This window comes from Bacteroides fluxus YIT 12057, from assembly GCF_000195635.1.
GTDB lineage: Bacteria > Bacteroidota > Bacteroidia > Bacteroidales > Bacteroidaceae > Bacteroides > Bacteroides fluxus.
In genome coordinates, this window is sequence record NZ_GL882621.1 from 57,672 (window position 1) to 113,888 (window position 56,217).

The 56,217-nt window shown below is 44.4% G+C and carries 49 protein-coding genes, 1 tRNA gene and 1 pseudogene (1 of these 51 cut by a window edge); 26 read left to right on the forward strand and 25 right to left on the reverse strand.

Features of this window, described 5'->3' with window-relative positions:
- From HMPREF9446_RS05240 to HMPREF9446_RS05265, 6 genes are all read left to right on the forward strand, one after another.
- Positions 1–2,104, forward strand: the 3' portion of a protein-coding gene (locus HMPREF9446_RS05240; RefSeq protein ID WP_009124399.1) for an aconitate hydratase. Its footprint begins 140 nt before the window's first position; the window shows 2,104 of its 2,244 coding nt (coding positions 141–2,244); its start codon lies off the left edge, out of view; it ends in the stop codon at positions 2,102–2,104.
- 3 nt (positions 2,105–2,107) lie between these two features.
- Positions 2,108–3,256: an NADP-dependent isocitrate dehydrogenase gene (gene icd, locus HMPREF9446_RS05245; RefSeq protein ID WP_009124400.1), complete on the forward strand. Its 1,149-nt coding sequence runs from the start codon at positions 2,108–2,110 to the stop codon at positions 3,254–3,256.
- A 20-nt stretch (positions 3,257–3,276) separates the two neighbouring features.
- Complete coding sequence (locus HMPREF9446_RS05250) at positions 3,277–4,620, forward strand: citrate/2-methylcitrate synthase (RefSeq protein WP_009124401.1); 1,344 nt, start codon at positions 3,277–3,279, stop codon at positions 4,618–4,620.
- Positions 4,621–4,868: 248 nt separating this feature from the next.
- On the forward strand, positions 4,869–5,639 hold the full coding sequence (locus tag HMPREF9446_RS05255) for a DUF1295 domain-containing protein (RefSeq protein ID WP_009124402.1): 771 nt from the start codon (positions 4,869–4,871) through the stop codon (positions 5,637–5,639).
- Positions 5,640–5,683: 44 nt separating this feature from the next.
- Positions 5,684–6,907 (forward strand): NADH:flavin oxidoreductase, encoded by a 1,224-nt coding sequence (locus HMPREF9446_RS05260; RefSeq protein ID WP_009124403.1) that lies wholly within the window; start codon positions 5,684–5,686, stop codon positions 6,905–6,907.
- Positions 6,908–6,959: 52 nt separating this feature from the next.
- The gene (locus HMPREF9446_RS05265) at positions 6,960–7,799 is read left to right on the forward strand and encodes an SDR family oxidoreductase (protein WP_009124404.1); all 840 of its coding nucleotides are present in this window, start codon (positions 6,960–6,962) and stop codon (positions 7,797–7,799) included.
- A 189-nt stretch (positions 7,800–7,988) separates the two neighbouring features.
- Here the strand turns inward: HMPREF9446_RS05265 and pfkA are convergent, their stop codons facing one another.
- From pfkA to cmk, 3 genes are all read right to left on the reverse strand, one after another.
- On the reverse strand, positions 7,989–8,969 hold the full coding sequence (gene pfkA / locus HMPREF9446_RS05270) for a 6-phosphofructokinase (protein ID WP_009124405.1): 981 nt from the start codon (positions 8,967–8,969) through the stop codon (positions 7,989–7,991).
- A 110-nt stretch (positions 8,970–9,079) separates the two neighbouring features.
- A complete protein-coding gene (locus tag HMPREF9446_RS05275; protein WP_009124406.1) occupies positions 9,080–9,943 on the reverse strand; it encodes a 4-hydroxy-3-methylbut-2-enyl diphosphate reductase in 864 nt (287 codons plus the stop codon).
- Positions 9,940–10,638 (reverse strand): (d)CMP kinase, encoded by a 699-nt coding sequence (gene cmk / locus HMPREF9446_RS05280; RefSeq protein ID WP_009124407.1) that lies wholly within the window; start codon positions 10,636–10,638, stop codon positions 9,940–9,942. The genes HMPREF9446_RS05275 and cmk overlap by 4 nt, the downstream gene beginning before the upstream one ends.
- Before the next feature lie 290 nt (positions 10,639–10,928).
- On the opposite strand from cmk, the gene HMPREF9446_RS05285 reads away from it, so the two are divergent.
- The 9 genes from HMPREF9446_RS05285 to HMPREF9446_RS05325 all read left to right on the forward strand — a co-directional run bounded on the left by HMPREF9446_RS05285 (position 10,929) and on the right by HMPREF9446_RS05325 (position 16,894).
- On the forward strand, positions 10,929–11,615 hold the full coding sequence (locus HMPREF9446_RS05285; RefSeq protein WP_009124408.1) for an energy transducer TonB: 687 nt from the start codon (positions 10,929–10,931) through the stop codon (positions 11,613–11,615).
- A 77-nt stretch (positions 11,616–11,692) separates the two neighbouring features.
- Positions 11,693–12,667, forward strand: coding sequence for a polyprenyl synthetase family protein (locus HMPREF9446_RS05290; RefSeq protein ID WP_009124409.1), 975 nt, complete (start codon positions 11,693–11,695; stop codon positions 12,665–12,667).
- A 21-nt stretch (positions 12,668–12,688) separates the two neighbouring features.
- On the forward strand, positions 12,689–13,402 hold the full coding sequence (locus HMPREF9446_RS05295) for a hypothetical protein (RefSeq protein WP_009124410.1): 714 nt from the start codon (positions 12,689–12,691) through the stop codon (positions 13,400–13,402).
- Positions 13,399–14,178 carry a TatD family hydrolase gene (locus HMPREF9446_RS05300; RefSeq protein WP_009124411.1) on the forward strand — a complete coding sequence of 260 codons (780 nt, stop codon included), beginning with the start codon at positions 13,399–13,401 and terminating at the stop codon, positions 14,176–14,178. The genes HMPREF9446_RS05295 and HMPREF9446_RS05300 overlap by 4 nt, the downstream gene beginning before the upstream one ends.
- 162 nt (positions 14,179–14,340) lie before the next feature.
- Positions 14,341–14,428, forward strand: a tRNA-Ser gene (locus HMPREF9446_RS05305).
- Positions 14,429–14,507: 79 nt separating this feature from the next.
- Complete coding sequence (locus HMPREF9446_RS05310; RefSeq protein ID WP_009124412.1) at positions 14,508–15,314, forward strand: MotA/TolQ/ExbB proton channel family protein; 807 nt, start codon at positions 14,508–14,510, stop codon at positions 15,312–15,314.
- A gap of 5 nt (positions 15,315–15,319) precedes the next feature.
- Positions 15,320–15,805, forward strand: coding sequence for a membrane protein (locus tag HMPREF9446_RS05315; RefSeq protein ID WP_009124413.1), 486 nt, complete (start codon positions 15,320–15,322; stop codon positions 15,803–15,805).
- A gap of 34 nt (positions 15,806–15,839) precedes the next feature.
- Positions 15,840–16,430 carry an ExbD/TolR family protein gene (locus HMPREF9446_RS05320; RefSeq protein ID WP_009124414.1) on the forward strand — a complete coding sequence of 197 codons (591 nt, stop codon included), beginning with the start codon at positions 15,840–15,842 and terminating at the stop codon, positions 16,428–16,430.
- Positions 16,430–16,894 (forward strand): ExbD/TolR family protein, encoded by a 465-nt coding sequence (locus tag HMPREF9446_RS05325; RefSeq protein WP_009124415.1) that lies wholly within the window; start codon positions 16,430–16,432, stop codon positions 16,892–16,894. Before HMPREF9446_RS05320 ends, HMPREF9446_RS05325 begins: the two co-directional genes overlap by 1 nt.
- 54 nt (positions 16,895–16,948) lie before the next feature.
- Here the strand turns inward: HMPREF9446_RS05325 and HMPREF9446_RS05330 are convergent, their stop codons facing one another.
- Together HMPREF9446_RS05330 and HMPREF9446_RS05335 are read right to left on the reverse strand one after the other, a co-directional pair.
- Positions 16,949–17,482, reverse strand: a complete 534-nt coding sequence (locus tag HMPREF9446_RS05330) for a GNAT family N-acetyltransferase (RefSeq protein ID WP_009124416.1) — start codon at positions 17,480–17,482, stop codon at positions 16,949–16,951.
- Between the two features lie 18 nt (positions 17,483–17,500).
- The gene (locus tag HMPREF9446_RS05335) at positions 17,501–18,781 is read right to left on the reverse strand and encodes an IgA Peptidase M64 (protein ID WP_009124417.1); all 1,281 of its coding nucleotides are present in this window, start codon (positions 18,779–18,781) and stop codon (positions 17,501–17,503) included.
- Between the two features lie 238 nt (positions 18,782–19,019).
- Between HMPREF9446_RS05335 and HMPREF9446_RS05340 the strand changes: the two genes are divergently transcribed.
- Positions 19,020–19,496, forward strand: coding sequence for an Lrp/AsnC family transcriptional regulator (locus tag HMPREF9446_RS05340; protein WP_005827104.1), 477 nt, complete (start codon positions 19,020–19,022; stop codon positions 19,494–19,496).
- Position 19,497: 1 nt separating this feature from the next.
- Here the strand turns inward: HMPREF9446_RS05340 and HMPREF9446_RS05345 are convergent, their stop codons facing one another.
- The 6 genes from HMPREF9446_RS05345 to HMPREF9446_RS05370 form a co-directional block, all read right to left on the reverse strand.
- Positions 19,498–19,986 carry a dihydrofolate reductase gene (locus HMPREF9446_RS05345; RefSeq protein ID WP_009124418.1) on the reverse strand — a complete coding sequence of 163 codons (489 nt, stop codon included), beginning with the start codon at positions 19,984–19,986 and terminating at the stop codon, positions 19,498–19,500.
- Positions 19,987–20,035: 49 nt separating this feature from the next.
- Positions 20,036–20,830, reverse strand: coding sequence for a thymidylate synthase (locus HMPREF9446_RS05350; RefSeq protein WP_009124419.1), 795 nt, complete (start codon positions 20,828–20,830; stop codon positions 20,036–20,038).
- Positions 20,831–20,908: 78 nt separating this feature from the next.
- Positions 20,909–22,138: a cardiolipin synthase gene (cls, locus tag HMPREF9446_RS05355; RefSeq protein ID WP_172634239.1), complete on the reverse strand. Its 1,230-nt coding sequence runs from the start codon at positions 22,136–22,138 to the stop codon at positions 20,909–20,911.
- Between the two features lie 142 nt (positions 22,139–22,280).
- Positions 22,281–22,607: a DUF5056 domain-containing protein gene (locus HMPREF9446_RS05360; RefSeq protein WP_039968625.1), complete on the reverse strand. Its 327-nt coding sequence runs from the start codon at positions 22,605–22,607 to the stop codon at positions 22,281–22,283.
- Positions 22,594–23,139, reverse strand: coding sequence for an RNA polymerase sigma factor (locus HMPREF9446_RS05365; RefSeq protein ID WP_009124422.1), 546 nt, complete (start codon positions 23,137–23,139; stop codon positions 22,594–22,596). The genes HMPREF9446_RS05360 and HMPREF9446_RS05365 overlap by 14 nt, the downstream gene beginning before the upstream one ends.
- The gene (locus HMPREF9446_RS05370) at positions 23,136–23,759 is read right to left on the reverse strand and encodes a DUF6249 domain-containing protein (protein WP_009124423.1); all 624 of its coding nucleotides are present in this window, start codon (positions 23,757–23,759) and stop codon (positions 23,136–23,138) included. The genes HMPREF9446_RS05365 and HMPREF9446_RS05370 overlap by 4 nt, the downstream gene beginning before the upstream one ends.
- Before the next feature lie 272 nt (positions 23,760–24,031).
- Between HMPREF9446_RS05370 and HMPREF9446_RS05375 the strand changes: the two genes are divergently transcribed.
- The 3 genes from HMPREF9446_RS05375 (at position 24,032) to HMPREF9446_RS05385 (ending at position 28,430) form a co-directional block, all read left to right on the forward strand.
- Complete coding sequence (locus HMPREF9446_RS05375; RefSeq protein WP_172634240.1) at positions 24,032–24,346, forward strand: hypothetical protein; 315 nt, start codon at positions 24,032–24,034, stop codon at positions 24,344–24,346.
- A 76-nt stretch (positions 24,347–24,422) separates the two neighbouring features.
- Positions 24,423–26,846, forward strand: coding sequence for a TonB-dependent receptor (locus tag HMPREF9446_RS05380; protein ID WP_009124425.1), 2,424 nt, complete (start codon positions 24,423–24,425; stop codon positions 26,844–26,846).
- An 81-nt stretch (positions 26,847–26,927) separates the two neighbouring features.
- Positions 26,928–28,430: a methyltransferase RsmF C-terminal domain-like protein gene (locus tag HMPREF9446_RS05385; RefSeq protein WP_009124426.1), complete on the forward strand. Its 1,503-nt coding sequence runs from the start codon at positions 26,928–26,930 to the stop codon at positions 28,428–28,430.
- A 237-nt stretch (positions 28,431–28,667) separates the two neighbouring features.
- Here HMPREF9446_RS05385 and HMPREF9446_RS05390 read toward each other — a convergent pair whose 3' ends face one another.
- The 5 genes from HMPREF9446_RS05390 to HMPREF9446_RS18650 all read right to left on the reverse strand — a co-directional run bounded on the left by HMPREF9446_RS05390 (position 28,668) and on the right by HMPREF9446_RS18650 (position 35,521).
- Entirely contained in the window at positions 28,668–30,836 is a 2,169-nt protein-coding gene (locus tag HMPREF9446_RS05390) for a peptidase domain-containing ABC transporter (RefSeq protein WP_009124427.1), read from the reverse strand.
- 30 nt (positions 30,837–30,866) lie between these two features.
- Positions 30,867–32,039, reverse strand: coding sequence for an HlyD family secretion protein (locus HMPREF9446_RS05395; RefSeq protein WP_009124428.1), 1,173 nt, complete (start codon positions 32,037–32,039; stop codon positions 30,867–30,869).
- 944 nt (positions 32,040–32,983) lie between these two features.
- Complete coding sequence (locus HMPREF9446_RS05405; RefSeq protein ID WP_009124431.1) at positions 32,984–34,360, reverse strand: radical SAM/SPASM domain-containing protein; 1,377 nt, start codon at positions 34,358–34,360, stop codon at positions 32,984–32,986.
- 34 nt (positions 34,361–34,394) lie between these two features.
- Complete coding sequence (locus HMPREF9446_RS05410) at positions 34,395–34,709, reverse strand: hypothetical protein (RefSeq protein WP_148345737.1); 315 nt, start codon at positions 34,707–34,709, stop codon at positions 34,395–34,397.
- A gap of 650 nt (positions 34,710–35,359) precedes the next feature.
- Positions 35,360–35,521: a hypothetical protein gene (locus tag HMPREF9446_RS18650; protein WP_009124433.1), complete on the reverse strand. Its 162-nt coding sequence runs from the start codon at positions 35,519–35,521 to the stop codon at positions 35,360–35,362.
- Between the two features lie 112 nt (positions 35,522–35,633).
- Here HMPREF9446_RS18650 and HMPREF9446_RS05415 point away from each other — a divergent pair, with 112 nt between their 5' ends.
- Both HMPREF9446_RS05415 and HMPREF9446_RS05420 read left to right on the forward strand, forming a co-directional pair.
- Entirely contained in the window at positions 35,634–37,070 is a 1,437-nt protein-coding gene (locus HMPREF9446_RS05415) for a sensor histidine kinase (RefSeq protein ID WP_009124434.1), read from the forward strand.
- A gap of 3 nt (positions 37,071–37,073) precedes the next feature.
- Positions 37,074–37,787 (forward strand): response regulator transcription factor, encoded by a 714-nt coding sequence (locus HMPREF9446_RS05420; protein ID WP_009124435.1) that lies wholly within the window; start codon positions 37,074–37,076, stop codon positions 37,785–37,787.
- Between the two features lie 49 nt (positions 37,788–37,836).
- Here HMPREF9446_RS05420 and HMPREF9446_RS05425 read toward each other — a convergent pair whose 3' ends face one another.
- From HMPREF9446_RS05425 to HMPREF9446_RS05450, 6 genes are all read right to left on the reverse strand, one after another.
- Positions 37,837–39,057 (reverse strand): TolC family protein, encoded by a 1,221-nt coding sequence (locus HMPREF9446_RS05425; RefSeq protein WP_009124436.1) that lies wholly within the window; start codon positions 39,055–39,057, stop codon positions 37,837–37,839.
- Between the two features lie 30 nt (positions 39,058–39,087).
- Positions 39,088–42,213: an efflux RND transporter permease subunit gene (locus tag HMPREF9446_RS05430; RefSeq protein WP_009124437.1), complete on the reverse strand. Its 3,126-nt coding sequence runs from the start codon at positions 42,211–42,213 to the stop codon at positions 39,088–39,090.
- A gap of 17 nt (positions 42,214–42,230) precedes the next feature.
- Positions 42,231–43,487 (reverse strand): efflux RND transporter periplasmic adaptor subunit, encoded by a 1,257-nt coding sequence (locus HMPREF9446_RS05435; protein ID WP_009124438.1) that lies wholly within the window; start codon positions 43,485–43,487, stop codon positions 42,231–42,233.
- Between the two features lie 103 nt (positions 43,488–43,590).
- A complete protein-coding gene (locus HMPREF9446_RS05440) occupies positions 43,591–44,007 on the reverse strand; it encodes a DUF6769 family protein (protein ID WP_009124439.1) in 417 nt (138 codons plus the stop codon).
- Between the two features lie 62 nt (positions 44,008–44,069).
- The gene (locus HMPREF9446_RS05445) at positions 44,070–45,446 is read right to left on the reverse strand and encodes an FAD-dependent oxidoreductase (protein WP_009124440.1); all 1,377 of its coding nucleotides are present in this window, start codon (positions 45,444–45,446) and stop codon (positions 44,070–44,072) included.
- 81 nt (positions 45,447–45,527) lie between these two features.
- Positions 45,528–47,162: an ABC-F family ATP-binding cassette domain-containing protein gene (locus tag HMPREF9446_RS05450; protein ID WP_009124441.1), complete on the reverse strand. Its 1,635-nt coding sequence runs from the start codon at positions 47,160–47,162 to the stop codon at positions 45,528–45,530.
- 87 nt (positions 47,163–47,249) lie between these two features.
- Between HMPREF9446_RS05450 and HMPREF9446_RS05455 the strand changes: the two genes are divergently transcribed.
- The 5 genes from HMPREF9446_RS05455 (at position 47,250) to HMPREF9446_RS05475 (ending at position 53,950) form a co-directional block, all read left to right on the forward strand.
- Positions 47,250–47,651, forward strand: coding sequence for a response regulator (locus tag HMPREF9446_RS05455; protein ID WP_009124442.1), 402 nt, complete (start codon positions 47,250–47,252; stop codon positions 47,649–47,651).
- A gap of 309 nt (positions 47,652–47,960) precedes the next feature.
- Positions 47,961–48,599 (forward strand): DUF6088 family protein, encoded by a 639-nt coding sequence (locus tag HMPREF9446_RS05460; protein WP_245532246.1) that lies wholly within the window; start codon positions 47,961–47,963, stop codon positions 48,597–48,599.
- 14 nt (positions 48,600–48,613) lie between these two features.
- Positions 48,614–49,633 carry a nucleotidyl transferase AbiEii/AbiGii toxin family protein gene (locus HMPREF9446_RS05465; protein WP_009124444.1) on the forward strand — a complete coding sequence of 340 codons (1,020 nt, stop codon included), beginning with the start codon at positions 48,614–48,616 and terminating at the stop codon, positions 49,631–49,633.
- A 164-nt stretch (positions 49,634–49,797) separates the two neighbouring features.
- A complete protein-coding gene (locus HMPREF9446_RS05470) occupies positions 49,798–50,901 on the forward strand; it encodes a ComEC/Rec2 family competence protein (protein ID WP_009124445.1) in 1,104 nt (367 codons plus the stop codon).
- On the forward strand, positions 50,861–53,950 hold the full coding sequence (locus HMPREF9446_RS05475) for a serine protease family protein (protein WP_009124446.1): 3,090 nt from the start codon (positions 50,861–50,863) through the stop codon (positions 53,948–53,950). The genes HMPREF9446_RS05470 and HMPREF9446_RS05475 overlap by 41 nt, the downstream gene beginning before the upstream one ends.
- A 52-nt stretch (positions 53,951–54,002) precedes the next feature.
- Here HMPREF9446_RS05475 and HMPREF9446_RS05480 read toward each other — a convergent pair whose 3' ends face one another.
- The 3 genes and pseudogenes from HMPREF9446_RS05480 to HMPREF9446_RS18955 all read right to left on the reverse strand — a co-directional run bounded on the left by HMPREF9446_RS05480 (position 54,003) and on the right by HMPREF9446_RS18955 (position 55,627).
- Positions 54,003–54,404 carry a hypothetical protein gene (locus HMPREF9446_RS05480; protein ID WP_009124447.1) on the reverse strand — a complete coding sequence of 134 codons (402 nt, stop codon included), beginning with the start codon at positions 54,402–54,404 and terminating at the stop codon, positions 54,003–54,005.
- Between the two features lie 12 nt (positions 54,405–54,416).
- Positions 54,417–55,067, reverse strand: a complete 651-nt coding sequence (locus HMPREF9446_RS05485; RefSeq protein WP_410510774.1) for an Eco57I restriction-modification methylase domain-containing protein — start codon at positions 55,065–55,067, stop codon at positions 54,417–54,419.
- Positions 55,049–55,627, reverse strand: a pseudogene (locus tag HMPREF9446_RS18955) (Eco57I restriction-modification methylase domain-containing protein). Before HMPREF9446_RS18955 ends, HMPREF9446_RS05485 begins: the two are co-directional and overlap by 19 nt.
- Positions 55,628–56,217 lie beyond the last annotated feature (590 nt).

Consider the following 56,217-nt stretch of genomic DNA (forward strand, 5'->3'; position numbering starts at 1 on the left):
GGAAAACTACAGGCGGGGGGAAGATTATGTGAATTTCCGTCCTGACCGTGTGGCTATGCAAGATGCGACTGCCCAGATGGCTTTGCTGCAATTTATGAATGCGGGACGCGAGCAGGTTGCGGTTCCTTCTACCGTGCATTGCGACCATCTGATACAGGCATATAAAGGAGCCAAAGAAGACATTGCCACAGCTACAAAGACCAATGAGGAGGTGTATGATTTCCTTCGTGACGCTTCCTCCCGTTACGGCATCGGTTTCTGGCAGCCCGGTGCGGGTATCATCCACCAGGTAGTGCTGGAAAACTATGCTTTCCCGGGCGGAATGATGGTAGGCACAGACTCGCATACTCCCAATGCAGGAGGATTGGGCATGATAGCTATCGGGGTGGGAGGCGCCGATGCGGTAGATGTAATGACCGGAATGGAATGGGAGCTGAAAATGCCCCGCTTGATCGGAGTCCGTTTGACGGGTAAGTTGAGTGGCTGGGCCGCCCCCAAAGATGTGATTTTAAAGTTGGCGGGTATTCTGACTGTAAAGGGAGGAACGAATGCCATTATAGAATATTTCGGCCCGGGCACGGAATGCCTGTCTGCCACCGGCAAGGCAACCATTTGCAACATGGGTGCCGAAGTAGGGGCAACTACTTCTTTATTTCCCTACGACGGGCGGATGGTGACCTACTTGAAAGCTACCGGCAGGGAAGAGGTGGCTGCCATGGCGGATGCCGTCGCTGCCGAACTTCGGCCGGATGAGGACGTTGTTGCCAATCCGGAGAAGTATTATGACCGGATTATCGATATCGACCTTTCCCTGTTGGAACCCTACATCAATGGTCCGTTCACGCCGGACGCCGCTACGCCGATTTCCAAATTTGCCGAGAAAGTAATACTCAACGATTATCCCCGCAGGATGGAAGTGGGGCTGATCGGGTCATGCACCAACTCCTCTTATCAGGACCTGAGCCGTGCCGCTTCTTTGGCGCGCCAAGTGAAGGAGAAAGAGCTGGATGTTGCGGGTGCCTTGATAGTCAATCCCGGTTCGGAACAGATCCGTGCGACGGCCGAACGCGACGGCATGATCAGCGCTTTTGAAGAAATCGGTGCTACCATCATGGCAAATGCCTGTGGCCCATGTATCGGGCAGTGGAAACGTTGTACCGATGATGCGGAACGCAAGAACTCCATCGTGACTTCTTTCAACCGCAATTTCGCCAAACGTGCAGACGGCAATCCGAACACTTATGCCTATGTGGCTTCTCCCGAGCTGACCATGGCATTGACCATTGCCGGTGACCTTTGCTTCAATCCTCTGCGGGATACTCTGGTGAACCGTAAAGGAGAAAGAGTGAAACTTTCCGAACCTGTGGGTGAAGAGCTGCCGCCGCGTGGTTTTGCTTCCGGGCATGAGGGATACGTTGCACCTTCCAATGGAAAGAAGGAAATTGCGGTTGCCCCCGATTCCCAACGCTTGCAGTTGCTGGCTCCTTTTCCGGCTTGGGACGGGAAGGACTTGTCGGATATGCCTTTGTTGCTGAAAGTTCAAGGCAAATGTACTACGGACCATATTTCAATGGCAGGCCCGTGGCTCCGTTTCCGCGGGCATCTGGAGAATATATCGGACAATATGCTGATGGGTGCGGTCAATGCCTTCAACGGAGAGACCAACAGTGTCTGGAACCGTGTGACCAATGCTTACGGAACCGTTTCCGGCACTGCCAAACTGTATAAATCGGAAGGCATTCCTTCTATGGTAGTTGCTGAAGAGAATTACGGTGAGGGTTCCAGCCGCGAGCATGCTGCCATGGAACCAAGATTCCTGAACGTACGCGTCATTCTTGCCAAGAGTTTTGCCCGTATCCATGAAACCAATCTCAAGAAGCAGGGGATGTTGGCGCTGACTTTTGCCGATAAGGCCGATTACGATAAAATACAGGAACATGACTTGCTTTCTGTCATCGGATTGAAAGACTTTGCTCCGGGGCGGAATCTGGAAGTCGTTCTTCACCATGAAGATGGCACCAAGGAGAGTTTTCCGGTGCAACATACGTATAATGAACAGCAGATAAGGTGGTTTCGTGCCGGTTCTGCACTTAATGCACGATAGAATATGGAAAAGATTACTGTACCTTTTATTACAGGTGACGGAGTGGGCGCCGAGGTGACCCCATCCATGCAGGCTGTTGTAGATGCCGCTGTCAAGAAAGCCTATGACGGGAAGCGTGGCATTGAATGGAAAGAAGTTTTGGCAGGGGAACGTGCCTTTAAGGAGACTGGTTCATGGCTGCCGGAAGAGACGATGGAAGCTTTCCGTACTTATAAGGTGGGCATTAAGGGCCCGTTGACGACACCTGTCGGCGGAGGAATCCGTTCCTTGAACGTGGCGTTGAGGCAGACACTCGATTTATATGTTTGCCTGCGCCCGGTGCGTTGGTACCGGGGAGTGGTTTCTCCGCTGAAGGAACCCCGTAAAGTGAATATGTGCGTGTTCCGTGAAAACACGGAAGATATCTATGCCGGAATCGAGTGGGAGGCCGGCACGCCGGAAGCCGAGAAGTTCTATCGTTTCCTGCATGATGAAATGGGGGTGACCAAAGTCCGTTTTCCCGGGACTTCTTCTTTTGGTGTGAAGCCTGTTTCCAGGGAAGGGACGGAACGTCTGGTGCGTGCTGCCTGTGAGTATGCGTTGGAGCACGGATTGCCTTCGGTGACACTGGTTCATAAAGGAAATATCATGAAGTTCACCGAGGGAGGTTTTAAAAAATGGGGGTATGAGTTGGCGGAAAAGGAGTTCGGTAAGGAAATTGCGGAGGGCCGTCTGGTTATCAAGGACTGCATAGCCGACGCTTTCCTGCAAAACACGTTGCTCATTCCGGAAGAGTATTCCGTCATAGCCACGTTGAACTTGAACGGTGATTACATATCCGACCAGCTGGCGGCCATGGTAGGCGGTATCGGCATCGCCCCCGGTGCCAATGTCAATTACAGGACAGGACATGCCATCTTTGAGGCGACTCATGGTACGGCTCCCGCCATTGCGGGAAAAGATATCGTGAATCCCTGTTCCATCATTCTGTCTGCCGTCATGATGCTTCAGCATTGGGGGTGGAAGGAAGCGGCTTCTTTGGTGGAAAAGGCATTGGAGCAAAGTTTTGTCGAGGGACGTGCCACTGCCGATTTGGCCCGTTTCATGCCGGATGGAGTCTCTTTATCTACCTCCGCCTTTACAGAGGAGATTGTGGGAAGAATTGAAAAATAACAAAAAAAAACATACATGCCATGAAAAAGGAATATTTGATTTATAAGCTTTCCGAGGATTTGAAGGAAGCCACCCGGATTGAGAACGAACTGTTCAAGAAGTTTGATGTGAAGCGCGGGTTGCGCAATGAGGACGGGACCGGTGTATTGGTCGGGCTGACCAAGATAGGCAATGTAGTGGGCTATGAACGCATTCCCGGAGGTGGCTTGAAGCCTATTCCCGGCAAGCTGTTCTACCGGGGCTATGACGTGGAGGATTTGGCGCATGCGGCCATCAGGGAAAAACGTTTCGGCTTTGAGGAGGTTGCCTATCTTTTGCTTTCCGGACGCTTGCCCGACAAGGAAGAACTGAAATCCTTCCTTGAACTGATTAACGACAATATGCCCCTGGAGCAAAAGACGAAGATGAACATCATCGAACTTGAGGGAAACAACATTATGAATATTCTGGCACGCAGCGTGCTCGAGATGTATCGCTTTGATCCTGCCGCCGACGATACTTCCCGTGACAATCTGATGCGCCAGAGCATTGAACTGATATCCAAGTTCCCTACCATCATTGCCTATGCCTACAATATGCTCCGGCATGCCACTCACGGGCGCTCCCTGCATATACGCCATCCGCAGGAGAACCTTTCCATAGCCGAGAATTTTCTCTATATGCTGAAAAAGGATTATACCGAACTGGATGCCCGTACCCTTGACCTTCTGCTGGTGCTGCAGGCGGAACACGGCGGCGGTAACAATTCTACTTTTACCGTACGCGTCACTTCTTCTACAGGAACCGACACTTACTCTGCGATAGCGGCAGGCATAGGTTCCTTGAAAGGGCCGCTCCATGGTGGAGCCAATATCCAGGTGGCAGATATGTTCCATCATTTGCAGGACAATATTCAGGACTGGACCAACGTAGATGAGATTGACACTTACTTCACCCGCATGTTGAATAAGGAAGTCTATAATAAGACCGGGCTGATTTACGGTATCGGCCATGCTGTCTATACCATTTCAGATCCCCGTGCCATTCTTTTGAAAGAGCTGGCCCGTGACCTTGCCCGTGAAAAGGGGAAGGAACGGGAATTTGCCTTTCTCGAATTGTTGGAAGAACGTGCCATCGAAGTGTTTGGCCGTATAAAGAACAACGGAAAGACCGTCTCGAGCAATGTTGATTTCTATTCGGGCTTTGTTTATGAGATGATTGGCTTGCCGCAAGAAATCTTCACGCCTCTGTTTGCCATGGCACGTATCGTGGGCTGGTGTGCCCACCGCAATGAAGAGTTGAACTTTGAAGGCAAGCGTATCATTCGTCCTGCCTACAAGAATGTTTTGGATGAGACGGCGTACGTGCCTATCAAGAAACGCTAAGAACCGAAACTGGCTATTTTTAATCGTTCCATCATGGAGTAAAAATCGTTCCTCCATGGTGGAACGATTTTTACCCCACGGTGGAACGAAATTTTCTCCATGGTGGAACGATTCTTCTTTCGTATCTTCGCAGCTTAATCTTCTTAGGAAAAAACGTTGGCTTTTGCATGAAAAATTTTAATTATCCGGGGAAAACGATTTGATTGTCGTGAGTTTTCTGTATCTTTGCTTCGCTTAAATAAAGGACTATGAATCAGGAAACTTTTCAGCTCTTTCTGTGGGTGATGAGTGCTGTGGCATTGATTGTCTTTATTGCGCTCTATTTTGTCAAAGCCGGTTATGGCATGTTCCGTACCGCCTCGTGGGGAATTTCCATCAATAATAAATGGGCCTGGGTACTAATGGAAGCACCGGTCTTTGTCGTCATGTTTCTGCTGTGGGGAAGAAGCGGAACCGGTTTTTCCCTGCCGGAATATTTATTTTTCCTCTTGTTCCAGTTGCACTATCTCCAGCGCGCATTCATTTTCCCTTTTCTGCTGAAGGGAAAAGGCCGGATGCCATTGGCCATCATGGCAATGGGGATTGTTTTCAATGTGCTGAACGGGGTCATGCAGGCCGGCGGGCTATTCTATTTTGCACCGGCCGGGCTTTATGCCGACGGTTGGGCCTATCTGTTGAAACCCCATGCGGTGACCGGTATCTTTTTATTCTTTCTGGGCATGGGTATCAACCTCCATTCTGACCGTGTAATACGTCATCTTCGTAAACCCGGTGATACAAGGCACTATTTGCCCGGCGGCGGGTTGTACCGGTATGTCACTTCGGCCAATTATCTGGGTGAGCTGGTGGAGTGGACAGGATTTGCGGTTCTGACGGCTTCGCCTGCAGCGTGGGTGTTCGTGTGGTGGACTTTTGCTAATTTGGTTCCCCGTGCCGATGCCATTCACCGTCATTACCGGGATGAATTCGGTGATGAAGCGGTAGGAAAACGCAAGCGTATTATACCTTTTATTTATTGAAAGGACAGGTAAAGGAACATAATCAGTAAAATACAAATAATAACATGGAATCGAAATTGTTTACTCCCGTTACTTTCGGACCGCTGACCTTGAGGAACCGTACTATCCGTTCGGCTGCTTTTGAAAGCATGTGTCCCGGTAATGCGCCTTCGGATATGTTGCTTGATTATCATCGTTCCGTTGCGGCAGGTGGAGTAGGGATGACTACTATCGCGTATGCGGCGGTTACGCGGAGCGGCTTGTCTTTTGACCGTCAATTGTGGATGCGTCCGGAAATAGTTCCCGGATTGCGGCGGATAACGGATGCGGTGCATGCGGAAGGGGCCGCTGCCGGCATACAGTTGGGACACTGCGGAAACATGTCTCACAAGAGTATTTGCGGTTGCACTCCGGTTGGAGCAAGCGGAGGATTCAACCTTTATTCCCCGACTTTTGTCCGGGGACTTCGTGCGGATGAACTTCCGGATTTGGCGCGTGCGTACGGGCGGTCGGTCAATCTGGCCCGTGAAGCAGGATTTGACTCGGTGGAAATTCATGCGGGACATGGCTATCTCATCAGCCAGTTTTTGTCGCCTTCCACCAATCATCGTAAAGATGAGTTTGGAGGCTCTTTGGAAAACCGGATGCGTTTCATGGATATGGTTATGGAAGAGGTGATGGAAGCGGCCGGAAGTGATATGGCTGTTCTGGTGAAGATGAATATGCGCGACGGTTTCCGCGGAGGCATGGAGATGGATGAAACGATGCAGGTGGCACGGCGTCTGGAACAGTCGGGTGCACATGCGTTGGTCCTGAGCGGGGGATTTGTCAGCAAGGCTCCGATGTATGTGATGCGTGGGGAGATGCCGATTCGTTCCATGACGCACTATATGGCCTGCTGGTGGTTGAAGTATGGAGTGCGCATGGTAGGCAAGTGGATGATTCCTACTGTTCCCTTCAGGGAAGCATATTTTCTGGAAGATGCATTGAAATTCCGTGCGGCGTTGAAAATGCCCTTGGTCTATGTAGGAGGGCTGGTTTCCCGCACGAAGATTGACGAAGTGCTGAATGATGGCTTCGAAGCTGTGCAAATGGCGCGTGCGCTGCTGAATGAACCGGGGTTCGTCAACCGCATGCGTGCGGAGGAGAATGCCCGTTGCGGCTGTAAGCACAGCAATTATTGCATTGCCCGCATGTATTCCATAGAAATGGCCTGCCATCAGCATTTGCAGGAGGAGCTTCCTGCCTGTTTGGGGAAGGAGATTGAAAGGCTGGAATCTAACGGGTGAATTTGCGTGCCGGAGTAGGACGGATAGTACTAACTAATTATCAATTATCAAAGTGAAACTTGCAATTATAACTGGTGCCGACGGAGGGATGGGCACGGAAATAACACGGGCTGTTGCCATGGCCGGATATCAGGTTGTCATGGCCTGCTATCGTCCGCAAAAGGCCGAAGAGGTATGCAGGAAGTTGGTGCATGAAACCGGTAACCCGCATCTGGAAGTGCTGGGCATTGATTTGGCTTCCTTGTCTTCCGTGGCTTCCTTTGCGGAACTAATTTTGGGCCGCGGGCAGCAGATAGCCCTGCTTATGAATAATGCGGGTACAATGGAAACCGGACGCCGTACAACGGAAGACGGGCTGGAACGTACGGTGAGTGTGAATTACGTAGCTCCTTATCTGCTTACCCGAAAGTTGCTTCCGTTGATGGGGCAAGGAAGCCGGATAGTGAATATGGTATCTTGTACGTATGCTATAGGCCGTCTTGACTTCCCGGATTTTTTTCTTCAGGGGAAAAAGGGGGCTTTTTGGCGGATTCCTATTTACAGCAATACCAAGCTGGCCTTGACGCTTTTTACCATTGATTTGTCTAATCGGTTGAGGGATAAAGGGATAATTGTCAATGCGGCAGATCCGGGGATTGTATCTACCAATATCATTACCATGCATATGTGGTTCGACCCGTTGACGGATATTCTTTTCCGCCCTTTTATCCGGACACCCCGTCAAGGAGCGGCTACAGCCATCAGCTTATTGCTGGATGAAGATACGGGGAAACGCACAGGGACCTTGAATGCCAGTTGCCGTCCTAAATTGCTTTCCGAGAAATATACCCGGCATCAACAGATGGCGGATTTATGGGACCGGACGGAGGAAATCGTGAAGAAATGGCTATGAGACAAGAAGCAGATGTGTCAAAATAAAGATTTAGAACCCAAATAACACGAATTACACAACCCTGCTTTTTAATGACTCCTGATAATCAGCGATGATCAGATTTGCTTTTTTTGCGTAATTTGTGCTATTTGCGTTCTTTCATCAGTTTTGACACACCTGCTTCATATGATAATACGTAGAACGCTAGGGTCAGATAGACAATTCCCTCAATACATTTACCAAATCTTTTTTGATGGGTTTGTCATTCTTTATGGCTTTTGTGAAAGGAACATAAACCACTTCGTCGTGGTCGATGCCGATCATGACATTGCGTTGTCCTTCCATAATGGCATCAATGGCTGCCGCACCCAGACGGCTGGCAAGGATGCGGTCGTGGGCTGTCGGGCTGCCGCCGCGTTGCAAGTGGCCGAGGATAGTTACACGTACGTCATATCCGGGATATTCGTTTTTTACACGTTCTGCATAGTGCATGGCTCCGCCGGTCAGTTCGCTTTCGGCTACCAGCACGATACTGCTGTTCTTTGACTTTCGGAAACCGTTCTTGATGAATTCTTCCAGTTGGTCCACTTCGGTGCTGAATTCCGGGATGATGGCAGCTTCTGCTCCGGAAGCGATGGCGCCGTTCAACGCGAGGAAACCGGCGTCACGTCCCATGACTTCAACGAAGAAGAGGCGTTCGTGTGAGGTTGCCGTATCACGGATTTTATCCACCGCATCCAGAATGGTGTTCAGGGCCGTGTCATAGCCTATGGTGGTATCTGTTCCGTAGAGGTCGTTGTCAATGGTTCCCGGCAATCCGATGCAGGGAATGTCGAATTCTTGTGCAAATATGCGGGCGCCGGACAATGAACCGTCACCGCCGATTACGACCAGGGCGTCGATACCTTCCTTTTTCATGTTGTCGTATGCTGTCTGGCGTCCTTCCGGAGTCATGAACTCTTTACAGCGTGCAGTCTTAAGGATAGTACCTCCCACCTGGATGATATTGCTTACGTTCTGACTTTTGAATTCTTTGATTTCGCCGGTAACCAAACCTTTGTAACCTCTATATATACCTTTTACTGAAAGTCCGTTGTAGATGGCTGCGCGCGTCACGGCGCGGATGGCAGCATTCATTCCCGGAGCATCTCCTCCGGAGGTCAGGATACCGATACACTTAACTGTTCCCATAACAATCTTTTTGTTTAGTGTTAATAATCGGGGGCAAAGATAGCAAAAAGCTGAGGGCGTGACTAATAAATTACGTTAATTTGCTGTCCCGTAAGTAGTACATTTTGTCTTTAAAGTCTTGATTTTATCGCCTCGGATATTTCCTCCATCAGCCATTTGGGAGTGGAGGTGGCCCCGCATACTCCGATAGAGTCGGCACCGGTCAACAGAGAATTGTCTATCTCTTCAGCGCTGTCTATTAAATGCGAATTCGGATTGACCTTCTTGCATTCACTGAACAGCATCTTCCCGTTGGAACTTTTTTTGCCGCTGACAAAGAACACCAGGTCGTGTGAAGCGGCAAACCTCCGGATGTTGGGAATACGGTTGGCCACTTGCCGGCAGATGGTGTCGTAGTACTCGAAAGTAACTTCGGGGGATATATGTTCTTTGATGTACTCTACGATGTCCTGAAATTCATCCAGGGATTTCGTGGTTTGGGAATAAAGGCGGATGCTTTTGCTGAAGTCCAGGTTCTTGGCCTCTTCCAATTTCTCGATGACAATGGCTTCCCCTACAGTCTGGCCTACAAGTCCCAGTACTTCCGCATGGCCGTTTTTGCCATAAATGACGATTTGCTTCTCCCCTCCGTCTTCCTGTGTGTATTCCTGCTTGATTTTTTTTTGCAGGCGGAGCACGACCGGACAGGTGGCGTCGATTATCTCGATGTTGTTCCGGCGGGCGATGGCGTAGGTCTCAGGGGGCTCTCCATGTGCACGCAGCAACACTTTGGCATTGTGCAGATGGTTGAATTCATCATGGTTGATGGTGATAAGACCCATTTCTTTCAGACGTTCCACTTCACGGCTGTTGTGCACGATGTCTCCAAGACAGTACAATGTACCGCCGTTTGTCAACTCCTCTTCAGCCTTGTTTATCGCGGTGACTACTCCGAAGCAAAAGCCGGAGCCTTCATCTATTTCAACTTTTGTCATGGTTCCTGTTCTTTTACGACAATATTGAACTGCTCTGCGAGCCATTCCTTCTGTTGGGCAATTGTCAAGTTGCTGTTGTCCAACAGCAAGGCGTCGTCGGCCTTGCGCAGGGGACTTACTTCGCGGTTCTGGTCAATATAGTCCCGCTGCCTCACGTTCTCCAGTATTTCATCGAAGCTGGCTTCCTGTCCTTTCGCTTTCAGCTCGTCATAGCGGCGTTGTGCGCGTATTTCAGGGGTAGCGGTCACGAAAATTTTCAGTTCGGCGTCCGGAAACACAGTAGTGCCTATGTCTCTTCCGTCCATGACAATGCCCTTGGCTTTTCCCATTTCCTGCTGTTGCGCTACCATGGCTTCGCGGACAAAGCCCAAGGCGGCAACGGGACTTACACGGGAGGAAACTTCCATCGTGCGGATCTTGTTTTCTACGTTCACCCCGTTCAGGTAAGTATCCGGACGCCCGGTTTCCGGATTCAATTGAAATGAAATATGGATATCTCCGATATGCTTCTCCAATTTTTCAGTATCTATCCGGTCGCCCTGGAAAATACCGTTTTCAATGCTGTATAGAGTCACGGCACGATACATGGCACCGCTGTCTATATAAATATAACCTATCTCGCGGGCAAGGTCTTTGGCCATTGTGCTTTTTCCGCAAGAGGAGAAGCCGTCTATTGCTATCGTTATCTTTTTCATCAGGAATGATATTTATGCTATGTGTATTTTATAAGGTATATAACAAATTACAACGAAAAAGGAAAATGCCTTTTTCAATATTTCATTGAAAATTCCGGCCAAAGATACTGTATTTTTAAAATATCTCATTACTTTTGTCGCACAAATGCAGACAGGTGCTTCCGAAGGTTTAAAAAAACGAAAATCCGATGCTTGTTATGTGAAAAAAGCAGGTTAAGCGTGAACAGTCATTGGAAAAGTACTATATTTGCAGAAAATGAGAAACACTTATAATCAATTTTATAAATTTTATGGAAGTTAAAAAATCACCTAAAGCAGACTTGGAGAACAAGAAATCTACATGGATGCTAATCGGTTATGTAATTGTGCTCGCTTTCATGTTCGTTGCGTTTGAATGGACTAAGCGTGATATCAAGATTGATACGAGCCAAGCTATTGCCGATGTAATTTTTGAAGAGGAAATCATTCCTATTACTGAACAGCCGGAGCAAGCTACGCCTCCTCCCCCTGAGGCTCCCTCAATTCCGGAAACACTGACAATTGTGGAAGATGATGCCGATGTAGAAGAAACGACTATTGCCTCTACTGAAGATGTAGGACAAAAAGTGGAAATCAAATATGTGCCTGTTGCCGTTGAAGAAGAAGAACCGGAAGAGCAGACTATCTTTGAAATCGTAGAAGAAGCGCCTGAGTTCATAAATGGCGGTATGGCAGGTTTGATGCAGTATCTGAGCAAGAACATCAAGTATCCTACGATTGCGCAGGAAAATGGTACGCAAGGTCGTGTTGTTGTACAGTTTGTGGTTAACAGAGACGGTAGTATCGTTGACGCCAAGGTTATGAGAGGGGTTGACCCGTATCTGGATAAAGAAGCGCTTCGCGTGATTAACTCAATGCCGAAATGGAAACCGGGTAAGCAACGCGGTAAACCGGTTCGTTGTAGATATACAGTACCTGTAATGTTCAGATTGCAGTAATGAGATAAAATAAGAGGGAAGAGGCTGCCGATAAAGCAGCCTCTTTTTATTCATGGTTATTCCTAAAATTCAATGTTATGTTTACAGCTTCTGAGCTTTTAGAGAAAATAAATTCTCATATCGCGGATTTGAAATTTACTCGTACTCCCCAAGGTTTGTATGATCCGGTAAGTTATGTGTTGTCAATGGGGGGCAAAAGAATACGTCCTGTATTGATGTTGATGGCTTATAATCTTTATAAAGAAGACCTGGCCCGTATCTATGGACCGGCAACGGGAATTGAGGTCTATCATAACTATACTCTTCTGCACGATGATTTGATGGACCGGGCCGACCGCCGTCGCGGAAAGGAAACCGTACATAAGGTTTGGAATGATAATACAGCCATATTGTCAGGGGATGCAATGCTGGTACTGGCTTACCGGTTTATGGCACAATGCCCTGTTGACTGTTTGAAGGAGGTAATGGAACTGTTCAGCCTGACTGCTTTGGAAATATGCGAGGGGCAACAGATGGATATGGAATTTGAGCTTCGGAAAGATGTAAGGGAAGAGGAATATCTGGAAATGATTCGTCTGAAGACGGGAGTTCTGTTGGCTGCAAGCTTGAAGATTGGAGCACTCTTGGGAGGAGCTTCTGCCGAAGACGCCGGACATTTGTATGATTTCGGCATGAATCTGGGGGTTGCTTTCCAATTGAAAGACGATTTATTGGACGTGTATGGGGATGTAGCGGTTTTCGGGAAAAATATCGGTGGCGATATTCTTTGCAACAAGAAAACCTATATGTTGATAAAGGCCTTTGAACACGCTGATGACATACAGCTGCAGGAACTGAATGCGTGGATAGATGCCAAGTCTTTTGAACCGGCGGAAAAAATAGCGGCAGTGACCGGTTTGTATGATCAGATTGGAATTAAAGAAATTTGTGAGCGGAAAATGGCTGAATACAGTGAACGCGCAATGGTGAATCTTTCTGCTGTGAAAGTGCCCGATGAAAAGAAAGCAGAGTTGGAGAACCTTATGAAAAATCTGATGCACAGAGAAGTTTGATCGTCAATAACCCGATAGAGAATGCCCTATAGAAGATTACCGAATACAGACCAGGCGAGGATACGAGCATTGAAGGCAGTGGTCGTAAAGGCAGATATATATAATGTATATGATTTGGCCGTTTCTTTGAAGACTCTGACGGACGCCCGCAATTTCTTGATGAAATTTGAGGCGGCGCAATCTTATTATTCCGAATGCTTTGACCGGCAGTCTAAAGCGGGGCGTAAACACCAGGCCAATGTGAAGACAGCCAGACTTTATCTTTCCCATTTTATCCAGGTGCTGAATTTGGCTGTCATACGTTCTGAAGTACGGCTTTCCCATAAAGAATATTATGGTCTGGACATGAAGAGCAATAATGTCCCTGATCTGACTACTGAAGCTGCATTGGCAGAATGGGGGCGTAAAATTATTGAAGGAGAGAATAAGCGCATTTCTCAAGGAGGCATCCCCATCTATAATCCCGGTATTGCCAAGGTGAAAGTTCATTATGACATTTTTATGGAGAGTTATGAGAAACAAAAGAATTTCCAGATATTGACAGCCCGTAGTCTGGAAGCTCTCTCTTCTATGAGGCCGGAGGCTGATGGGCTTATTCTGGATATTTGGAACCAGGTGGAGGAGAAATTCGGTGAGGTTGTTCCCCATGAAAAACGGCTGGATTTATGCCGTGATTACGGTATTGTTTACTACTATCGTTCCGGTGAGAAATCTAAAGATGAAGTAAAAGAATGAGATTGATTGATTCACATTCCCATCTGTTTCTGGAAGAGTTTGCTGAAGATTTGCCGCAGGTGATGGAGCGTGCACGGGAGGCGGGCGTTACCCACATCTTCATGCCTAATATTGACAGTACTACCATAGAACCGATGTTGCGGGTATGTTCTGCATATAAAGGTTATTGTTTTCCTATGATAGGGCTGCATCCTACTTCTGTCGATGCAGGATATGAAAAGGAACTGGAGATTGTGGCTGAAGAATTGTCTTCACCGGATAAATATGTGGCTATTGGCGAAATCGGCATGGATTTATATTGGGACAAGACTTTCAGGAAAGAGCAGGAACTGGCTTTGGATAAGCAATTCCGGTGGGCTTTGGAGTATGATTTGCCAGTTGTAATTCATTGTCGGGAAGCGTTTGATTGCATATATAAGGTCTTGGAACCTTATAGGAATACACCTTTGAGAGGCATTTTCCACAGTTTTACGGGAACGCGGGAGGAGGCGGCCCGTATCATGGAGTTTTCTGATTTTCTTATTGGGATCAACGGTGTAGTCACTTTTAAAAAATCAGCTTTGCCGGAAGTTTTGAAAAATATACCTTTGGAGCGGATTGTCCTTGAGACTGATTCTCCTTATCTGACTCCGGTACCCAATCGGGGGAAGCGAAATGAGAGCGCTTATGTGAAAGACACTTTAATTAAGGTGTCTGAAGTATATGGTGAGCTTCCCGAGAAGGTAGCGCAGGTGACATCTGAAAATGCATTAAAAGTGTTTGGAATGCTCAAATAGGGTGTTGAAGATTTTAAAGTTTATTAATTTTGAGACTTTATTAAAGATAAAACGGGGAGAATGCAGCGGAAGAACAAAAAAAAGAATACATTTGTAGCTGAAAACGCTTGTGGTTCGCATTTTTTTTGTAATTTGCACCCGATTTCAGAAAAGGCGTCTATTGGAGAGATGCTCGAGTGGTTGAAGAGGCACGCCTGGAAAGCGTGTATACCCCTAAAGGGTATCCGGGGTTCGAATCCCCGTCTCTCCGCAGAATGAAAGCATGAAAGAAAACAACAAATAAATATAATAAGTAATTTAATTAATTAATCTTAAAAATTAGACACACAATGAAAAAGTTATTTGCAATTGTTGCTGTGATGGGAGTCTTAACATTTGGCTCAACTCAACTTGCTCAGGCTCAAGATGCTCCTGCAGCTGAACAAACGGAACAGGCTGCTCCTGCAGCTGTAGCTGACGATGCTGCTGCTCCTGCTGCCGTAGGAGTTGAAGAAGGTGGTATCCACAAAGAAATCAAGACAAAGTTTATTGAAGGTACTGCATCCTTCATGAGTTTGGTAGCTATCGCATTGGTTATCGGTCTTGCATTCTGTATTGAGCGTATCATTTATTTGAGTTTGGCTGAAATCAACACTAAGAAGTTTATGGCTGCTATCGAAGGCGCTTTGGAAAAAGGTGACGTTGAGGCTGCTAAAGACATCGCACGTAACACAAGAGGTCCTATCGCTTCTATCTACTATCAAGGCTTGATGAGAATCGATCAAGGCATTGATGTTGTAGAAAAGTCTGTAGTATCTTACGGTGGTGTACAGGCCGGTTACTTGGAAAAAGGTTGTTCTTGGATTACACTGTTCATCGCAATGGCTCCGTCTTTAGGATTCTTGGGTACTGTAATCGGTATGGTTCAAGCATTTGATAAAATCCAGCAGGTAGGTGATATCTCTCCGACGGTTGTAGCAGGTGGTATGAAAGTTGCCTTGATTACTACTATCTTCGGTTTGATCGTTGCTTTGATTCTGCAGGTATTCTATAACTACATCCTGTCTAAGATTGAAGCTTTGACCAGCGAAATGGAAGATTCTTCTATCTCACTGTTGGATATGGTTATCAAATATGACTTGAAATACAAAAAATAATTAAGATGGCTAAGTTATCATATAAAGTATCATACTACGTACTGTACGCAATGTTCGCTGCCATTTTGGTAGTGTTGGGCTTGTTCTACTTCGGTGGAGATGCTCAGGGTGATGCAGTACTGATGAGCGTTGACTCAGAAATGTGGCAACCGGCTCAGACAGATGCATTGATTTATTTGATGTATGGTCTGTTGGCTGTGGCCGTTATTGCTACGATTGTTGGTGTAGTGTTCCAATTCGGTTCTGCATTGAAAGATAATCCTGGAGCTGCATTGAAATCTTTGATTGGCTTGATTATATTGGTAGCAGTTGTTGTTATTGCATGGGCTATGGGTAGTGAAGAACCGCTCAATATTCCTGGATACGACGGTACTGACAATGTTCCTTTCTGGTTGAAGATTACTGATATGTTCCTTTACTCAATCTACATTTTGTTTGCCGGAACTGTTTTGGCAATCATTTTTAGTAGCATTAAGAAGAAATTATCATAACTATTGGGGCAACTCAATTTAAAGAGTAATTACAATGGCAAAAGGAAAAAGAAAAGTTCCTGATATTAACTCAAGTTCTACAGCGGACATCGCATTCTTGTTGCTGATCTTCTTCTTGATTACGACATCTATGGATACTGACCGTGGTTTGGCAAGACAGTTGCCTCCACCACCGGAAAAGGATCAGAAAATGGATGACATCAAGGTGAAAGACCGTAACATATTGCCTGTCTTCCTGAATATGCAGGACCAGTTAATGTGTGGGAATGATTATATTACGGTAGATCAGTTGCGTGCAAAAGCAAAGGAATTTATAGCTAACCCCTATAACGATGAGAACAAACCGGAAAAGTCTTCTACGAATGTAGAGTTTTTCGGAAACATGATGGTGACAAAAAACCATGTAATTTCTTTGCGTTGCGACCGTGGTTCTTCGTATAAAGCATACCTTGCTGTACAGAATGAGTTGGTAGCTGCATACAATGAGTTACGCGACGAATTGGCTCAAGAAAAATGGCAGAAAAACTATGCTGATTTGAATGAGGACCAACAGAAAGCAATTCGTGAAATTTATCCTCAGAAGATATCTGAGGCAGAACCTAAAAAGTACGGAGAAAAGAAGTAATGGGAAAATTTAATAAGACTGGCAAACGTGAGATGCCGGCGTTGAACACTTCTTCTCTACCTGACCTTATCTTCACCTTGTTGTTCTTCTTCATGATTGTAACAACTATGCGTGAGGTAACTTTGAAGGTTGAGTTTAAGGTTCCGCAAGCTACAGAATTGGAAAAACTTGAAAAGAAATCTTTGGTTACGTTTATCTACGTAGGAAAGCCTACCGCTGAGTTTCGTAAGAAATTAGGTAATGAAAGTCGTATCCAGTTGAATGACAGCTATGCTGAAGTTCCTGAGATTCAAGATTACATTATTGGTGAACGTAATAGTATGAAAGAAGAGGATCAGCCGTTGATGACTGTATCTTTGAAGGTTGACCAAGATACGAAAATGGGTATCGTAACAGATATCAAAGAAGCTCTTCGTCAAGCTTATGCATTGAAAATTAACTACTCTGCGCAACCGCGCCAGTAAGAAGTTAGTAACTATATGATAAAGGCTGCTTATTTGATTAAGCAGCCTTTATTTTTATTTTACGTTATACACTTCTTTGTATATATGTTCTTTTACATTTTCAAAGTCTCTTTCGCATTGTAAATCTCCGTAGGCCATAAGCAGCATAGGGAGGAAATGATCTCCGGGCTTGTATGGAGGTTGTTGATATGGTTTCTCCCACAGTGAGAAGCCATGGCGTTGATAGAAATTGATACGGCGCTGCGCCATCTCTTCAATGGGTTCTTCTACTTCCAATATAATGGGGTATTTCAGAAGTTGGCACAGATGGTTCAGTACATTCTTGCCATGACCGCCATTGCGTTGTGCAGGATCTATGGCGAAATGTTCCACATAAAAGAAATGCCCAAAGTCCCAATAAGTAATGAATCCTACCGGAGTATCATCCTGGAAGATGATATTGTTATGAAAACTTGTCTTTGTATCTGTATAGGTACGTAATTCTTCCAGCGCCCTGTATTCCTCTGACGGGAAAGAACAGGTCATCAGTTGTTCCATGTAATCGTACAAAGCCGTATCGGCGGTTGTAATGCGTTGCAGTCTGATCATAAGTTATATCGTTTTGTTTTATTGTCCAGTATAAAAATCTATTATCCGACGGACGGCGCGTTGGCAAACCGGGCAAAAAGCAGGGTATTCATTGGTCCGCATACGGCAATTATCCGCAGGGCGGTAGATGCCTTTGGCAGAATATCCTCCTCCTTCGTACACACCTATGGGATATTTCACCTTTTCTGAGGTTGGGGTGGGGACAGGAGTTCCTTTTACCAGCATATCTTCCCATTTGGATGCGAAGTTGACCCGTGTGCTGATGTTCTGCTCCCAGGGCTCTATATCCAGAGGATAAGTATCGGTCATCACATCATCATCGTAAAAATACTCATCGGCAAGACCTCCGAAGCTGTGGCCGAATTCATGTACTACTACCGGGCGGAATTTAGGGTGATGTGCCGTGGTAAGGGTATATGAATTGTATATGCCTCCTCCGCCATACTCTTCCGTATTGGCCAGGATGATGACATGTTCATAGGGAATTCCTGCCAAAGCATCATGTATGGACTTTACACGTGAGGTGGTCAGATAGCGGTCTGAGTAGAAAGTACTGAAATGTGAATTGAATGCAGTGCGTTTCCACTCACCTAAGCGTGGTACACTAACTCCGCTGTCTTCAGACGGACTTGCTACGGCTACGATGTTGAAGCGCTTCTTCATTGATTGGAATGGCTCATGGGAGAAAAGGCTTTCACAGGCGATAGCGGCATCCTTATAGAATGTATCCATTTCTTCCAGGGTATAGCCTTCGGCAAGGATGGCTACATCAATACACTTTTCGGTAGTTCCGCTTTGTAGCAGATATTTATGGGGGGTAATGTGGTCGGTTCCTTTCTGATGTATCAAGATATCATTCGGGTTTACTATATGCTTCATACTTGTACGGATATTCCTGCGCGGGTCGAGCAATGTTATTTCTATTTCTGCCGGACGGAGCGGGTAAGGAACCAGAAAGCTATTCTCGAATCCTTTGGTTACGGCCTTGGCTTCGTCTGTCTCGAGCCATTCCTGGAAAAGTGAGGAAAAGGAAGTTTTATAGATGATGGTTCCGCTGGCTTTGTCACGCATGACGATTTGCCCGTTTCCCTGCAAAGGCAGTTCGGACAAGTGCTGTTTCCTTCCTGCCCATGACGGCAGTGAAGAAAGTCCGTCCAGGCAGACCTCCTGTTTTGCGGCATTTCCCGTGAAGATATAGTCGATGCGCAAAGTTTTGTTTGCAAAATAGTCACTGAATGCTTGTGCTTGTAAGGATAATGTAACGAACAGGCACATAAGGGATAACAAGTGTTTCTTCATAATTCTTTATTATTTAATCTTTTTACAAAGATACGGTGTTTGGGCCTCATCTCCAATTTTCTTGGGTTGTGTTGTCGAATTTTATATATGCGGCTGTAAGATTCCTGATGAGGTTTTATTCTTTTTTTAGCAATAAAAGTTATAGACCGTATTTTTATTGGTAAAAAAATAGCTAACTTTGCACATTACTGTATGAAGATACGGAAGATATAGTATTTATTAATCATTAAAAATTGAAATGGGACATCATCAATTGGATACTTTAGACGAGCAAATATTGAAGCTTATCGCCGACAATGCACGCATTCCTTTCCTTGAAGTGGCCAGAGCCTGCAATGTATCGGGAGCAGCCATTCACCAACGCATTCAAAAATTGACAAATTTAGGCATCTTGAAAGGTTCTGAATATGTTATCGATCCGGAAAAGATAGGGTATGAGACCTGTGCCTATATCGGTATCTATTTAAAGGATCCTGCCTCTTTTGATGCTGTGACGAGGGCCTTGGAAGCTATTCCGGAAATCGTGGAATGTCATTTTACGACAGGAAAATATGATATGTTCATAAAGCTCTATGCCCGCAACAATCATCATTTGCTGAGTATTATTCATGATAAGTTACAGCCGCTGGGGCTGGCTCGTACGGAAACACTGATTTCCTTCCATGAAGCCATCAAGCGGCAAATGCCGATAACGGTGGAAGAAGAGGAAGATTGATTTATCGGCGGATATAGTCAACAAAAGCATAAGGGCAGGGATGCTTCTCGTCTATAGGGTGGGATTCCCTGCTTTTTTCTTGCCATACGGTCAAGTCTATTTCAGGGAAATATACGTCCGCCTGGGCAGCTTCGGCATCTACTTCTGTCAGACAAAGGGCATCGGCCAATGGGAGCGCTTGACGATATACGCTGGCTCCCCCTATAATATAGATATGCTCATCCGGGCGGCAATTGGCCAGTGCCTCTTCCAAAGAACAGAATACCTCTGCACCCGGACAGGAGAAATCTTCTTGTGAAGACAGGACGATGTTGCGCCTGTTGGGAAGGGCGCCTTTGGGCAAAGACTCAAACGTTTTTCGTCCCATGATGATGGTATTGCCTGTAGTCAAGGCCTTGAAACGTTTCAAGTCATCAGGTAGCCAGAATAATAATTTGTTCTGATAACCGATACCTCTGTTTTTGTCTATTGCGGCGATAATACTGATCATATCTTCTTGGAATTGTTGTTTGCATAGAGAGCGGTTGCCCCTCTGCCATTTATACTGCTACTTTTCCTGCTATGTGCGGATGCGGGTTATAGTTGACCAGTTCGAAATCCTCGAACTTGAAATCAAAAATATCCTTGACGTCCGGATTGATTTGCATTTGCGGTAATGCACGAGGCTCACGCGTGAGTTGTAGTTTCACTTGTTCCAGATGGTTCAAGTAGATATGGGCATCTCCTAAAGTATGGATAAAGTCCCCGGCCTTCAGTCCGGTAACCTGTGCCATCATCTGCAGGAGCAGGGCGTAGGAGGCGATATTGAAAGGCACTCCCAAAAAGATGTCCGCGCTGCGCTGATATAGTTGCAGGCTCAGTTTCCCATTGGCCACATAGAATTGGAAAAAGGCATGGCAAGGAGGCAGGTTCATATTATCCAGATCGCCTACGTTCCAGGCGCTGACAATGATGCGGCGGGAATCGGGATTGTGTTTGATGGTTTCAACGGCTTCACTGATTTGGTCTATGAATCCGCCTTTATAATCAGGCCATGAGCGCCACTGGTATCCATAGATATGTCCTAAATCCCCGTTTTCGTCTGCCCATTCATTCCAGATACGTACCCCGTTGTCTTGGAGGTATTTCACATTGGTGTCTCCTTTGAGGAACCACAGAAGTTCGTATATAATGGATTTTAAATGGAGCTTTTTGGTAGTCAGGCACGGGAATCCTTCCTCCATATTGAAGCGCATCTGATGTCCGAATACACTGATTGTACCTGTTCCGGTGCGGTCACTTTTTTCCGTGCCTTCAGTCAGCACCCGGTTGAGTAAGTCTAAATATTGTTTCATGATAATGGTGCTTTTTATATGGTTGCAAAGGTAGGGGATTAAATCAATAATTGAAAATTAAAGACCAAGAATTAAAGATTAAAGGAAAGGGGTCAGAAGATTACCTACCCAGCCTACGAACTTTTTCCATGCAGAGCGCTCTTTCCATACTTCAGGGGTCAGTAGAGTACTGTTCTGTTTGTCACGTTCAAACATTTCGTTCAATTGGTGTGTGGTGGTCGGATCAAATATAAACGCATTCGTCTCATAATCATACCGCAAGCTGCGGCTGTTGAGATTGGCAGTACCTACTGTACAAAAGGTGCTGTCCACCATCATGATTTTAGAATGGTGGAAACCGCCATTGAAGAGATAAATCTTGGCGCCCTTCTTCATTAGTTTATGTACGATGTAGAATGACGCTTCGGGAGTAAAATAGATATCCGATACGGAAGGTATCATTATTTCTACCTCCGTTCCTTTTTTCAGTGCACTTTTTATGGCTTTGCGGATTGATTTTGTCGGCACGAAGTAGGGATTCACGATTCGTATGTTTTTTTGTGCGGCCCGTATGGAAGCGGTATAGGCATGGCTGATGGAACGGGGAGTTTCCCTTGGGGTGCGGTCCACGATGGCTATCTCTTCCGCTACACTGTCCGGAAATTGCGGAACATCCGGGAAATATGCCGGTCCCCCGATATGCTGACCTGTTTCACGGTTCCACATAGTCAGAAAGATACCTTGCAGATAGCGTACGGCATCCCCCTCAAGATGTATGTGCATATCGTGCCATTTACCGATTTTAGGCAAGCCATTGATATAATAATCGGCTATATTCATCCCTCCGGTGTAGCCAATCTTGCCGTCGATGACTACGATTTTCCGGTGGTCGCGATGTATGGCGTGGTTCACCCACGGGAAATTGATCGGGTCGAACTTGACAATTTCAATACCCCGGTCACTGATTGATTTTAGGTGGCGTTTTTTCAGCGGCTTGTTGTTGGACCAATTGCCGAAGGCGTCGAACATGGCGCGTACTTCCACTCCTTCTTTCACTTTTTCCGCCAGAAGATCGAATAAGGAATTTGCGATGGAGTCATTGCGAAAATTGAAGTATTCCAGATGGATATGGTGTTTGGCTTGGCGAATGGTTTGGAATAAGTCGATAAACTTGTCGTGCCCGGTCATCAATAATTTGACTTCATTATTGCAAGTGACCGGAACTCCTGTCTGTTGCAGGTAGTTCATTACGATAGTATCACTTGATGCCTGTCCGCGAACACTTCCAATAGAAAAAACGAATAATATGATAAATAGAACTTGTCTCAAAACTTTCCCTGTTTATTTAGTTTTATGAGCTGGCAAATATACAATATATCATTGAGATATGTTCGCTTGTTTAAAAAAAATTAGCCCTTACTTTATTTTAATAAGGTAAGGGCCGGCTAATTTATTGCAAGAGCAAATCTGTTTATGCCAGAGAGGAAATCTTGCGGTAACCTAAGTAAAGCAATACTATTGCGGCTATCAGCAATGATTTAGGGTCAAGTTCTGATGCGCCGCTCTGGATGGCGCCGTTCAAGGTTTCGCGCAGCGTATCCAATACTAACTGTAGTCCGTTCAAGGCGACAAACAGTACCAGTGCGAGAGTGAAACAGAATACAGTCCATATCTGTGACAGGCGGTGGCTGTGTTCCGGCAGACGGTGTGCCACACGGCGGGTAAACCCGTTGTCATCTATTTCTTGCCGGTTATTGGCGAAGAATTGTTCCAGAAGTTTATCATCATTTTCCATCATAACCATTTTGTTTTAAGTAGGCAGCCATTTTTTCTTTCGCCCGCGAGAGGTGGCTTTTTATGGTTCCCTCCGGGCATTGGGTGATTCCTGCAATCTTCTCTATACTCTGGTCTTCCATGTAGAAGAGGGTGATGCAGGTGCGTTCCATTTCTTTCAGGGTAGCTAATGCACGGTAGATATCCATGTGCTGCCCTACATCTTTTTGCAGCGTACTGCATTGAGCGTCCACTTGGTAGGAGTCCAAGTCATCTGTCTCTTTACGGCTGCGAATATAGTCATAAAACACATTATAAGCAATACGATACAGCCAAGTGGAGAAACTGGACAGATTTTTGAATGAAGCAATATGGGTATAGGCTTTTATAAAAGTGTCCTGTGCCAAGTCGTCACTCAATTCGCTGTCGCCGCAGGTTTGGTGCAGGAAGAATCGCCGTACGGGCGACTGGTACTTCCTTACCAACTGGTCGAAGGCCTTGGTGTTGTGAAACACCACGACCTGCGCGACTAACGATATGTCGTTGAGTTGACTCATTTTTCGTCGTTTTTCTTCTGTTGGCTATAGTGGATGACCAATTGTCCGAAGCCGGTAAACATGACCAACAGGCCGATGCAGCCGATACCGAAATCCCCGGTGATTGCCCAAAGGAAGATGAACAGTCCGATGCCGACAAAGATGTTGTTGATGCCTTTGCTGCGGATATCTGTCGCCGCCGCTTCTTTGAAGAAGTTCTCCGGTAATGGCTGTCCGCTTGCTAATGCTTGTTCTGCCAGACGGTATTTGGCTTTCCGGTTTTTGTAGCGGAAGAAAAAGATGACAAATATGATGAGCAGTGGCAGGCCGAATATAAAAATGATGGCTGTTACGGCGATTACGGTTTCGGAGGTCTTGTTGCCAAGGTCGAAATTACTCCAGTCGGTGGTTTGAGTATGCTTCCACGCCTCTTCGTCATGTCGGGTGGCTTTCGAGCCATTCTCATAAGTCATGATGCTGAGCGTGTCTGTAAAGGCTTTGCCATTGATAACCGTATCCCTAAGTTCGATTACCCGCTTCTTGTTTCCGGATTCGTCGTTTTCTGTAACGGTTCTGTTCACTCCATGTGCCAGTGTGCAATACACCATGGCAATCATTAATCCCAAAATGATACGTTTCATAATCTATGTTTTTTTATTTGTTTCTTTGTGAGTTAGACGGTGGCTCCCCCCTATAAAGTTGCAAAGAGAAGATATTTTTTCTGGAAATTCCGTAATATGGCAGAAAATTTTGTGGAAATGTGAAGTATGCCGTATTTTCTATCGCAAGATGTGGGTATTTTGACTGTCTTGCCGGCTCAATTGTATGGTTAGTTTTGTTTCCCATAATAAATACCCTTATCTTCGCCATTCACTTTGAAGAAAGGACTGATTTGAAAAAGTCGCGTAGAATAATGAGATTGTTTCTTCTCCTGCTATTCATAGCCTATTGGGGAGGATTGACTCTGTTTACCCACTCGCATGTGGTAAATGGGGTTATCATTGTACACTCTCATCCGTTTAAAGGGCAACATGAACATACGGAAGTCCAGCTGGAAACCATCTTTTTCCTTTCTTCTTTTGTAGCTTCTTCTTTGTCTGCTCTCTTGAGCGCCACACCGATTTTTCTTATTTTGCTTTGCGTGCTGGCGGTTCTTGCCACCGAACGAATCAAAAGTACCAGGTCGTGTGGCAGCATCAGACTGCGTGCTCCTCCTTTTTACCTCTGATACATTTGTATGAGAGTCATTTTGTTGTGGCATTGAAAACTCACTGTCGCTGAATCACATTTTATTTTAAGAATACATGAAAAAAAATATTTTTTTTATGGTGGGGGCGTTATGTCTGTTGCTCTCAGCCACTGCGTATGCAGAAGATTTAAAAGGAACCGACGCTAATATTGTCGGTCATGTCATAGAAAAAAGTACGGGTGAACATTTGCCTTATATGACGGTTTCCCTGAAAGGAACCACTATCGGGACTATGACCGATGCTACCGGACATTATTTTTTGAAGAACCTGCCCGAAGGAGAATTTGCCTTGCAAATCAGTGCGATAGGATATAAGTCGCAAGACCGTAAGGTGATTTTAAAAAGGGGCAAGACGTTGGAAGAGAATTTTGAACTGGAAGAAGACCTGGTTGCCTTGGACGGCGTGGTTGTAACCGCCAACCGTAATGAGACTGCCCGTCGGTTGGCACCGACTTTGGTCAACGTGGTCACTCCCAAGCTATTCGATCTCACGAACTCGCATACCCTGTCACAGGGACTGGTCTTTCAGCCCGGCGTACGTGTAGAGACCGATTGCCAGAATTGCGGTTATTCACAAGTGCGGATCAATGGGCTGGATGGAAAATATACCCAGATATTGATAGACTCGCGACCCATATTTTCTGCTTTGGCAGGTGTCTATGGGCTGGAGCAAATACCGGCCAACATGATAGAGCGTGTAGAAGTGGTGCGTGGGGGAGGCTCTGCCCTGTTTGGCTCTTCTGCCATTGCCGGGACGGTGAATATCATAACCAAGGAGCCTATCCGTAATTCCGGTTCATTTTCTCATTCCATTTCCAACTTCGACGGTTCCGGCTCGTTCGATAACAATACGACGCTGAATCTTTCCCTGGTTTCTTCCGACAATAAGATGGGAGCTTATATCTACGGGCAGAACAGGCATCGTTCGGCATGGGACTCCAATGGAGACGGCTTTTCCGAGTTGCCGAAACTGAGAAATCAGACGGTAGGCCTGAATGCTTATTACAGGACAAGCGCCTATTCCAAGCTGAGCCTGGAATACCACCACATGGAGGAATTCCGTCGTGGCGGCAGCGGTTTTGGCCTGCCTCCCCATATTGCCGAGAATGCAGACTTGAACGGAACCGGTGAACCCGGACTGGTGGAGCAGCTCAGACATTCCATCAATACGGGAGGACTTAAATTCACGGCATTCTCCAGAGATCAGAAGCATACGTTCAGCACCTATGCTTCTGCCCAACACATTGTGCGTGACAGTTATTACAGTGCCTATGGCATGACGACAGACTTCACCGGAGTGCTGGGTGCCCAATATATTTATCACTTTGACAAATGTCTGTTCATGCCTTCCGATTTGACCGGAGGCGTTGAGTTCAACCACGACAACCTTCATGACAAGGCTACGGACATGCAGAAGTACCGTGATGCTGCTTTGGACGAAGATCCCGGTGCAACGGGCAACCGTCTGCAGCAGCTGATTGACAAATACACGCCTGCTCCCCTGAATCAGGTGGTGAACATTGCAAGTGCCTATGTACAGAACGAATGGAACAACGAACAGTGGAGCTTTCTGATCGGTGCTCGTGTAGATAAGAACAGTATTATGGACAAAGCTGTCTTCAGCCCGCGTGCCAATATCCGATACAATCCCACTCAAGATGTGAACATCCGCTTCAGCTATGCCGAGGGTTTCCGTGCTCCGCAGGCATTTGACGAAGATTTGCATATCAGTAACGTGGGCGGAGAATTGGTCTCCATTGTTCGTGCCAAAGGATTGAAGGAAGAGCGTTCGCGCAGTTTGAATGCTTCGGTGGACTGGTATCACTACTTCGGGAATTTCCAGGCGAACTTCTTGATAGAAGGTTTCTATACCAAGCTTTCCGATCCGTTTGTCTTGACGCCTCCGGTGAAAGACCCTGCCGGAAGCGGATACCTGCTACAGACCCGTGTCAATGGCTCGGGAGCCAAAGTATATGGAGGTACCTTGGAAGGCAAGATTGCATATAGAGACAAGATTCAGTTACAGGCAGGAATAACAGTGCAGCGCAGCATTTATGATTCCTCCGAAGAATGGAGTGCGGATGAGGAACACTTGTCCGAGAAAGAACGCCGTAGCGACAAGATTCTTCGCACCCCTGATGTATATGGATATTTCACGGCTACTTATACGCCGGTGAAACCGCTTTCCATGGCATTGAACGGAAATTATACAGGCAGGATGTACGTGCCTCATCTGATGTCGGAAGTGAATGGAACGGCGGATGTATTGGTGAAAAGTCCCACTTTCTTTGAGTTGGGTGCCAAACTGGCCTATGATATTGACTTTACGGGTATTTGTCTGCAGTTCAATGTCGGCGTACAGAATATCTTCAACTCTTATCAGAATGATTTTGATAAGGGGGCAAGCCGTGATTCTGGATATATTTATGGTCCCGGGACACCTCGGTCTTATTTTGCCGGGGTAAAACTCAGTTTTTAGTCGCAGGCGGATATTCTTTGTCCCGGCTCTTGATGCTTCCCCCGGTTTGCATTATCTTTGTCGGCATAAACAGTTCAGAGCATGGAATTACCCGTAGCATTTACCGACTATACGCGCTCTTTTATGGGTGCGGAAGAATACAATAAGCTGGCTGAAGCTTTAGGAGGAGAGCAGCCCGTCAGTATCAGACTGAATGAAGATAAATTAGGAGGTTCTTCATTCAGTCTTTTCCGTGCTTCTTTCCGGCCTGTTCCTTGGGCCGGTACAGGATTCTACCTTCCCGACCGCTTGACTTTCACCTTTGATCCTTTGTTTCATGCCGGTTGCTATTATGTGCAGGAGGCTGCTTCCATGTTTGTGGAGCAGGCCTTGAGACGTTATACCGGCGATGTACCGGTGACGATGCTTGACCTTTGTGCGGCTCCCGGTGGAAAATCGACCCATGCCCGTAGCGTGTTGCCCAAAGGCAGCTTGCTGGTTGCCAATGAGGTAATCCGTAACCGTTCGCAGATTTTGGCGGAGAATCTCACGAAGTGGGGGCATCCCGGTGTGGTGGTCACCAACAATGATCCGGCGGACTTTTCTTCGTTGACGGACTTCTTTGACATCCTATTGACCGATGTTCCTTGTTCCGGCGAGGGGATGTTCCGCAAAGATCCGGTTGCTGTAAGCGAGTGGAGTCCGGAGAACGTGGATATCTGTTGGCAACGCCAGAGGCGTATTCTGTCGGATATATGGCCTTGTCTGAAACCCGAAGGCATTCTCATCTACAGTACATGTACCTATAATACGAAAGAGAATGAAGAGAACGTCCGTTGGATGCGGGATGAGTTCGGTGCGGAAGTATTGCCGTTGGAAATCTCTGCCGACTGGAATATCACGGGCAATCTGTTGTCGGGAGAGGACTTTCCTGTCTATCGTTTCCTGCCCCATCGGACGAAGGGGGAAGGATTCTTCCTGGCGGTTCTCCGCAAACCGGCTGGCACAGGTTCTCCAAACCTGACCTTTGCAACTGCAAACCTCAACTCTGCGTCCGTAAACCAGACCTCTGTCTCCGCAGACACCAGGAGAAAATCCCGTAAACCTCAAGGCAGGGGGGCGAAGAATACGGGAATTTCCAAAGAGCAGCTTGCGGCGATACATCCGTGGCTTGTTTCTTCCGGAGATTATGAGTTCCTGCTGGAAGGCAACCGGGTCAGTGCTTTCTCGAAAAGTTACCTTCCCGAATTGTCCGCTTTGCGTTCGTCGCTCCGTATCCTACAGGCGGGAGTGGATGTTGCCGAGTTGAAAGGAAAAGACTGGATACCTGCTCATGGGCTTGCCATGAGTATAGCGCTGGATCCGGATGCCTTTGCCCGCGAGGAGATAGGTCGCGAGCAAGCCATCAACTACCTGCGCAAGGAGGCCGTTGTCCTTTCGGAGGCTGCTCCGCGTGGCATCGTCTTGCTCACCTACAAACAGATTCCTTTGGGATTTGTCAAGAATATCGGTAACCGTGCCAATAATCTTTATCCCCAGGAATGGCGTATACGCAGTGGATATTTGCCGGAAGAGGTGCTGGAATTGGCAACGATAAACGGGTGAAATCAATCACGTCACTGTAAAGCTGGTATATATATTGGTGCAAAGCCGGTATATATATTGCAGCGCCACTGCAAACCTGTTGCAGTGGTATTGCATACTATATGCAGTGGTGCTGCAACACATTTGCAGTGGCGCTGTTGCATATTTGCAGTGATGCTGTAACATATATGCAGTGCGGCTGCAAGAAAAGTGCGGAGCTTTACAACTTTATGACACGCCCATCTGTGCTTTTTGTTTTCATTTAAGAACTTCGAACTGTTCTTTCCAGAGCTTGCAGTATAAACCGTCTTTCTGCGAAAGTTCTTCGTGCGTTCCTTCCTCTTTCACTTCACCATTGTGCAGCACAATAATCCGGTCGGCATGCTTCACGGTGCTTAGTCTATGGGCAATGACGATAACTGTCTTTCCTGCATCCTTCATCACCTCCATCACTATTTTCACCTGATTTTCGGCTATATTATCCAGTGATGAGGTTGCTTCGTCCAAAATAATAATCTCCGGATTCTTGTATAAGGCACGTGCTATGGCAATGCGTTGCCGTTCGCCGCCGGAGAGGTTCACGCCGTGTTCGCCGATTTGGGTCTTGTATCCTTTGGGCTGGCGTTCGATGAACTCTTCCAGTCCGAGCATTTCCATCAAGGCCTTTATCCGTATCATCTTGGGATGCAGTTCGCCTACGGCTATGTTTTCGGCGATGGTTCCGGAGAAAAGTTCGATGTGCTGGGGCACGGTGCCGATGCGTTGGCGCAGGCTCCGGTTGTCTATTTCGGCGATGTCATGTTTGCCGATGCGGATATGTCCTCCTTGAATGGGGTAGATATGTTGCAGCAGTGACATCAAGGTGGTTTTTCCGGAACCGCTTTCACCCACAATGGCCGTCATCTTTCCTTTTTCTATCGCCAGGTTCAGTGCAGAGAAGATTTCCTTGCGCGAACCATATCTGAAGCAGACATTTTCAAAACTGATGTCTCCTACCATCTCCTCGGTCAGTTCTATTTTCTGTTCCTCGTTCTGTTCGCGTTCCAGGTCCATGATTTGGAAAAGGCGGTCGGCGGCAATCAATGCGTCTTGTATGGTCTGGTTGGAAGAAATCAGGGAACCGATGGGCGATATGACATATCCTACCAGCGAGTAGAATACCATCAGTGTGCCCGGTGTAACCTCTTGGGCGATGACCAGCACACTGCCTATCCACAGGATGGCAATTGTGATTCCGGTAGATACGAATTGTATGCCTCCTTGCGCCATGATGGAACCATAGATACTGCGGTAAGTGTTTTTCAGCAGATGTACGAAGCGCGTTTCCGTTTTCAGGTTGGCATATTCCTCGATGCCGAAGCGTTTGATGGTAGAGATGGAGTTGAGAGATTCTACCAGTTGGGCTTCCAGGTCGGCGCTACTCTCCATGATGTGGCGCTGGTATTTGCGGTTCAGCTTGTTGAAACTGTAAAATATGCCCAGAAATAAAGGAGCGGACAGTAAGGTTATCAGTGCCAGTTTCCATGAATAGACAAACATGAGGCATACGGAAAACAGCAGTATCATAATGTTGACCAGCAGGTCGAGCGATACGTTATTGATGAAGTTACGGATTTTTACGGCATCGTTCACACGCGAGATTATTTCACCCACCCGCATGGTGTCGAAGAACTGCTGGGGCAGTGTCAGTAGGTGCTTATAATAGCCCAGTATCAGCGCCGCATCAATCCTTTGTCCGGTTTTCAGGGCAAGGATGCTTTTCATGGCACCTATGAAGGTGCGCAGCAACAGCAAGACAAGCATAATGACACCCATTAGGTTGAGTAGGTTCAGGTTTCTGTCCACCAGTACATAGTCGGTGATTTTTCCGACATAGATAGAAGTGGAAAGCCCCAAAATACTGTAGATAAGTGCTCCGAAGCCGGCTTGCATCATTACGCTTTTGTGCGGTGCCATCAGCGAAAGGTATTTCTTCATCATACTGGTCTTTTCGTTTCCGGTTTTGAAGGTCTTTTCCGGTTCCATCAGGATGAGTACTCCCGTCCACTCTATCAGGAAGTCTTCATAATCCATTTTGTGTATCTGTCCGTCACTGGGATCCATATAGACTATGTGTGTGTCCTTCACTTTGTAGATTACGATGAAGTGTTGCAGCTCCCTTTTCACTACAACGTGGGCAATGGCGGGCTTGGGCATCGGCTTCAATGCATCGAACTCGGCACGCACGCCTTTGGCGGCAAGCCCCAGCTTGGCGGCTGCTTCTATCATTCCCAGCACGTTGGTTCCCTTCTGGTCGGTGAAGGCATATTGGCGGATGCGTGCCACGGGAAATTGCAGCCCGTAGTAGGCACATACTGAAGCAAGGCAGGCTGCCCCGCAGTCCGTAATGTCGTGTTGTTTGATTTTGATTCCTTTTCTGAGTTTCATAATTGTTATCTTTTTTAATTGTTATCTTTTTTAATTGTTTCTTGCCATCATGTTTTCGCTTTCATATTGTCTCGGGTTTGCCCAGTCGTCCATCTTCTGGTATAGCAGGTCGAAGAGCGAACGGCGTGTCACCATGAAATGGGCGCTGACTGTCATTCCCTTCTTCAACCGGCCTGTCCGTCCGTTTTTCCGTTTCAGGTAATTACGCTCCATTTCACATTTCACTTTGTAGAAGGAATTGCCTTGGGCATCGGTCAGGAAGTCCGATGATATTTCTTTCACCTTTCCCGGCAGGGTTCCCCACTCATTGTAGTTGAAAGATTCCACTTGCACATGCACCGGCATGCCTATGCTCATGAACCCGATGTTTCGTGGGGTTACGTAAACTTCCGTACACAGCGTGGAGTCGGGGCTGATTACTGCAAGCGACTGGCCTGCCTGAATACTGCTGCCTTTGTAGATGCCCGAGAACTGGTCTATGGTACCTGCCACCGGGCTGCGTACAATGTATGCGTCCTTGTTTTTCTGTTCCTGCTTCAGCGTGGTGCTCATTTCGTTGTGCTGGTTGCGATAACTGTTCAAGTCTGCCTGCCAGGTGCTGATTTGACTTTGTATAAGTGAGGCCAGTTCATTCTGCTGGTTTTGATATTGAAAGTAGTAGCTGTCATATTCTTCTTCTGAAATCAGCTTTTTGTTGAACAGAATCTTTTCGCGTTCGTATTCTTTCTTGGCTTTAGTGAGGGATGTTTCCTGTTCGTTTTTCCGTTTGGTGAAGTAGGCGTATTCTTGTCGGCGCACCGGAGAACGGAAATTTGCAGGTACCTCTCCGCGTGCCAGATAGGTGAGGTCTGCCAGATGCGCTTCATAATCGTTCAGGCGGTTGGTCTGATAAGTAATCTTGTAATCGGGATTGCTGGTGCGGAATCGTAGCAGAATATCCCCTTTATTCACTTGCTGCCCTTCGCGGACATATACGGAATCTACCAGTTCGGTGATGGCTGCCCTAATTTCTGTTTTTTCTGTTACCGGGCGTATCACTCCGCTGCCTTGTACGGAGATGTCTATATAGATGAAGGGGAGGGAGATGAGGGCGGCGGTAACGGCTGCCAATACTACCCAATAGATGGCTTGTGATTTAGTGGTGTGCTGATAGTTGTAAGCTTCAATGCTGTTTTCTATCCATTCGTTCGGTAAAAGTGACATATCTTCTTGCTTTAAGGGTTAATACTTTTGTTCTTAATTAATGGAGCAAAAGTAGGCCGATAAAGGAAGAAGATATGTTAGGGGAATGTTAGTCGTAGGTTAAAGTTGCACGCTGACTCCACTCGTCTATAAATATCTTATTTGCAGATTTAAAGAAAAAGCCTGCTTTAATGCAGGCTTTCACATTTTTTCTATACAATAGGAATCAATCCTTTGGAAAATACATGTTACACCTCCGAAAGTGCAAAGATTATTTCAATTTTGGTTTATAACATCTTGGTCCATATAGTATGCTCTAGGAACCTCTCCACCATTAATGTTCTGTAATTCAGTCTTGCTCAAACTGATAAGTGTTTCTGTATTATTCATTGTTCCATTCTTTTTTTAATTTTAATATAATCTATTATTATAATGAGCACTAAAATCCTAATAGCTACTCTCATTGAATGCATAATTTCCCTTTTTAAATCAAAACATTCATCTTTAAAATATAAAACGCAAAGCGCCATTAATGTTAATGATGTAAATGCGATTATAGTCTTAAGTATTGCATCCAATCTTCTGTTATTACACAGTTTAATTATTTTCATCTTCTTTGATAATGTTGTTAATTTGCGTTCTATTTATTTTTTTTCTTAATCGGGGTGTCTCTGATTTTCATATTATTAGATTATTACTAATTAGTACGCTTTTCTATTGCGATTAATAGAATTTGAAATCTTCTTTGCTCGGTATCTTAAAATCCGGCATGCCATTGTTGTCGTCTATGGGCTTAATTGGAGAATCGAAGGAAACATTACATCAAGTCTTTCCAAATGTCTCCTAGTATGTCCATTGGTGGTATATTGTAGCAACATACTTCCAAATCTTTCGGGCTTATAATCGTTGGAGGTATTCCAATAGACCCACCGTTAATACTCTCTGCTTGCTTCTCGTCAATGGGGTTAAGCCCCAGCTCTTTTAAATTTTTCATAATCGATAATTTTGTGTTTGTTAGACATATTGTTAATAAAATCGTTTAGCTTGATATAGGAATGAATCAAATGTTTCCATTCCAACCGAATCATTTTGCATTTTTGTTTCCAGTCTTTACTTTCTTGTCCCAGAAGCTGTCGTTCTGCTTCGCAATTGCCTCCACATAGGTATTTAGCCCAACATTGCCGGCAATTTGCAAGTTGTGATACTTCTTTTGAACGGAAAAGTTGCAATCTGCTGTTATCAATACCTTCGGACACATTTCCTACGGACATATCTTGATGGGAAAGCATGTTCTGGCATGGATAATACTCTCCTGCTTCGTCTATAATAAAGCTGTTTCTGCCTGCTGCACATCCCTGGTATTTCACGCTCTTGGTTCTTAGGCGGCTGATATTCCTTTGAAAGTCGTTGCAGTAGATGGTTTCTCTGTTCATTAACTTTCGGGTAAAAAAGTTCATGACCTCGCCCAGTTGCTTGTCTATTGCCTTAATGCCGTTGGTATCAAAGTGGGTCGTGCTCCGGTCTTTTACATCGGAATCAATTGTGAAGGCATAAGAGTAAGGGACTTCCATGCTCTCGAAAAAGCGGAACGTCTCGAGCAACCTTGTGTTCTTTGGACTGATGGTAGCCCTTAGATTGAAGTTTACACCCCTTTTTTTGAGTCTTTCTATATTTTCGACGATTCGTCTGAAACTACCGCGACCGTTAAGGAATACTCGGTTTGCATCATTCATCTTTTGCGGCCCGTCAATACTGACTGTAACGGTGAACTTTTCTTGTACAAAGAAGTTCATCATGTCGTCATCTATCAATGTACCATTGGTGTTCAGCAGAAAACATACGTCTTTGTTCCGCCGGGATATGATTTCTTCTTTGGCTATTTCCACTACGTCTCTGACAAACTGTTTGTGTAATAGCGGCTCGCCGCCGAAGAAGTAAATGGTGTATCGTTCGCTGTCGGGATTACCTTCAAGCATGTAGGCAATTGCTTTTCTGACTACCGAAAGGGACATCACGCTTTTTCTGTCTTGCAGGGTCGAAGCAAAACAATATTTGCAGGACATGTTACAACCATGCGTTACGTTCAGTGTCAGCATGTCTTGTTTTTGCTTTTCGCAGCAGGCGGAAGGTACTGTACACAAACTTTTAAGGGTTTCCGTCACCATGTCGATGGTAGTATCTCCTAAAGTATTGCCGTCGTCTCTTCCTGCGCATCTGTTGAAATAGGCATCCATTGTGGGATTGCTTATTTCCAGAATCTGCTGGCTGCCGGATAGGAATACATATTTCTTTTTGTCGAAAGAAAAGATGTGAAAATCTCCTTGCTGTAATAAATTGTTCATGTCCGAAGTGGTTTATTTTGCGTTAGTGATATACTCAATGGTTGAATCTTTTTATATGTGCAAAACGCTTGTACAATAAAACTATCAAAACAATTCCTCCTGCAACCTTTATTGTGGCGTTATATCCTGACAGTAGAATGAGGGATAAAAGAAAGATGATGACGATGGCTACTAATGCGGGTATAGGATGATGAAGATAATCCATAACAGTATATCTTTTTCTAAGGAGGGTATATATGGATATTATTCCTAATAAGAAAATCGGTTTCTGTACCCATTCAATAGGTATAAAGAATGCTGCAATAATCAAAATCAGACTAATGGCACCGCTAAAAAGTATTTTATTCATAATCATCATCATTTATAATAGGTTTAACAAAATACGGCTGTATATATAAGTAGTTGATTTTACAAATTAATAAATATGTTTTGTTGTTGTAAACTTTGTTTGGAGGTTTCCTTGAAAAAGTCTGTCTTGAAATCCCTTTTCTTTAAAAGAGTGTGTTTGTGTTGATGCTGTGTTTGTGTTACTTTAACTTTCTGTCAAGCATAGACTTTTTCAGGAATCCCTTTTCTTTCTCCCTATCGGGGTGGTTTCCACAGATTGGGCCTATTGCATCTGCGGGCTTTTGTGAATTTGATGTCTTTCATTTTTCTTTGTTTTTTACTGTTGCTGTATTTGTTTTAATTTGATGTTGCAAAGTTAAGTGCTTCACTTTGTTTCTTTTGTTAGAGTAATGTTAGTTTTACGTTAAACTTTCATTGTTCCTTAACAAAGCAGGGGCAGAAACTTTAGTGTGTTCTGCGGATACTGCGGGTTATAATACTTCTTTTTCGTTCTCATTGGTTTTAGCCTTTTAATTGTTAGTGTTCTCTTTGTTTGATGTCGCAAAGTTAGGGGCTTTAGTTCGGGATTAATGTTAGAGCAATGTTAGTTCTACGTTAAAGTTGTTCGCTTTTCTGTATTTTGCTTATTTTTATTGTTTTAGTCGATTGTTTTTAGTCTTTCTGATATTCGAAGTTGAAAGGGATGCCAAGCCACATGTTGTTTATCCAATCGGTATTGTTAGGATTGTCATTGTTTTCATACCCTTTCTTCTCTTCTCCACCGAAAATTTCTTCTTTTTCTTTTTGATTCAGTTCTACGATTAAATCTTTCATGATATTTTAATTTGTAAGTTATACATTTGTTTTTTTATTATGCCGCAAAGTTATTGCATGGTATTTGGTTGTAATGTTAGGAAAATGTTAGTTTTACGTTAAGACTATTAAAATGAATATGTATCTTTGCGGCCAGATTGTTACGATGAAGAAGATGAATGATATAAAACTGTGGTGCACCTTATATATAAAGAGGCATTTCGTTGCATTGGTTAAGATGTGGCAAAGTAGAAAAAAAGCTTATTTGCCATTCTTCACTTCATTGGGGCTGGTGGCTGCAATAGCAATTCAGGGAGTTTGGCTAAATAATACCTATATATTAATAGAGGAGAACCTGCGTAAAGAAAGCAGTGAGGCGATTGCTGAGGCGGTAAGGAAAGAAGCCTCTATTCGTTTTGCTACAACACCTAAAGGGACAAGAATAGACGGTTCTTCCAAGAATGATACTGTTCCGGAAAACACTTTTTTTTATGAAGGAATTACGGATCTGGGCTATCCGATGAATATGGATACGGTTGATTCCATAGCTTCTGTTCTCTTAAAAGAATATGGAATTGAAGACGACTTCGTGGTATGTGAAGTGAAGTTGCGGAGTAGGGAGTTGTTGAGACAAAGTAAGATATTGAATTTTTCTCGTGATACAATTCGAAGTAAAGCTGTTCCGGTAAGAACGGATTTGTCGGAAGGTGTAGAACTTCTCCTTATTAATCCTTACAAGACTTTTTTTGAACGCATGGGTTTGCTTATGATAGCCTCCTTTATCATGTTGGTTTTAGTAATCGGTTGCATTGTTTATCAGATAAAAGTAATCATCTACCAGAAAAAAGTGGCCAAACTTCGCGAGGACTTCTCATACGCTATGATTCATGACATGAAGACGCCGCTTAGCTCTATCATGATGTGCTCTGATGCGTTGAATGACGAGAAAATAGAAAGCATACCGGAATTGAAAAAGAGCTTTCTGGGAGTTGTAAAGTCCGAAACTGTGCATTTGTTGAAGTTGATAAACAAGCTGCTGACCATTTCGAAGTTGGAAAGCCATAAGTTGACGATGGTCAAAGAGAAAGTACAACTGGAACCGATGCTTGGGAGAATAAGGGAAACCTTTAAGGCGAAATCTACCAAGCCGTTGTATTTCACGTTAAACCTGCAAGCCAGGGAAGTGGATGCCGACAAGGAATATCTGGAAGAGGCTGTCTATAACTTGGTGGATAATGCCGTCAAATATTCTAAAGACGAGGGGGAAGTGGAGGTGGAGATAACTTCGGAATGTAGCGGAGGTTATTCTTGCATCAAGGTACGCGACAATGGCATCGGCTTTTCCGAGGAGGACAAGCGGAAGATATTCGATAAATTTGAGCGTGGTTCTGCCATCAAAAGTTCCCGTTTGGGCAAGGTGGCGGGGTTCGGATTGGGACTGAACTATGTGTATCAGGTGATGGAGGCACATGGAGGGACAGTGACGGCGAGTAGCGTAGTTGGAAAATTCAGTGAATTTACGTTGTATATGCCGGCATTGGAGGAAGAGGATACTGAAAACAAAGAATGATACATGGAAAACAAAATTAAGTTGCTGTTGGTGGAAGATGATATCACCTTGACCTATGTAGTGAAGAATACCCTGGAAGGGTTGATTGGGGGATATGAAGTAATTACGGCTGCCAATGGGCAGGAAGGCTTGAAAGCGTATAAGGAGCATCGTCCGGATATCATTATCTCAGATGTGGAAATGCCTGAAATGAATGGGCTTCAGATGCTGGAACGCATCCGTGAGGTGGATTGTGATACGCCTATCTTATTGGCTTCGGCATTGGGTACGCCCACTGATGTGACCAACGGGTATAAGTTAGGAGCCGACAATTATGTGAAGAAGCCTTTTGTTGCTGAAGAACTGGATGCCCATATACATGCTTTGCTTAAATTGAGAAAAGGGCAGCCCTTGCGCAATGAAACGAACTGCTATTACTTCGGCGATTACAAACTGGACGCCGAACATGCTACCTTGAAAAATGACAAAGCCGGTAAGAATGTAGTACTAAGTCGGCGCGAAGCCGGAATTCTCAAACTTCTTGCACAGAACAAGAATCAAGTGGTGAAACGGGGCGCCATTGTCAGTCATAACTGGGAAACCGAGGATGAAAACGACTACTTTATTTCCCGTAGTCTTGATACCTATCTGGTGAAACTACGCAAATGCTTGGAAGATGATCCCACTGTTTCCATAAAGACAGTCAGAGGAGTAGGGCTGATGCTGGTAGAGGAATAAGGATATAAAGAAAGAGAGCTGTCCGCCAACCGCAGACAGCTCTCTTTCTTTATAACCGGCTTTTGAAAATCTGTGCCATCGCCTTCTGGTATTGATTCTCCAATTGCAGGAGGTTCATCTTGCTTTGGTACACTACCGAGATTTCCACAAAATATTCAATCATGCTGATTTGCCCTCCCATGAGTGCCTGTTTCAGCAGGGTCAAGTCTTGCTGTTGCCGGAAGGTACGCTCGTACTCTTCCATGGAAGTATGCAGATTGCGGGCTTCTTCATACAGTTGCCATAAAGCAGAACTGGCTTGCAGGGCGGCATTCTCCTTCTGGTACTCTATGTTGAGGGCTTGTGACTTGGCCATTTTAACCTTACTGCGATTTTCGAATATCGGGAAAGAGAAGCCTACTACTACTCCGTTCAGCGGATGCCCGCTTTCCGTATTGCGGCGGTAGCCTAATTCCAGTTTGGGCAACCATCCCTGCTTGCTGGCGGAAATCTGTTTGCGGGCTGCGGCGCTTTCCCCATGGAGTGACTGCAGGGCGGGGTCTGCGGCGAGGAGCTCATCGCATACCTGCTGGAAGTTGACGGGCAGCGGAGCGGCGGGATATTCCGTCAAGCCGAGCACTTCGGCAACCGGACGGTCACTGACGATCAAGGTTTGATTGCCATTCAAGGCAGTCAGTTCCTTCAACTTATTGTTCAATGCGGTTGCGTTCATGCGGGCTTCCGTGCGCACATTCAGTAATTCTAAATTGATTTTGTTAGTCTCCAGAGCGTTGGCGTCTCCGGTTTCCAGACGTTTGTTGTACATGGCAGACAATTCTTCCGCATTCTTCAGACGTTCGTCAAGTAAGGATTGCTGGCGTTGCAGCATGATGATGTCCAGGCATATCTCTTTGGCCTGAAGCAATATTTGCTGGCGGAATGCTGTCGCTTGAGCGTCCAGTGCATTTGTTTTCAGACGATTCATCTTCCCGCGGGTGGCATAAAGCGTGGGGAAGTCAAAACTTTGGGAAATAACCAGTTCGCCCACCGTCTCGTCGCTATTCTTCGAATCCCATAGATAAGCGTATGACAAGGTCGGGTCGGCCAGATTGTTATTGGTCTTGTTTTCCAGTTTTTGCGAAGAAATGAGTTGGGCATTGGCTTGCAACTCTTTGTTGTTCGCTTCAATTTGCCGGAGCACGGCATGGATAACCTCCTCCCGTCCCTCTCCAAAGGAGAGGGAAAAGGGAATGATACAGGCTGTAATGGTGGCGATTATTATCTTTTTCATGCGTAAATATTTTAATTAAGATGGGTAACTCTACTCCCTCTCTTCCGGAGAGGGTTCGGGGGAGGTTTGGGTATGCATCATCAGATAAACAATCGGAATGATGAAACCGTTCAGGAACGTGGAAGTCAAAAGTCCGCCCAAGATAACCTTTGCCATAGGGCTCTGTATTTCATTACCGGGCAAATCGCCACTGAGTGCCAATGGAATAAGAGCCAGTGCAGAAGACAGCGCAGTCATCAGAATCGGATTGAGGCGATCCAGAGAACCGCGGATGACACTGTCGTAAATACTGTAACCTTCTTCATGCTGCAAATGGTTGTAGTGGCTGATTAACAGCATACCGTTGCGGGTGGCGATACCGAATAAGGAAATGAAGCCGATGATAGCCGGAATGCTTACTTCGCCCGTTGTAATGAGCAGTGCAAATACACCGCCGATCAATGCCAGCGGCAGGTTGATGAGGATGATCGCACTCTCTTTTACACTGCGGAACTCATGGTAAAGCAACAGGAAGATGACAACGATAGACATGAATGAGGTCAATGCCAATGTACGGCTTGCGGCCTGTTCGCTTTCAAACTGGCCCCCATATTCTACGTGATATCCTTCCGGTAACTTGATTTGCTTGTCCACACGGTCCTGTATGTCATTGACGACACTTCGCAGGTCACGGTCCGCCACGTTGGCGGAGATCACGATCTTGCGCTTTACGTTCTCGCGGCTGATGGTATTGGGCCCCATGGCAGAGCGTACTTCAGCCACGTAGTTCAGGGGAATTTTCTGCCCGTCGCCCGTATCAATCATCAGATTGCGTATTTTATCCATCTCGTCGCGCAGGTCGTCCTTGACACGTACGGTCAAATCAAAACTTTTCCCCTTCTCGTAAACCTGCGATACGGCTTCACCTGCCAGGCAGACATTGACGAATTCGGAGAATTCCGGCAAGGAAATGCCGTACTTGGCAAGCATTTCCCGTTTGGGAGTGATGACAAGCTGCGGACGTTCAATCTGCTGTTCCACGTTCAGGTCGGCAATGCCGGGGATATCCTGTATGGTGGACTTGATTTCGTTTCCTAAAGTAAACATACGGTTCAGGTCGTCACCGAACAGCTTGATGGCGATATTGGCCTTTGTACCCGACAGCATGGCGTCAATACGGTGGCTGATGGGTTGCCCTATTTCTATATTGGCTCCTATAATGGTTCCCAGTTTTTCCCGTACCTCGGCTACCAGTTCGCTGCGCGAACGGTCTTTCAGTTCAAACGGTGCCTCTATCTCGGATACATTCACGCCCAAGGCATGCTCATCCAATTCTGCACGTCCTGTCTTGCGGGCAACGGTCTGTATTTCCGGGATGGACAGAAGCAGCTCTTCGGCACGGTGTCCCATCTTGTCACTTTCTTCCAGCGAGATGCCCGGAAGAGAAGAGATATTGATGGTGAAGGAACCTTCATTGAAGGGGGGCAAGAATGAGCGTCCCAGTGTGAAGAAGCAGATGAGTGCCACTGCAAATATACCGATGGTACCTCCAAGTACGCTTTTCTTGTGTCCCAGAACAAAAGTCAAGGCGGCGGAATACCATTGTTTCATCTTGCGCGCCACGATGGAATCCCCCGTGGTATTCTCCTTTCTGATTTTTTCTTTCCCCAACAGATAAGAGCAGAGAACAGGGGTTACTGTCAATGCAACCAGGGTCGATGCGGCCAATGCGACGATGAAAGCAATGCCCAGCGGCACTAACATACGTCCTTCCATGCCACTCAGGAAAAACAAGGGAACGAAACTTACCACGATAATCAATGTGGAATTCAGAATAGGCATACGGACTTCCTTGGAGGCGTTGAACACCACATCCAATATCGAAAGTCTTTCTTCAGCAGGTTTCAACCGGTTTTCCCGTAACCGTTTGTAAACGTTTTCCACATCCACGATGGCATCGTCCACCAGGGAACCGATGGCAATGGCCATACCTCCGAGACTCATCGTGTTGATGGTGAATCCCATGTAGTGAAGCGCCAATAGTGAGGCGACCAGAGACAATGGAAGTGTCACCAGTGAAATGACGGTGGTACGTACATTGGCGAGGAACAGGAAAAGTACGATTACGACGAAGATTCCTCCTTCGAGAAGAGACTTCTGGACATTGCCGATAGAGCTTTCTATAAAGCGGCTTTGCCGGAAAATATCCGTGGATACTTTCACGTCGGGCGGCAAGTTTTTCTGTAAATCCTTTAAGGAAGCCTCCAGTTTGTCCGTAAGTTCCAGCGTACTGGTAGCGGGTTGTTTGGTTACTGTCATCAGCACGGCAGGCTTGCCGCGTTCGGAAGCTGTGCCCAGTTTGGGCAGCTTGGCTCCGATACGTACATCGGCGATATCTTCCAGTATGACGGGAGCACCGGAAGTTCCGTTGCTGCGTACTACGGCACGTGCCAGCTGCTCTACACGGTCTGTAGAAAGCACCCCGCGGACGATATATTCGTTACCATATTCGTAGAGCACCCCGCCATTGGCGTTCAGGTTCATTTCACGGGTCACGTTCATGACTTCGTCTAAAGTTATCCCATAATGGCGCATGCGTTCAGGGTCAAGCTGTATCTGATATTCCTTGATGTCTCCTCCCAGTACGGCCACTTGCGCCACACCTCCGGTGGAAAGCAATCGGGGGCGTATGGTCCAGTCGGCGATGGTACGTAAGTCCAGCATGGAGGTACTGTCTGCGGTCAATCCCACAATCAGCATTTCACCGAGGATGGAAGATTGCGGGCCGAGAGTCGGCTTTCCTACATTGGCCGGTAATGATTCACTTACTACAGCCAACTTCTCGCTGACAATCTGGCGGGCCAGATAGACATCCGTATCCCAATCGAATTCTACCCATACGACAGAGAAACCGTTGGTTGAGGAGGAGCGTACACGACGGACACCTGTTGCGCCGTTGACGGCTGTTTCTACCGGGAAAGTAACCAGTTGTTCCACTTCTTCTGCCGCCATGCCGTTTGCTTCTGTCATGATGACTACTGTAGGCGCATTGAGATCAGGGAACACATCTACTTCCGTATGCATGGCGGTGTAAGTACCGCCGATCAATAACAGCACCGAGGCTACAAGTACCAGGATGCGGTTTTGGAGTGAGAAATGTATAATTTTGTTTAACATGTGGAGTAGAGTTTGAATTAGTGTTCATGACTATGTGCCGGTATTGCATTGCTTGCGGATGCCAGTTTCACTTGATAGGCTCCCCGGGTAACTACACGGTCGCCGGCCTTTACGCCGGAAAGAATCTGTACGCTTTCACCATTGTCCGCACCGAGAGTGACCAGCTGCTTTTTATAGCCTTCTTCATCCAGTTGCAGATAGACGAAGAAACTGCCTTGTTCCTCGGTCAGTGCGCTATGGGGCAGGGATATGACGTTTTCCATCGGCGAAGACAGTAGGAATACTTCAACGAACGCTCCCGGAATAATGTCGCCTTTGTTGTCGAATTCGAATGTTACGGGAACATAATAGCCGTTTTCACCCGATGCTTTGCCATACGAAAGCATGCGTCCGCTTAAATCTTTCAAGCTATACACTTTGCTATTGTAAGGAGTACAGAAATTGGCGGAGCCGATAGTGCTCAGATAAGGATAATACTTCTCCGACACATCGGCACGGAGAAACAATTTCCGGTTCTGGGTGATGCTGACCAGCGGCTGTCCCACATTCACATAGTCTCCCTCCTTTACCAGCAGGCTCTTGACGTATCCGCCGATGGGGGAGGTTACAATCTGTCCGTTGGCCGACTGGTTCTTGGCCACGGCCTCATAACTGATACGTGCGTTCTCGTAGGTCTGTTCTGCTTGTGCAAACTCTTTTTCCGATACAATCTTATTGCCGACAAGCGCTTTCATGCGTTCGTATTCTTTCTTGGAAACCTCGTAAGCGATACGGGCTTTTTGCACAGGGTCGCCGTCCGCCATATTTTTAGATGACAGGACAACCAAGGGGGTACCTTTGCCTACGCTCATACCTTCTATTACCTGGCCTCTGAAAGAAACGACCCCTGCTACGGTGGCTACGGCTACGCTTTCATCTCCCTGGGCAGCCATTACCTGTCCGCTGGTCTTAATGACTTGATGGAAAGTTCCCGGTTCTATCACGTCAGTCTCTACTCCGGCTGCCCGGGCCTTGGCGGGAGGAAGGATAATCTCGTCAGTGCCTCCTTCGCGGCTTTCGCCTTCGTGCCCGTGGTCATGCCCTTCATGTTCATGGCCTTCATGTTCATGTCCTTCGTGTTCATGATTGTGCCCTTCATGTCCGTGGGCATCTTCTTGTTCGTGGTTATGACTTTCCGTTTTATGGTTGTGTCCTTCGTGGTTTTCTCCGGACTTACTGTTACAGGAGCCCAGCAGGAATAATCCGATGGCTCCCATGAAAATAAATTTCTTCATGATAATATTATTGTTCTTGATTTTCTAATTGGATGTAAAATTAGGAAATGAGACATGCGATCCGGTTGCATGGTTGATGGGCCGGATGGCGTTTGTCTCCGGCTTATGCGCCGGCAAGAATATACGGAGGGGCACGAAGTCCCGTAGCACGTGTGATAAACGTGCTGTGGAGAGATTCCAGATAGATACCGTCCTGCCTCTTTATGTCATTTTCGGGCAGAACCAGTAATTTGAAGATGGGTTCAAAGAAAAGGGTGACCACCCACATTGCATCGGGATGCGCCCATGCGTCATTACCCGTATTGGGCGTTTGCTGCACGAAGTACGTGGTGACACATCCGGTGTCGCAGCAACAATGTTCATTGGCAGGGCTATGACGGTGCTCACAACAATCTTTTGTGATGTCGTTCTTCATGCAGATCAGTCCGTCGGCGTGGTGATGGTGAGGAATGACGGGTATCACCAGCATAACCATGCTGATGAAAAACAAGAAGTAGGTGATATACTGTTTCTTTTTCATTCCTCTATCTTTGAGCGGACACAAAGATAGAGGTTAATGTATTAATAACCAAATACAAGATGCTAAAAAGATTTGAATAAGTCATTCAGTCCTTCGTTCATGCTGGGATGGGTGAAAATAAAATCGCGTAAGAAAGCGTAGTGCTGGCCGGTTTTCATGGCTTGTGCCACCGTATTGATAACTTCCGGCGCATCGGCACAGAATAGCGTACAGCCTATAATCTGTCCTGTATGTGTATTGACTACAGCTTTGAGCATGCCGTCTATGTTTTGCAGCGTACGGGCACGGGGCACTACGGAAGCCGGAAGGCGTGATACCCGAATGGAGTAGCCGCGTTTGACCGCTTCTTCTTCTGTCAGCCCAATGTGTGCCAGCGGTGGGTCGGTAAAGATGGCAAAAGGGATAGGGTAACGGTCTTTGGTGCTCCGGGACTTGTCTCCAAACAGCCGGTTACGGATGATACGGAAATCATCGGCGGACATATAGTCATAGAGTTCTCCACCTTTCACGTCACCCAATGCCCAGATATGTGGAGCGGTGGTCTGCAGCTGTTCGTTGACGATGACTGCCCCGTGTTCATTGATTTCTACACCGGCTTTTTCCGGATTCAGCCCGTCAATCATCGGCTTGCGTCCGGTGGCAAGCAGCAGTGCATCCCCTTTCAGGTAATAGGGCGTACCGTCAAAGCCGTCGGTATAAGTCAGTGTAACGCCGTCGGAAGTATCGTATAGAGCTTGGGTGCGCACGTTCAGATGGAGGCTGACGCCTTTACGCTTCAGGGATTCCATCATGGCTGCCGCAATGTCCCGGTCTATTTCGGGGAGGAAGCGGTTGCCGGCTTCCAGCACGGACACATCGCTGCCGAACCCTGCGTACATGGTGGCGAATTCCAGTCCGACGGCTCCGGAACCGATAATGAGCAGGCGTCTGGGGAGTTTGTCCAACTGTAGCAGCGATTCGCTGGTATATACATGCTTGCTGTCATTCAGCCCCTCGATGGCCGGCACAATCGGTACCGAACCGGTATTGATGAATATCTTTTTCCCTTTCAGTATCGTTTCTTTCCTTTCAGAAAGGATACTGATTGTGTTTTCCGACAGGAAGGAGGCCGTCCCGTCATATACGGTGATGTTGGTATTGCTCTTCACATTCTCGTAGTTCTTTTCACGGAGGTAGTGTACGAGTTTGTTCTTGCGTGCAACGGCAAGTGTGTAGAACTTGGATTGGTTTTTATAATCATCGTGATACAGGCGCTCGGCGTATTCGGATTCGTGGATCAGAGTCTTGGTTGGAATGCATCCTGCGTTTATACTGGTTCCTCCGTACATTTGGGGAGAACGTTCAACAATGGCAACTTTCCAGTTACGTTCGGCCAGTTCGACGGCTAATTTTCTGCCGCCTTTGCCGAATCCTATAATTATGGCATCATATTGTTTCATTTTACTTTTTCTTAGTTAAGTGGTTAGTACAATGAAACAATATGGATTAACCATTTGTTCTTGAGGGGTGTTAATGAAAGTTTATCGTTCCAGTTCGCGGAGAGAGTCCATCTTTTTCTTCTCAAGGAACTCATAGATACCGCTTAAATGTTCTTTTACCTGTTTGTTTCCGAATTCATAGACTTTGGTCACCAGTCCGTCCAGGAAGTCACGGTCATGGCTTACTACGATAAGAGTACCGTCAAAATCCAGGAGTGCCTGTTTCAGGATGTCCTTGGTCTTCATATCCAGGTGGTTGGTAGGTTCGTCCAGTATCAGCAGGTTTACCGGTTCGAGCAGCAGCTTGATCATGGCAAGGCGTGTGCGCTCTCCTCCGGACAATACTTTGACCTTTTTCATGGATTCTTCCGGACCACCGAACATGAAAGCTCCCAGCAGGTCGCGTATCTTGTTGCGGATTTCTCCTTTGGCCACATCATCGATGGTCTGGAACACGGTCAGGTTCTCATCCAACAGGGAAGCTTGGTTCTGTGCAAAGTAGCCTATCTGTACGTTGTGCCCCAACGTGAGGCTTCCCTCATGCTCTATCTCTTTCATGATGCACTTTACGAGGGTTGACTTTCCTTCACCGTTCTTGCCTACAAAAGCTACTTTGTCGCCTCGTTCTATAGTCAGGGTGGCATTCTTGAATACGACATGCCCGCCATAGCTTTTCCCTACTCCTTCCATGATGACAGGATAATTGCCCGAACGGGGTGAGGGAGGGAACTTCAGGCGCAAGGCCGAGGTATCTTCTTCATCCACTTCCAGCAGTTCCAGTTTTTCCAGCATCTTTACGCGGCTTTGCACCTGCAGGGTTTTGGAGTAGGTGCCTTTGAAGCGTTCTATGAATTCCTTGGTTTCGGCTATGAACTTCTGTTGCTCGTCGAATGCCTTTTGCTGCTGTTCGCGGCGTTCCTTGCGTAGCTCCAGGTACTTGGAGTAATTCACTTTATAATCGTAAATGCGCCCCATGGTCACTTCGATGGTACGGGTCGTGATGTTATCTACGAATTTGCGGTCGTGGCTGATGACGATTACAGCTTTCCCGTTATTGATAAGGAAGTCTTCCAGCCATTGTATGGATTCGATGTCCAGGTGGTTGGTAGGTTCGTCCAGTAATAGTACGTCGGGCTTTTGCAGCAGCAGTTTGGCAAGTTCGATACGCATGCGCCATCCGCCGCTGAAGTCACTGGTCTGTCGGTTGAAGTCTTCGCGTGTGAACCCAAGTCCTAGCAAAGCCTTCTCTACATCCTCTTCATAGTTGGTTGCGTCGATGGCATAGAACTTTTCGCTGAGGGTGGAGACCGTTTCAATCAGTTCCATATAGCTGTCGCTCTCGTAGTCTGTACGGGTTTCCAGCTCCTTGTTGAGACGCTCTATCTGCGCTTCCATCTCGTGCAGATGGGCAAAGGCCTGTGCCGTTTCTTGAAATACGGTACGTCCGTCTTCTGTCATCAGATGTTGTGGCAGGTAAGCGATGACACAATCTTTGGGGGCTGATATCCTGCCCCGTGTAGGCTGTCTTGCTCCTGCCAATATTTTTAACAAAGTGCTTTTACCGGCTCCGTTTTTCCCCATGAGGGCAATACGGTCTTTTTCGTTGATAACGAAAGATATATCACTGAATAAGGTGGTGCCGCCAAATTCTACGGCGAGTCCGTCTATGGAAATCATTGTCTAATTTTTAAAATGAAGTGCAAAGATAGTGTAAACATATTATTTTTCGTATCTTTGCCTCATATAAAATAAAACGCATGTGTCATGGAATTGGAGAATAATACAAACGATTACCGTCCGCTTATTTTGGTAGCGGAAGATGATGACAGTAATTTTAAGTTGATAAAAGCTATCATTGGCAAGAAGTGCGATATATTGTGGGCAAGGAATGGAGAAGAAATTGTCGCTTTGTTTGAAGAAAATCATGAAAAGGCGGAGGCTATTCTGATGGATATCAAGATGCCTGTCATGAACGGGCTGGATGCGACGGTGCTTATCCGTCAGAAGGATAAGGAACTGCCTATTATAATGCAGACTGCATACGCTTTTACGGCAGACCGTGAAAAGGCCTTGGAATGCGGGGCTTCGGAAGTGTTGGTGAAGCCCATCACCTTGAGTGCTTTGCGTACTTGCCTGAGCCGGTATTTACCTGAACTGGTGTGGTAGAACTCCACACTTGAGCCGAAATATAAAACATACCACAGTGATTGTCAGCAATACATCAACTGAGACTTTATGAAATGATACCATAGAGTTCCCGTTGTTTTTTATTTTCCCAAGAGACATATTTCTATAGCAGAATTTCGATTCTTTGTCGGTAAGTCAAAAAATAATAGAGTTACCGATAAGAAATATGAGCATTATTAAAAGAAACGACCTTCATTAATGAACATTCCCAAACATGATTTTTCGATCCTAACTAATAAATTACTTAGCAATTCATCGTTTATCTGAATCCTTTTTATATCTTTGCATTTGAAAAATTATCAAAATTTCAAAGGTGTGATGGCGAATGAGTATTCTATAGATGGTGCAACTCTTAGGCAACGCATAGAAGCTATGCCTGAGGATTGTATTCTGTTTCGTTCAGATTTCCCCGAATACCACACGGAATTTGTGGGGAGTGTTTTGTCTGAGTTGACAACTGAAGGCATGCTTGTTAAAATTGCACATGGAATATATGCCAAGCCAAGAAATAGTCGATTCGGTGTTGTGCTTCCTTCGGTTGATAAGGTAGTACAGGCAATTGCAGTTCGAGATAACGCAGAGGTGTTGCCATCAGGTATGACAGCTCTGAATGCATTAGGACTATCGACTCAAGTACCGATGAATTACACATACCTTACTACAGGAAGCGAACGAACAATAAACTTATCCAATAGAAAAGTAGTATTAAAACGAGGTGTACCCAAAAACTTCTGTTATAGTACCCGTCTAATTTCACTACTTGTTCAAGCACTTAAGGCTCTGAAAAAGGAGAATATAGGAAAAGGTGACTTGAATATAATTCGACAATTGATATCAAAAGAAACAGATAAGGAGACTTTAATCAAAGATGTAGATATGATGCCTGCATGGATGAAACGAATTATAAAACCAATGCTAACCGCTTAAAAGGAACTTAAATTATGGGAAAACTGTGGTTAAACAATGAGATCGTGGACCGTTTAGCAATGTTACAGCAGACGGAGGTTGAACATCCTGGCGTTAATCAGATAGCTATAGAAAAGGACTGGTGGGTAACAGTTACGCTGAAGGCATTATTTCAAACAGATTGCCGTGATTCTTTGATATTCAAAGGCGGAACATCGTTGTCAAAAGGTTTTAATATCATAGAGCGTTTCTCTGAAGACATTGATTTGGCAATCAATCATTCGTTCTTTGGTATTGAGGGAACAAGTAAAAGTCAGCGGGAGAAATTACGCAAAAAGGCACGAGCATATATTCACGAGACCCTTTCTTCACAATTAGATGCCTGTTTGAAAGAAATGGGAGTTTCTGGTTACAGTATAGAGAATGTATCTCAAGAACAAGATAAAAATGGAGAATGGAGACTAATAGATTCTGACAAAGATCCTACGGTAATTCTATTACACTATCCGTCAATTCTTGAGGACACGATAATTTACATTCCTCCACGTGTAAAGATTGAGATAAGTTGTCTTTCAATGGACGAACCAACCGAATTACGACCAATCCGTTCTCTAATAGGTGAAAGTTTTGATAGCGAAGATACCGATGCAGACAGTTTGGTCAGAACAGTAGTTCCTACTCGCACATTTCTTGAGAAACTATTTCTTTTGGCAGAAGAATTCCAAAAAGAAAAGCCGAGAAGTGTACGAATGTCTCGACATCTTTATGATTTGGAAAAACTGATGGACACAGAATATGGTGTAAAAGCTTTGTCGAATCGCAAACTTTATGATGCCATTGTTGAGCATCGTAAGGCTTATTATGCTTTGAAATATGTGAATTATGATTTACATGCTCCAGCTTCCATCAACTGTACAATACCAGAATCGGTTATAGGGGCATGGCAAGATGACTATGCAGATATGAGACGTTTCTTCATTTATGGTGATTCTTTGGAGTTTGATGCACTCATGTACAGAATAGAGGACCTTCAAAAACGGGTAAGAAATTTATAGCTTTGTAGCCTCTTTTTACACGATGTGGACGATTTTTATGATAAATGTTATCAAAACTCAGGTATCCTTATATACACAACTTTGGAATTGAACACCAATGAAGAAGAAGTAAATTGAAAAAGCAATAAAGTTGCTCAAAATGCATTGGATTAAGACTATAAACTATGTGCACCATTAATTTAGACAATATCCAAGAATCTTATATACAAGTTCTACAAGCTAAGCATGGGGACGCACTCATTTTGTGTTGTAACAAATCCGATAAAAGAGGAGTCATAGTTATTGATGGAGGACCTTCTCCTAATCCACGTTTTAACCCTTTTGTAAAAGAAGTGGAGAACTGTCTTCCAGTTGATTTAATGATATTAACCCATTTTGATGATGATCATCTAGTTGGAATAAAAGACTTTATTGAGAGACATCAAAACGATGTCCCTTTCCCCGTTAAAAGAATTTGGGCGAACTGTGCAAAGCATGTTGATTTTGATACGTCAGAAGACTTGTCATCTAATAAAGCAAGTAAGATGGCTGATATTCTATGTGCAATATCGCAAAAAACACAGTTTGATTGGGAAGGATACCGATTGAATGGATTTGTGGACGATACTATAACCTTTGCCGATATAGATATTATTAATCCACGAAAAAATTTATTTAAGTATTTTATTGACAATTATAAAGAAGAGTATGATGTTGGCGTCACTGAAGAAAATCTGTCAAATAAAATAGATACAGATTCAGACATCAACATAGACATGCGTGAATTGGCACAACGTAGTAAGACTTTAGGAAATCCGAACAAGCCTTCAGAACTTGTCAATATGGTTTCGTTAAGTATGATAATACGTTGTGATGCATTTAGCGTATTAATATTAGGAGATAGCTTTCCGCAAGAAATATATTTGTCTCTTATTGAAAGAGGTTATAGCAAAGAAAATAAGTTGCAAGTAGATTTCATAAAAATGTCTCATCATGGCAGTGCTAATAATATCAGCAATGATTTATTAGATATTATAGATTGTGATAAATTTATCATAAGTACCAATGGAAGTAAAGGTTATAAACATCCACATAGAGAAGCTATAGCGAATGTTTTATGCCATCCAGAAAGAGATTACTCTCGTACTATTCATTTTTATTTTAACTATCCGCTTGAAACTATAATTAACAATAGAGAAGAAGCTTTGTTTAATTTTGAGTTAGATAAATGTTTAAATTTAGAATGTCATGAGCCGAAAGAAATTAATAGATTCATCTTGTTACCCTGATATAGATACACTTCAAGCATTATCTGTAAAGATTGACTGCATTAATGAGCATGAAGGAATTATTGAAAATGGAACAGGAACTTTGTTTGCAAATGACGGTTCTTATTATGTTATAACAGCAGCTCATTGTATTCTTAATAATACTACCAAAAGCTTCTATGATAAGAGATATATTCAGATAAGCCTTCCTCATATATGCAAAACCCTTATAGAGGTGAATGAAGTTTTAGAGTTCAATTCTGATGATGATGCAGATTTCGCTCTTTTATCTGTTAAACTAGATATTGATAGTTTCCCGATAAGTTTTGATTATGAGAATGATATTCAATTTATAGGTAAAGACGAGTTTTGTACTAATACATGTTTCTATGGTTATACATCCTCAGAACCAACAGGGCGTATGTTTCGTGCCAGGATGGTATCTACAAACACATATGAAGTAGAAGAAAATGCGATATCTGCAACGGGTGCAGATTTTTCTCGTGTAATGAAAGGAAGTTCGGGTAGTGGGATTTTTGTTGAATACGAGAACCGAATATTTTGTCTGGGATATGTAAAAAGTCGTATGACAGAGACAGACAGATTAAACGACATTAAAATACGCAGAATACCTAGTGATATAAACAATAAGTTCTCGCATCCCATTCTGCTACATTCTATTCAACAGAAACAAGCACTAGAAGCGTCTCTTACTCCTCAATCTCATGTTGAGATTGAATACATAAATAAATGGAATGAGTTAAGCATCGCCTTATCTAAGAATGAAGATATTACCAGAATTCTTAATGATATTAGTGAATTAAAGATTCACTATCCATATGTAAAGTCTGTTATATATCAAGAACAAATTACAAATATCATATTAAGAAACAAGAATCAATGGAATGCTTGCGAACGACGTGCATTTATTTATGCATTACAAGATCGTGGACTATGGCCTGCTTTATTCGGAGAACTCCCTCAAGCTGGCGACTTCAATGATATTCCTGAATATAAGAACATGATGTTTCGTGCATCAACTTTTGCCTGTGGATCTACTGATGAAGCAAATATACCTGATAAAAATACAGACGAGGGTATGTACGACTTAGTTCTTTGTAAAGCATTTAAGTTTGAATTTGACAAGATGTTCGAACTGATTAATGCTTGGAATCCTAATGGAATATGGTCTGTAAAAAAAGCACTACTTGTATATTTATTTAGAAGAGATGAAGACGCTCTGAATTCAGTAAAAATGTTTATCGAGAATAAAACGAATTCTGAAAACGAAAGATTTGTAGCCACTCTTATATATAATATTGCAAGCCAACAATTTCCACAACCATATAAATATACAGAATTTTGGGAACGTGGTGTAGAGGAACCAAGTGAGATAATCTCATACATTGCAGCAAGAATTGATAAAACAAAAACACAGCCTCATATTTTTGGAACTCATTCTACGCAAATTTTTGGCAGTACAGATTCTACTTCTTTTCCTGAATCTATTAGATTGTTACAATATTTGGCAAATACAGGTTTAACAACAAAATTTGGTATTTATAGTATTGTAAATATAGAACATTGGATGAAGGTGTTTCGGCACTTGGTACACTTCATCCCTTACCCTACAGTTTATTATACATTGCAATATGCAGAAGAGAAAACTGTGAGATGGGCAGGTCAGATGATAGCATATAGTGATGATGATTTTTTAATTAGTGTTCGTCCAGACTTACTTAATACTTTATTAGGAGCTTTAAGAATTGAATGCACTCCTAGAAACTTATATGCAAGCATTTATTATATAACCCAAGAATTATATGTATCAGTTAAAGAAAGTGTATGGTATGATGAATTTAGGAAATCTGTTTTAGATTATTTTGTTGGAGAAATAGATGCAGCAAATGTAAGTATGTCGGATGCTATCTATAAGAACTTATTTTCTGCTATTCAATGTATTAAAGACCTTGAAAGAAGAAAGGAAATATTTATTCAATTAGCGAATAAAATGTCACAAAATCCGCATCTTATTAGTCGATTATTATGCAATGCATTGTTAGTAGATATAGAATTGGCTGCTATTCCTGAAGTGGAAGAATGTTTATGGCATATAATCTATCAAATTCCTATAGCCCGTTCGTATCATATTTTATACGAGTTTAATCGAGTTAATACATTGACTGCAGAGCAAAGAGCAGTAATAGATAGCAAAATATTAGCCGAACAATTATCATTTTCAAAAAGTGATTATATAGCCTTAGTTAATTTGAGTAATTTAGCTCTCTCTGAAGAAAGTATATCTAAGATAAAACAAATAGCTCTCTCTGATGACATATGGAATTGCGGTATTACAGATTCTTGTTATACAGCTCCAATGCCATCACACATTGAACTATTTGACGATAAAGTGATATGGTCAGAAGAAGAATGGCAACTTATTCGATCGAATATGGAACAAAATATAGAGCTCTTAGAAAGCAAAAAGATCAAAAGAGAGTCTTCAAATTTCTTCAATTCTATGTACCTTCATCTTCTTTCAGACATGAAATTATTTATACTACAGATACAAAAAGCTAATGGATTTAATGTAGAAGATATACTTTATAGGGTCAATACTTTGATTGAACAAATAAGCGGATATAAGAACCTTATAGAAGCCCTTTCATCAAGTGACTATAATGAAGTAAATGTTGCATTGGATTTATTGAATGTACAATTGAGAACAGATGATTTTAATAAACATATAGCTGAGATAAATATCATTATTAATAAAGTTGTCCTTAAACAATCTGCAAATATTGACAACTGCATTAACTTTATTGCTTTTCTAATGCGAAAATATTCAGTAGTGATGAAAAAGCATTTTGGAGATTTATTACTGTGTCTACTGAAGAATTTTATTGATTATAATTTTGAAAATATGAATTTCCATGTTCCAAGCGTTAATCATAAACTAAGTCTTATAGCTCATTATATGAAACCTGAATTTGAAGATTATATTCAGATAAAATATTGGACTTCAGATAAAGTTGTGAATCGTTTTGGTGGTTATACTACTCTGCCTTAATAGCATAGTCACGACAATAGCCTGCGGAATCGCAGGCTATTATTGTGTTCTCTTAGATGCTTTGTTCGATGATTTTTATATCATCCTTTGACAACTCATATGCTTGATAAACAAACTCATCAATCTGCTTTTCTATTGTAGAAGTGTCCGTCAAATTATTAATACGCTTAGTTTCAATAACTTCTTTAACTAACTCGGAAATCCTCAATTGGACACCTAAATCTAACCGTGGAATTGGAAAATTATCAACTTCGTAACCATTAACATTGCTATTAGTACTGAAACATCTAAAGAACCAATTTATGGTTTTTGAGTTTAAGAAACCCAATAAACAATATAGGTCTATAGTGTGTGATGGCAAGATGTAATTGCACGAATTCGCCAAATAATATCCTTGAGGAACAATGGACATAACAAGTCTTATATTGTCATTTGCACCTGTCATTCCTTGCATTGCAATTCTCTTTTATTTGTGATGGGCAGATTTCTCAGTAGTCCCATATTTTGACAAATATTTATCTTCTTCGAGATAATCTATTTGACCTTGGCTCATTTGATGAGTATAATAGTATCGTTGTATTGAAGCTCCCTTCAATATAACAGGGTTGCTAATATTTGAGTCAAAGAATTTTTTATGAAATGTTACATTTAACTCACCCTCTATACATTTCAGTGATATTTCTTTTTTCTTCAACAACTTAATGACTGTTGTTTTGTATTCAGGTCTCAAACGTGGTATTGTATAATCAATACAATCAATTGCTATAATGTCATTAAGAGAAAAAGAAGTACTTAACCCTGATGATTTATGCTTGTCATCCCAAACATATACAGGGAATACATAATCACTATCGACTTTAGTGTTTTGTATTAATGATATACACACACTCATCTTTACACTCTCAAAAACACGCTTCTTCTTACTATCTCGTTCGGGGAACGAATCAATTTTGATAATCTTGTCATTCTTGAGGATATACTTTCTCAAATTTGTAGCCTGTCTATCTCCTAAAAAAGAATTTTGGAAGATAAAACAATTTATGCCTTTTGTAGATAGGAGTTTTTTTACTGCATTTGCGATAAAGAGTTTGTAGGCATTTAATTTACCCCCCCAAATGCTATCGTATAGTCCTTATCACTACGTAAATCTGCAATCTCTCCAACATGTGATTCTTGATATAGAAAATACGGTGGATTGCCAATCACGATATCAAATCCCTCCTTATCATCACGATTGAAAACATCGCTAAACTAAGTGTGCCAGAGAAAGAATTTGTTATTTTCGGCAAGATTGATGTCTTTAAGTTGGGCGAGAATTTCAGGATTGTATGCCTGTGCCTCCAACTGCTTGTTGATGGTGTCTGAAATCTCTTGTTGTAGTTTTACTTTTCTGTCGTGGTCGCTACAAGAGTAGTATGACGATAGCAAGTGTGATACGGTTTTCTGCAAACGATTCTTCTCATCATCGAAAAGAGAAATTTCGCCTTTATCTTTCTTATATTCCTTTTCGTAAGTGAGTTTGCTCAAATCTACGCCCATAAAACTTTCGATAAGCGAATTGCCCTGCATAATCTTATAGTCAAGGTTAGGCAATGGCGATGGAGTCTCTTCATCTACCACGATTGAAAGCCAAAAACGCAAACGGGCAATATCAACCGCACCTTTCTCAATATCCACACCATAGATGTTGTTTTGGATAATGCTCTTCTTAATCTCGGCACGATCGTAATGCTCACCATATATCCCGAAAAAACTTGCAGCGGATTAAGACAAATTAAAGAGCGTGTCCCGAAAGCGATACCACCTAAAATACTATATAACAAATACTTTATTTTCTCTTGTTATGCTTTTCTTTTCATTTTCGACTTTCCCAACCTGCTATCAAAACATATATTGCAGTTCCACGCTTTCTTGTTTTGAATCTAAAGTTAAAGAAGTCTTTTCAGCTTTCATCTTATCTTGGCATTGCATGCCGTTTGGGATATACGCTGCATGGAGAGCCGTTTGTGTATAGAAATTGTTTTGGTTTCGATGTGTCCGTTCCTTATCTTTGCGTGAATTTGAACTAAAGACCATAGAGTTATGCAAATAGAAAAAACACATCATCTGTCGGGCTTGAACACATCATGCGTTTCACCCGAATGCATCATCCGTTTAGGGACAACGCATCATGCGTTCCTATCCTCCTGTTTCTCGGCCGGTTATTTCAAGAACAGTCCTTCCGGTCCGTTCCCCCCCTAGATATACGGATAGTATATCTTATCTTC

Bases quoted from the DNA above. Each gene is read 5' to 3' on its own strand.
- icd (WP_009124400.1), top strand. From the start codon at position 2,108: ATGGAAAAGATTACTGTACCTTTTATTACAGGTGACGGAGTGGGCGCC.
- HMPREF9446_RS05250 (WP_009124401.1), top strand. From the start codon at position 3,277: ATGAAAAAGGAATATTTGATTTATAAGCTTTCCGAGGATTTGAAGGAA.
- HMPREF9446_RS05255 (WP_009124402.1), top strand. From the start codon at position 4,869: ATGAATCAGGAAACTTTTCAGCTCTTTCTGTGGGTGATGAGTGCTGTG.
- HMPREF9446_RS05260 (WP_009124403.1), top strand. From the start codon at position 5,684: ATGGAATCGAAATTGTTTACTCCCGTTACTTTCGGACCGCTGACCTTG.
- pfkA (WP_009124405.1), bottom strand. From the start codon at position 8,969: ATGGGAACAGTTAAGTGTATCGGTATCCTGACCTCCGGAGGAGATGCT.
- HMPREF9446_RS05275 (WP_009124406.1), bottom strand. From the start codon at position 9,943: ATGACAAAAGTTGAAATAGATGAAGGCTCCGGCTTTTGCTTCGGAGTA.
- cmk (WP_009124407.1), bottom strand. From the start codon at position 10,638: ATGAAAAAGATAACGATAGCAATAGACGGCTTCTCCTCTTGCGGAAAA.
- HMPREF9446_RS05285 (WP_009124408.1), top strand. From the start codon at position 10,929: ATGGAAGTTAAAAAATCACCTAAAGCAGACTTGGAGAACAAGAAATCT.
- HMPREF9446_RS05290 (WP_009124409.1), top strand. From the start codon at position 11,693: ATGTTTACAGCTTCTGAGCTTTTAGAGAAAATAAATTCTCATATCGCG.
- HMPREF9446_RS05295 (WP_009124410.1), top strand. From the start codon at position 12,689: ATGCCCTATAGAAGATTACCGAATACAGACCAGGCGAGGATACGAGCA.
- HMPREF9446_RS05300 (WP_009124411.1), top strand. From the start codon at position 13,399: ATGAGATTGATTGATTCACATTCCCATCTGTTTCTGGAAGAGTTTGCT.
- HMPREF9446_RS05310 (WP_009124412.1), top strand. From the start codon at position 14,508: ATGAAAAAGTTATTTGCAATTGTTGCTGTGATGGGAGTCTTAACATTT.
- HMPREF9446_RS05315 (WP_009124413.1), top strand. From the start codon at position 15,320: ATGGCTAAGTTATCATATAAAGTATCATACTACGTACTGTACGCAATG.
- HMPREF9446_RS05320 (WP_009124414.1), top strand. From the start codon at position 15,840: ATGGCAAAAGGAAAAAGAAAAGTTCCTGATATTAACTCAAGTTCTACA.
- HMPREF9446_RS05325 (WP_009124415.1), top strand. From the start codon at position 16,430: ATGGGAAAATTTAATAAGACTGGCAAACGTGAGATGCCGGCGTTGAAC.
- HMPREF9446_RS05330 (WP_009124416.1), bottom strand. From the start codon at position 17,482: ATGATCAGACTGCAACGCATTACAACCGCCGATACGGCTTTGTACGAT.
- HMPREF9446_RS05335 (WP_009124417.1), bottom strand. From the start codon at position 18,781: ATGAAGAAACACTTGTTATCCCTTATGTGCCTGTTCGTTACATTATCC.
- HMPREF9446_RS05340 (WP_005827104.1), top strand. From the start codon at position 19,020: ATGGGACATCATCAATTGGATACTTTAGACGAGCAAATATTGAAGCTT.
- HMPREF9446_RS05345 (WP_009124418.1), bottom strand. From the start codon at position 19,986: ATGATCAGTATTATCGCCGCAATAGACAAAAACAGAGGTATCGGTTAT.
- HMPREF9446_RS05350 (WP_009124419.1), bottom strand. From the start codon at position 20,830: ATGAAACAATATTTAGACTTACTCAACCGGGTGCTGACTGAAGGCACG.
- HMPREF9446_RS05360 (WP_039968625.1), bottom strand. From the start codon at position 22,607: ATGATGGAAAATGATGATAAACTTCTGGAACAATTCTTCGCCAATAAC.
- HMPREF9446_RS05365 (WP_009124422.1), bottom strand. From the start codon at position 23,139: ATGAGTCAACTCAACGACATATCGTTAGTCGCGCAGGTCGTGGTGTTT.
- HMPREF9446_RS05370 (WP_009124423.1), bottom strand. From the start codon at position 23,759: ATGAAACGTATCATTTTGGGATTAATGATTGCCATGGTGTATTGCACA.
- HMPREF9446_RS05375 (WP_172634240.1), top strand. From the start codon at position 24,032: ATGAGATTGTTTCTTCTCCTGCTATTCATAGCCTATTGGGGAGGATTG.
- HMPREF9446_RS05380 (WP_009124425.1), top strand. From the start codon at position 24,423: ATGAAAAAAAATATTTTTTTTATGGTGGGGGCGTTATGTCTGTTGCTC.
- HMPREF9446_RS05385 (WP_009124426.1), top strand. From the start codon at position 26,928: ATGGAATTACCCGTAGCATTTACCGACTATACGCGCTCTTTTATGGGT.
- HMPREF9446_RS05390 (WP_009124427.1), bottom strand. From the start codon at position 30,836: ATGAAACTCAGAAAAGGAATCAAAATCAAACAACACGACATTACGGAC.
- HMPREF9446_RS05395 (WP_009124428.1), bottom strand. From the start codon at position 32,039: ATGTCACTTTTACCGAACGAATGGATAGAAAACAGCATTGAAGCTTAC.
- HMPREF9446_RS05405 (WP_009124431.1), bottom strand. From the start codon at position 34,360: ATGAACAATTTATTACAGCAAGGAGATTTTCACATCTTTTCTTTCGAC.
- HMPREF9446_RS05410 (WP_148345737.1), bottom strand. From the start codon at position 34,709: ATGAATAAAATACTTTTTAGCGGTGCCATTAGTCTGATTTTGATTATT.
- HMPREF9446_RS18650 (WP_009124433.1), bottom strand. From the start codon at position 35,521: ATGAAAGATTTAATCGTAGAACTGAATCAAAAAGAAAAAGAAGAAATT.
- HMPREF9446_RS05415 (WP_009124434.1), top strand. From the start codon at position 35,634: ATGAATATGTATCTTTGCGGCCAGATTGTTACGATGAAGAAGATGAAT.
- HMPREF9446_RS05420 (WP_009124435.1), top strand. From the start codon at position 37,074: ATGGAAAACAAAATTAAGTTGCTGTTGGTGGAAGATGATATCACCTTG.
- HMPREF9446_RS05425 (WP_009124436.1), bottom strand. From the start codon at position 39,057: ATGAAAAAGATAATAATCGCCACCATTACAGCCTGTATCATTCCCTTT.
- HMPREF9446_RS05430 (WP_009124437.1), bottom strand. From the start codon at position 42,213: ATGTTAAACAAAATTATACATTTCTCACTCCAAAACCGCATCCTGGTA.
- HMPREF9446_RS05435 (WP_009124438.1), bottom strand. From the start codon at position 43,487: ATGAAGAAATTTATTTTCATGGGAGCCATCGGATTATTCCTGCTGGGC.
- HMPREF9446_RS05440 (WP_009124439.1), bottom strand. From the start codon at position 44,007: ATGAAAAAGAAACAGTATATCACCTACTTCTTGTTTTTCATCAGCATG.
- HMPREF9446_RS05445 (WP_009124440.1), bottom strand. From the start codon at position 45,446: ATGAAACAATATGATGCCATAATTATAGGATTCGGCAAAGGCGGCAGA.
- HMPREF9446_RS05450 (WP_009124441.1), bottom strand. From the start codon at position 47,162: ATGATTTCCATAGACGGACTCGCCGTAGAATTTGGCGGCACCACCTTA.
- HMPREF9446_RS05455 (WP_009124442.1), top strand. From the start codon at position 47,250: ATGGAATTGGAGAATAATACAAACGATTACCGTCCGCTTATTTTGGTA.
- HMPREF9446_RS05465 (WP_009124444.1), top strand. From the start codon at position 48,614: ATGGGAAAACTGTGGTTAAACAATGAGATCGTGGACCGTTTAGCAATG.
- HMPREF9446_RS05470 (WP_009124445.1), top strand. From the start codon at position 49,798: ATGTGCACCATTAATTTAGACAATATCCAAGAATCTTATATACAAGTT.
- HMPREF9446_RS05475 (WP_009124446.1), top strand. From the start codon at position 50,861: ATGAGCCGAAAGAAATTAATAGATTCATCTTGTTACCCTGATATAGAT.
- HMPREF9446_RS05480 (WP_009124447.1), bottom strand. From the start codon at position 54,404: ATGCAAGGAATGACAGGTGCAAATGACAATATAAGACTTGTTATGTCC.